Source organism: Enterococcus sp. XAF26B05_ASV22, from assembly GCF_056727285.1.
Genome location: NZ_CM161538.1, coordinates 461372 through 519042, shown reverse-complemented (window position 1 = coordinate 519042; position 57671 = coordinate 461372). Strand labels below are relative to the sequence as shown.

Annotated in this window: 49 protein-coding genes, 1 pseudogene and 1 CRISPR repeat array (2 of these 51 running past the window's edge); of the genes and pseudogenes, 9 read left to right on the top strand and 41 right to left on the bottom strand. The window is 36.9% G+C overall.

The annotated features are described in order from the left end of the window. Together kdpB and kdpA are read right to left on the bottom strand one after the other, a co-directional pair. Positions 1-1786, bottom strand: the 5' portion of a protein-coding gene (gene kdpB / locus AC1PU0_RS02660; RefSeq protein WP_479998667.1) for a potassium-transporting ATPase subunit KdpB. The gene continues 275 nt to the left of window position 1, outside the view; 1786 of the gene's 2061 nt are visible here — the first part of the coding sequence; the start codon lies at positions 1784-1786; its stop codon lies beyond the left edge, outside the window. 19 nt (positions 1787-1805) lie between these two features. Continuing rightward, positions 1806-3488 carry a potassium-transporting ATPase subunit KdpA gene (gene kdpA, locus AC1PU0_RS02655; protein ID WP_479998666.1) on the bottom strand — a complete coding sequence of 561 codons (1683 nt, stop codon included), beginning with the start codon at positions 3486-3488 and terminating at the stop codon, positions 1806-1808. A gap of 296 nt (positions 3489-3784) precedes the next feature. On the opposite strand from kdpA, the gene AC1PU0_RS02650 reads away from it, so the two are divergent. Beyond that, positions 3785-3871, top strand: a complete 87-nt coding sequence (locus AC1PU0_RS02650; protein ID WP_206848570.1) for a type I toxin-antitoxin system Fst family toxin — start codon at positions 3785-3787, stop codon at positions 3869-3871. Between the two features lie 142 nt (positions 3872-4013). Here AC1PU0_RS02650 and AC1PU0_RS02645 read toward each other — a convergent pair whose 3' ends face one another. Together AC1PU0_RS02645 and AC1PU0_RS02640 are read right to left on the bottom strand one after the other, a co-directional pair. After that, the gene (locus AC1PU0_RS02645; RefSeq protein WP_479998665.1) at positions 4014-4487 is read right to left on the bottom strand and encodes a glutathione peroxidase; all 474 of its coding nucleotides are present in this window, start codon (positions 4485-4487) and stop codon (positions 4014-4016) included. 84 nt (positions 4488-4571) lie between these two features. Next, on the bottom strand, positions 4572-6908 hold the full coding sequence (locus tag AC1PU0_RS02640; protein WP_206848526.1) for a helix-turn-helix domain-containing protein: 2337 nt from the start codon (positions 6906-6908) through the stop codon (positions 4572-4574). Between the two features lie 189 nt (positions 6909-7097). Between AC1PU0_RS02640 and AC1PU0_RS02635 the strand changes: the two genes are divergently transcribed. Genes AC1PU0_RS02635 through AC1PU0_RS02625 form a run of 3 tightly spaced genes read left to right on the top strand, consistent with a single transcriptional unit; the run spans position 7098 to position 10853 of the window. Continuing rightward, positions 7098-8300, top strand: a complete 1203-nt coding sequence (locus AC1PU0_RS02635) for a M20 family metallopeptidase (protein WP_206848525.1) — start codon at positions 7098-7100, stop codon at positions 8298-8300. Further along, positions 8297-9694, top strand: a complete 1398-nt coding sequence (locus AC1PU0_RS02630) for an MFS transporter (protein ID WP_206848524.1) — start codon at positions 8297-8299, stop codon at positions 9692-9694. The genes AC1PU0_RS02635 and AC1PU0_RS02630 overlap by 4 nt, the downstream gene beginning before the upstream one ends. Positions 9695-9707: 13 nt before the next feature. Continuing rightward, positions 9708-10853 carry an ArgE/DapE family deacylase gene (locus AC1PU0_RS02625; RefSeq protein WP_206848523.1) on the top strand — a complete coding sequence of 382 codons (1146 nt, stop codon included), beginning with the start codon at positions 9708-9710 and terminating at the stop codon, positions 10851-10853. A gap of 85 nt (positions 10854-10938) precedes the next feature. On the opposite strand, the gene AC1PU0_RS02620 is transcribed toward AC1PU0_RS02625, so the two are convergent. The 3 genes from AC1PU0_RS02620 to AC1PU0_RS02610 all read right to left on the bottom strand — a co-directional run bounded on the left by AC1PU0_RS02620 (position 10939) and on the right by AC1PU0_RS02610 (position 15444). Next, positions 10939-12183 carry an MFS transporter gene (locus AC1PU0_RS02620; RefSeq protein WP_206848522.1) on the bottom strand — a complete coding sequence of 415 codons (1245 nt, stop codon included), beginning with the start codon at positions 12181-12183 and terminating at the stop codon, positions 10939-10941. 275 nt (positions 12184-12458) lie between these two features. Next, a complete protein-coding gene (locus tag AC1PU0_RS02615) occupies positions 12459-13787 on the bottom strand; it encodes a dihydrolipoyl dehydrogenase family protein (RefSeq protein ID WP_479998664.1) in 1329 nt (442 codons plus the stop codon). A gap of 220 nt (positions 13788-14007) precedes the next feature. After that, positions 14008-15444, bottom strand: a complete 1437-nt coding sequence (locus AC1PU0_RS02610; RefSeq protein WP_111248494.1) for a glycoside hydrolase family 1 protein — start codon at positions 15442-15444, stop codon at positions 14008-14010. Positions 15445-16030: 586 nt separating this feature from the next. On the opposite strand from AC1PU0_RS02610, the gene AC1PU0_RS02605 reads away from it, so the two are divergent. Then, a complete protein-coding gene (locus tag AC1PU0_RS02605) occupies positions 16031-16573 on the top strand; it encodes a LysM peptidoglycan-binding domain-containing protein (RefSeq protein WP_069653915.1) in 543 nt (180 codons plus the stop codon). Positions 16574-16690: 117 nt separating this feature from the next. Here AC1PU0_RS02605 and AC1PU0_RS02600 read toward each other — a convergent pair whose 3' ends face one another. From AC1PU0_RS02600 to AC1PU0_RS02495, 22 genes are all read right to left on the bottom strand, one after another. Further along, complete coding sequence (locus AC1PU0_RS02600; protein ID WP_206848520.1) at positions 16691-18226, bottom strand: bifunctional metallophosphatase/5'-nucleotidase; 1536 nt, start codon at positions 18224-18226, stop codon at positions 16691-16693. Beyond that, positions 18210-19445 carry a metallophosphoesterase gene (locus AC1PU0_RS02595; protein WP_206848519.1) on the bottom strand — a complete coding sequence of 412 codons (1236 nt, stop codon included), beginning with the start codon at positions 19443-19445 and terminating at the stop codon, positions 18210-18212. Before AC1PU0_RS02595 ends, AC1PU0_RS02600 begins: the two co-directional genes overlap by 17 nt. Positions 19446-19462: 17 nt before the next feature. Further along, on the bottom strand, positions 19463-20245 hold the full coding sequence (gene phnE, locus AC1PU0_RS02590) for a phosphonate ABC transporter, permease protein PhnE (RefSeq protein WP_422851643.1): 783 nt from the start codon (positions 20243-20245) through the stop codon (positions 19463-19465). Continuing rightward, positions 20242-21021, bottom strand: coding sequence for a phosphonate ABC transporter, permease protein PhnE (gene phnE / locus AC1PU0_RS02585; protein WP_206834176.1), 780 nt, complete (start codon positions 21019-21021; stop codon positions 20242-20244). Before phnE (AC1PU0_RS02585) ends, phnE (AC1PU0_RS02590) begins: the two co-directional genes overlap by 4 nt. After that, positions 21021-21785: a phosphonate ABC transporter ATP-binding protein gene (phnC, locus tag AC1PU0_RS02580; RefSeq protein WP_479998663.1), complete on the bottom strand. Its 765-nt coding sequence runs from the start codon at positions 21783-21785 to the stop codon at positions 21021-21023. Before phnC ends, phnE (AC1PU0_RS02585) begins: the two co-directional genes overlap by 1 nt. A gap of 173 nt (positions 21786-21958) precedes the next feature. Continuing rightward, positions 21959-22897 (bottom strand): phosphate/phosphite/phosphonate ABC transporter substrate-binding protein, encoded by a 939-nt coding sequence (locus AC1PU0_RS02575; protein WP_069653921.1) that lies wholly within the window; start codon positions 22895-22897, stop codon positions 21959-21961. A 474-nt stretch (positions 22898-23371) separates the two neighbouring features. Next, positions 23372-24379: an ABC transporter substrate-binding protein gene (locus AC1PU0_RS02570; protein ID WP_479998662.1), complete on the bottom strand. Its 1008-nt coding sequence runs from the start codon at positions 24377-24379 to the stop codon at positions 23372-23374. 39 nt (positions 24380-24418) lie between these two features. Continuing rightward, positions 24419-25183: an ABC transporter ATP-binding protein gene (locus tag AC1PU0_RS02565; RefSeq protein WP_479998661.1), complete on the bottom strand. Its 765-nt coding sequence runs from the start codon at positions 25181-25183 to the stop codon at positions 24419-24421. A 2-nt stretch (positions 25184-25185) separates the two neighbouring features. After that, on the bottom strand, positions 25186-26277 hold the full coding sequence (locus AC1PU0_RS02560; protein WP_479998660.1) for a FecCD family ABC transporter permease: 1092 nt from the start codon (positions 26275-26277) through the stop codon (positions 25186-25188). 26 nt (positions 26278-26303) lie between these two features. Continuing rightward, on the bottom strand, positions 26304-26927 hold the full coding sequence (locus tag AC1PU0_RS02555) for a nitroreductase family protein (protein WP_430598028.1): 624 nt from the start codon (positions 26925-26927) through the stop codon (positions 26304-26306). Between the two features lie 323 nt (positions 26928-27250). After that, entirely contained in the window at positions 27251-27874 is a 624-nt protein-coding gene (locus AC1PU0_RS02550) for a PepSY domain-containing protein (protein WP_069653926.1), read from the bottom strand. A gap of 108 nt (positions 27875-27982) precedes the next feature. Then, the gene (locus tag AC1PU0_RS02545; RefSeq protein ID WP_206848510.1) at positions 27983-29350 is read right to left on the bottom strand and encodes a sensor histidine kinase; all 1368 of its coding nucleotides are present in this window, start codon (positions 29348-29350) and stop codon (positions 27983-27985) included. Continuing rightward, positions 29337-30047 carry a response regulator transcription factor gene (locus AC1PU0_RS02540; protein ID WP_206848508.1) on the bottom strand — a complete coding sequence of 237 codons (711 nt, stop codon included), beginning with the start codon at positions 30045-30047 and terminating at the stop codon, positions 29337-29339. The genes AC1PU0_RS02545 and AC1PU0_RS02540 overlap by 14 nt, the downstream gene beginning before the upstream one ends. 144 nt (positions 30048-30191) lie before the next feature. Continuing rightward, positions 30192-30728, bottom strand: a complete 537-nt coding sequence (locus tag AC1PU0_RS02535; protein WP_069653989.1) for an HdeD family acid-resistance protein — start codon at positions 30726-30728, stop codon at positions 30192-30194. A 168-nt stretch (positions 30729-30896) separates the two neighbouring features. Further along, positions 30897-31471: direct repeats of the CRISPR family, unit length 33 nt; unit sequence ATTTCAATCCACTAGCTCTATACAGAGCTAGAC. 166 nt (positions 31472-31637) lie between these two features. Continuing rightward, complete coding sequence (gene cas2 / locus AC1PU0_RS02530) at positions 31638-31928, bottom strand: CRISPR-associated endonuclease Cas2 (protein WP_111248483.1); 291 nt, start codon at positions 31926-31928, stop codon at positions 31638-31640. A gap of 9 nt (positions 31929-31937) precedes the next feature. After that, positions 31938-32966 carry a type I-C CRISPR-associated endonuclease Cas1c gene (gene cas1c, locus AC1PU0_RS02525; RefSeq protein ID WP_206848506.1) on the bottom strand — a complete coding sequence of 343 codons (1029 nt, stop codon included), beginning with the start codon at positions 32964-32966 and terminating at the stop codon, positions 31938-31940. Beyond that, complete coding sequence (cas4, locus tag AC1PU0_RS02520) at positions 32963-33616, bottom strand: CRISPR-associated protein Cas4 (RefSeq protein ID WP_206848504.1); 654 nt, start codon at positions 33614-33616, stop codon at positions 32963-32965. The genes cas1c and cas4 overlap by 4 nt, the downstream gene beginning before the upstream one ends. A gap of 1 nt (position 33617) precedes the next feature. Next, on the bottom strand, positions 33618-34481 hold the full coding sequence (gene cas7c / locus AC1PU0_RS02515; protein WP_206848502.1) for a type I-C CRISPR-associated protein Cas7/Csd2: 864 nt from the start codon (positions 34479-34481) through the stop codon (positions 33618-33620). Between the two features lie 3 nt (positions 34482-34484). Further along, positions 34485-36407 (bottom strand): type I-C CRISPR-associated protein Cas8c/Csd1, encoded by a 1923-nt coding sequence (gene cas8c / locus AC1PU0_RS02510; protein WP_206848500.1) that lies wholly within the window; start codon positions 36405-36407, stop codon positions 34485-34487. Beyond that, positions 36407-37138 carry a type I-C CRISPR-associated protein Cas5c gene (cas5c, locus tag AC1PU0_RS02505; protein WP_206848498.1) on the bottom strand — a complete coding sequence of 244 codons (732 nt, stop codon included), beginning with the start codon at positions 37136-37138 and terminating at the stop codon, positions 36407-36409. Before cas5c ends, cas8c begins: the two co-directional genes overlap by 1 nt. 17 nt (positions 37139-37155) lie before the next feature. Then, positions 37156-39486 carry a CRISPR-associated helicase Cas3' gene (cas3, locus tag AC1PU0_RS02500; protein WP_479998801.1) on the bottom strand — a complete coding sequence of 777 codons (2331 nt, stop codon included), beginning with the start codon at positions 39484-39486 and terminating at the stop codon, positions 37156-37158. A 956-nt stretch (positions 39487-40442) separates the two neighbouring features. Continuing rightward, complete coding sequence (locus tag AC1PU0_RS02495; RefSeq protein WP_206848569.1) at positions 40443-40541, bottom strand: type I toxin-antitoxin system Fst family toxin; 99 nt, start codon at positions 40539-40541, stop codon at positions 40443-40445. Between the two features lie 831 nt (positions 40542-41372). On the opposite strand from AC1PU0_RS02495, the gene AC1PU0_RS02490 reads away from it, so the two are divergent. Together AC1PU0_RS02490 and AC1PU0_RS02485 are read left to right on the top strand one after the other, a co-directional pair. After that, positions 41373-41645, top strand: coding sequence for a hypothetical protein (locus AC1PU0_RS02490; RefSeq protein WP_206848494.1), 273 nt, complete (start codon positions 41373-41375; stop codon positions 41643-41645). 102 nt (positions 41646-41747) lie between these two features. Next, on the top strand, positions 41748-41882 hold the full coding sequence (locus tag AC1PU0_RS02485; RefSeq protein ID WP_479998658.1) for a hypothetical protein: 135 nt from the start codon (positions 41748-41750) through the stop codon (positions 41880-41882). A 210-nt stretch (positions 41883-42092) separates the two neighbouring features. Here AC1PU0_RS02485 and relB read toward each other — a convergent pair whose 3' ends face one another. The 5 genes from relB to AC1PU0_RS02460 form a co-directional block, all read right to left on the bottom strand. Next, the gene (relB, locus tag AC1PU0_RS02480) at positions 42093-42311 is read right to left on the bottom strand and encodes a type II toxin-antitoxin system RelB family antitoxin (RefSeq protein WP_010761590.1); all 219 of its coding nucleotides are present in this window, start codon (positions 42309-42311) and stop codon (positions 42093-42095) included. Positions 42312-42423: 112 nt separating this feature from the next. Beyond that, the gene (locus AC1PU0_RS02475; RefSeq protein ID WP_206848491.1) at positions 42424-42834 is read right to left on the bottom strand and encodes a DUF3224 domain-containing protein; all 411 of its coding nucleotides are present in this window, start codon (positions 42832-42834) and stop codon (positions 42424-42426) included. Beyond that, positions 42827-43447 (bottom strand): type 1 glutamine amidotransferase family protein, encoded by a 621-nt coding sequence (locus AC1PU0_RS02470; protein ID WP_206848489.1) that lies wholly within the window; start codon positions 43445-43447, stop codon positions 42827-42829. The genes AC1PU0_RS02475 and AC1PU0_RS02470 overlap by 8 nt, the downstream gene beginning before the upstream one ends. A gap of 608 nt (positions 43448-44055) precedes the next feature. Next, positions 44056-44994 carry a helix-turn-helix transcriptional regulator gene (locus AC1PU0_RS02465; RefSeq protein WP_206848488.1) on the bottom strand — a complete coding sequence of 313 codons (939 nt, stop codon included), beginning with the start codon at positions 44992-44994 and terminating at the stop codon, positions 44056-44058. 170 nt (positions 44995-45164) lie between these two features. After that, positions 45165-45821, bottom strand: a complete 657-nt coding sequence (locus tag AC1PU0_RS02460) for a Crp/Fnr family transcriptional regulator (RefSeq protein ID WP_069639381.1) — start codon at positions 45819-45821, stop codon at positions 45165-45167. 252 nt (positions 45822-46073) lie between these two features. Between AC1PU0_RS02460 and AC1PU0_RS02455 the strand changes: the two genes are divergently transcribed. Both AC1PU0_RS02455 and AC1PU0_RS02450 read left to right on the top strand, forming a co-directional pair. Further along, entirely contained in the window at positions 46074-47270 is a 1197-nt protein-coding gene (locus tag AC1PU0_RS02455) for an MFS transporter (protein ID WP_069654001.1), read from the top strand. Between the two features lie 25 nt (positions 47271-47295). Continuing rightward, entirely contained in the window at positions 47296-47478 is a 183-nt protein-coding gene (locus AC1PU0_RS02450; protein ID WP_206848486.1) for a hypothetical protein, read from the top strand. Between the two features lie 113 nt (positions 47479-47591). Here AC1PU0_RS02450 and AC1PU0_RS02445 read toward each other — a convergent pair whose 3' ends face one another. The 7 genes and pseudogenes from AC1PU0_RS02445 to AC1PU0_RS02415 all read right to left on the bottom strand — a co-directional run. Next, positions 47592-48413 carry a MetQ/NlpA family ABC transporter substrate-binding protein gene (locus AC1PU0_RS02445; RefSeq protein ID WP_206848485.1) on the bottom strand — a complete coding sequence of 274 codons (822 nt, stop codon included), beginning with the start codon at positions 48411-48413 and terminating at the stop codon, positions 47592-47594. Between the two features lie 17 nt (positions 48414-48430). Beyond that, a complete protein-coding gene (locus tag AC1PU0_RS02440) occupies positions 48431-49105 on the bottom strand; it encodes a methionine ABC transporter permease (protein ID WP_083241759.1) in 675 nt (224 codons plus the stop codon). After that, positions 49102-49833: a methionine ABC transporter ATP-binding protein gene (locus tag AC1PU0_RS02435; protein WP_069654004.1), complete on the bottom strand. Its 732-nt coding sequence runs from the start codon at positions 49831-49833 to the stop codon at positions 49102-49104. Before AC1PU0_RS02435 ends, AC1PU0_RS02440 begins: the two co-directional genes overlap by 4 nt. 15 nt (positions 49834-49848) lie before the next feature. Then, positions 49849-50860 (bottom strand): annotated as a pseudogene (gene lplA, locus AC1PU0_RS02430) (lipoate--protein ligase). 340 nt (positions 50861-51200) lie between these two features. Continuing rightward, positions 51201-54512, bottom strand: a complete 3312-nt coding sequence (locus AC1PU0_RS02425; RefSeq protein WP_206848483.1) for a KxYKxGKxW signal peptide domain-containing protein — start codon at positions 54510-54512, stop codon at positions 51201-51203. A 313-nt stretch (positions 54513-54825) separates the two neighbouring features. Continuing rightward, positions 54826-55917 (bottom strand): tyrosine-type recombinase/integrase, encoded by a 1092-nt coding sequence (locus AC1PU0_RS02420; RefSeq protein ID WP_206848482.1) that lies wholly within the window; start codon positions 55915-55917, stop codon positions 54826-54828. Between the two features lie 830 nt (positions 55918-56747). Next, a protein-coding gene (locus tag AC1PU0_RS02415) for a family 1 glycosylhydrolase (RefSeq protein WP_206848481.1) crosses the window boundary here: on the bottom strand, positions 56748-57671 show its 3' portion. 504 nt of this gene lie beyond the right edge of the window; the window shows 924 of its 1428 coding nt (coding positions 505-1428); its start codon lies beyond the right edge, outside the window; its stop codon occupies positions 56748-56750.

The window sequence follows — 57671 nt, the reverse complement described above, 5'->3', positions numbered from 1 at the left end:
TGATCGCAAAATATTTTGCAATATCATTGGCAATACTGAACGTTGTTAAAGCACCTCGCGTCATCAATAATTGTTTCCCAATTTTGACGATACTGATCAATTTTGTTGGGCTGGAATCTAAATCAATCATATTTCCGGCTTCTTTGGCTGCTTGGGTACCTGTATTCATAGCAACTGCAACATCTGCTTGAGCTAACGCAGGTGCATCGTTTGTACCGTCACCTGTCATTGCAACAAGATGTCCTTTTTCTTGGTAGTCACGAATCAAACTCATTTTATTTTCTGGCGTTGCTTCTGCCAAGAAATCATCCACGCCTGCTTCAGCGGCAATTGCGGCTGCAGTCATTGGATTGTCGCCTGTAATCATGATTGTTTTGATTCCCATTTTGCGTAGATCTTCAAATTTTTCTTTCACACCATTTTTGACGATATCTTTTAAATAAATCACACCGAATACTTGATTATTTTTGACGACAACTAAGGGCGTCCCGCCTTCGTTTGCAACACGCTGAACGATAATATCACATTCTTCTGGATAGTGATTGCCTTTTTCTTCTACATATTGTTTCATCGTGTCTGCAGCACCTTTGCGAATTTCGTCCCCTTGGTAATTGATGCCGCTCATGCGCGTTTTTGCTGTAAACTCGATAAATTCAAGCTCTACTTGATTTAGTTCTCGACCACGGATATCAAATTGTTCTTTGGCTAAAATAACGATACTGCGCCCTTCTGCCGTTTCATCTGCTAAAGAGGATAGTTGAGCAGCATCTGCTAAGTCATATTCGCTGACACCTGTCACTGGAATAAATTCACTTGCTCGGCGATTGCCTAGCGTGATGGTACCTGTTTTGTCTAGTAATAAAATATCTACATCCCCAGCTGCTTCGATTGCCCGTCCACTCATCGCAATTACGTTTTCCTTGTTTAAGCGGCTCATTCCGGCAATTCCGATAGAAGAAACCAATGCACCAATAGTCGTTGGCGCTAAGCAAACAAGTAAAGCGATAATTGTAGTTAACGCTAAAGCAGAACCGGTTCCCACCAGTTCACTTGAAAATTTGGTAAAAGGAATTAATGTCGCTGAAACGACTAGAAAAATAATCGTCAACATAATCAAAATAATTTGGAGCCCAATTTCATTCGGTGTTTTTTTCCGTTCGGTTCCTTCCACCATAGAGATCATTTTATCTAAAAAAGATTCGCCATTTTCAGCAGTCACTTTGATCACTAAATAATCTGAAACAACGGTTGTTCCGCCAGTGACAGCACTACGGTCACCACCAGACTCACGAATAACAGGAGCCGATTCACCTGTTATTGCACTTTCATCCACCGAAGCCGCACCATCAATCACATCGCCATCCATTGGGATTTGTTCGTTTGATGCTACATAAACCAGATCTCCTTTTTTCAGTTCAGAGGACTTGATTTGAGTGAATTTTTTTGCTACAGCGTCTTCGATTGAAGCAACTTTATGTGCGGTGACTTCTTTCTTCGCTTGTTTTAAACTTTCCGCTTGGGCTTTCCCCCGACCTTCTGCGATTGCTTCAGCAAAGTTAGCAAATAAAATCGTTAGCCATAAAATAATGGCAATCGCTAAAATGAAGAATGGCTCTGTATCTGTATAGCCAGCAAACGTTAAAACGTACAAAACCGTCGTTAAAATAGCGCCCAGATAAACAACTAACATCACTGGATTTTTTAATTGAATCGTTGGTGCTAATTTTTTAAAAGACGAGTTGAAAGCTTCTATATAAACATTGTGTTTACTTTGTGTATTTTTCACTTGTTTCCCCTTCTTTGCTTTATTTTGTCATAAAGTGTTCTGCGATTGGTCCTAATGCCATTGAGGGCAAGAAACTTAGCGCGCCAATCACTAAAATCACAATGATCAACATCGTTACAAACGTTGCATTGGTCGTTGAAAGTGTGCCTGAACCTGTTGCTACTATTTTCTTTTTCCCTAAATTAGAGGCTAAATAAATCACGGCTAACATCGGGATAAAACGAGAAAGGATCATAATGATTCCACCAAGGATATTCATGAATGGCGTATCGGTGGTTAAACCTGCAAAGGCACTTCCATTATTATTCGCTAGTGAAGAAAAACCATAGAGAATTTCTGAAAAACCGTGGGGGCCTTGATTTGTTAACCAAGACATTGCTTGTGGATTCAATACAAACAACATCGTTCCCATCAAAGTCAATAACAACGGCGTTAAGATCACTAGACAAGCCATTTTCATATCGAAAGGTTCGATTTTCTTTCCAAGATATTCAGGTGTTCTTCCGACTAATAAGCCAGCAATAAAAATAGCAAGCAAGATAAAAACGATCATTCCATAGAGTCCACTACCCGCACCACCAAAGATAATCTCTCCTAGTTGCATCAAGAACATTGGAATCAATCCGCCAAGTGGTGTGAAGCTATCCAGCATAGCATTGATAGAACCATTGGAAGCAGCTGTCGTACTAACTGCCCAAAGACTTGACCAACCAATACCAAAACGTGTTTCTTTACCTTCCATGTTCATTTGACCGATCACGTGACTAAATTGCGGTCCGTAATATTCACTTAACGTCACACCCATCAAAGCTGCAATCAAAAAGCCAAGAGAAACGATCATGATTGTTCGACCTTGTTTCCAATCTTTCACAAACAGTCCAAAAGCAACGATCAGAGCTGCAGGAATCAATAGAATCGAACTATTTTCAATGAAATTACTAATCAAGTTAGGATTTTCAAATGGATGAGCTGAGTTGGCACCAAAGTAACCACCGCCATTTGTTCCTAATTGTTTGATGGCAACTTGACTAGCAACAGTTCCCAAAGGTAAAAAGATCTTTTGGCCGAGTTCTAGACTGGTCGTTTCAACAGAACCAGCAAATGTTTGAACAACACCTTGGGAAATCAATAGTAAGGAAATGATAAAAGATAATGGTAATAATATATATAAAATAATTTTTGTTAAATCTTGCCAGAAATTGCCAATTTGCTTTGTTGTCCGTTTTGTAAAACCACGAAGTAAAACAAATAATACCGCAATCCCTACAGCAGCGGATACAAAGTTTTGAACAGTTAATCCAAAGGCTTGTGTAAAGATCGATAATGTCTCTTCACCAGCGTAGGCTTGCCAGTTGGTATTGGTGATGAAACTTGCTGCAGTGTTAAACGCCAATGAAACACTTGTCCCTGGCAATTTTTCAGGATTCAACGGCAAAAAGCCTTGTCCCAAAAGCATAACCATCAAAAGAATAAACGAAAAGAAACTAAAAAAGAGAACACTCAAGCTATATTGCTTCGCTGTCATTTCTTTTTGCGCTGGTGTTCCTAAAAATTGGTAGATTTTCGTTTCGATTGGATGGATCATTTTTGTCAAAATTGTCTTTTGGTTTGTCATTACTTTGTGGATATAAATACCTAGTGGAATTGCTAAACCGATCAAGACAATAAAAAAGATTGTTTGTTGGATAAAAATTGTACTCACCGTTGATCCCCCCAAAATAGTTGGTAAAATAAGTAAATAAGCAGTAATCCTGCAATTATTCCAGATATAATCGTCATCAAAATCCCTCTCCTTCATTTGATAAAAATAGCATATCAACTTTCCTATAAAGATAGTGTTAAAGTTAAGTGGGCTTCTTTATACCATCTTTACATCGGTAAGGGCTTTCAATTCATTCAATACCAAAGTATTTCTAAAAAAGTATTCAGACTTAAATTTGCGTATTTTATTTTGTCGCCTATCTTACAGTCTTGCGACTGGATGGAGGTGTCCTCTTTATGTTCGTGGCATTAGTCTGTCCGCTTCTTGTTGGAATACTCGTCTCATTATTTGAGTATTGGCTGAATAAAAGACACAAGAAGTAACAGTAGATAGGGTGAGATTCGCCACAAAAAAGCCCCTGGAGAATCAGACTCTCCAGGGGCTTACTCTTTATGTTCTATATTACTTAGCAAAATTATTATAACATGAGATGATAATTAATATCAAGAATAAAAAAAGTATTTCTTACAATAAATTTTCTATATCTCCAGCAATTTTTTCTGGCTCAACAGTTGGTGCAAAGCGTTTTACCACATTACCATCACGATCTACTAAAAATTTCGTAAAGTTCCACTTGATTGCACCACCTAAAAGCCCACCTTTTTCACCTTTTAAAAAAGTGTACAACGGATCAGCATTTTCTCCATTTACATCGATTTTTCCAAACGTTTGAAATGTCGTTTGATACGTCAATTGACAAAACTCACTGATTTCCTGATTGGTGCCAGGAGCTTGATGCCCAAATTGATTACATGGGAAATCTAGTATTTCTAATCCTTGTTCACGATATTTTTTATATAACTCTTCTAATCCCTCGTACTGAGGTGTAAACCCGCAACCTGTCGCAGTATTTACGATCAGGAGAACTTTTCCACGATACTCTTCTAACGAAACCATTTCATCTGTTGTCGTTTTTACTTGATACTCATAAATACTCATTTTACTTCTTCCTCTCCACTAATCTATCTTAACTAAATACTAGCTAGTAGAGCACTTTTCGTCAAGGAAACACGCTTTGATTGCTCATACCGTTGGTGTCAATTCCAATAGCACAATACCGTTTGTATCAAGTGTTACATAATAATTAAATAGGTGTTCGATTTGAGTATCGAAGACTTTGATTTTCGGTCTCGTACTCTCAACAACATATTTTTGTGTCTCCAAATCCAGTGCTTCGGCATTACGAAACTCTTCATAGGTATAAAATAAGGCACCATTATGACGGTTAAAATCAATTTGCTTGATTTGATAGTGTGCTGGTTTAATCGCTGCTAGTTCAATTTCAAAGGTCACTGCCTGACTTTCAAGAAAGGCCTCTTCAGATGAAAGATGGGGATCAAAATAATTCGCATTAAACAACAACAACTGATATTTCCCATCAACTGAGGTCAAAAGATAGTCTTCTCCTTGAGCGAGAATCTTCCCTGTCATCCTTCTAGCCAACCATAAACAAAAATAAGTAGGTCTTTTTCCACTGTAAAAATGAAACAGTTCAAGCCCATCATTTTTTAGTGGTCGTTCTTGTGTTTGTTTTTCATACAATTCGATATTCAACCAAAAACCGAAACCTGCTACTAATGTATCCAACAGTAACAGATCTTTTAAAATAATGGCCCCCCTAAAGAAAGTTCCATTACTGTTTCTGGTCATCCCAGTCAGTGTATTCCATTCAGTAAGATAAAGTGGTAGCTTGATTTCGTACTCTTTTAGAATATGCTTGATACGATGAGTTTTATTCAACACATATTGATGATAGTTTTTTAAATCAGGAAAGGGATTATCTAAATTTTGAAACACATAATTAGGCTCCGCAGAAAAAGATAGAAAGTCACACTTTGTTGCAATCATCTCACAGAAAAATTGTGTTTGTTCTGGTTGTTGTTGCTCAAAAAAGGGGTCCGCTATGGGAAATTCTGCGCCTACAGCTATTTTCGGTGAGAGCGCTAAGAATCTTTTTTTCACTTCTAGAAACTCTGGGTAATACTCCGCAAGATTTTGTTCTTTAAATAGACAATTGATCTTCCATTGTTCCGTCATTTTGGTTCCAAACTTATTTTGAACATGTCGAAAAAATTTGCGGCAGATATCTTTGACACGTTCATCTAGTTGCTTAAATTCTACAAGTGACACCTGGAAAAAAAGAGCTAACTGAGCGGATTCTAAAAACGCTAAGATGTAGTCCCACTCTTCGAATGCGGGAAATGAATTCATCGCAGCTTCTTGATGGATCTGAACTGTTAAGGGAATTTGGGTAAATAGTGATTGAATACTGATGTATTTGATGCCCATTTGTTTTTTTATGTCTAGAATTTCATTTTGAATTTTTCTAGAGGCTAATGCTTCCCACGAACCAACATGAATGATGACGTCTTTTTTTAAATGATCTGCTTCAAATTGTTCTGCGGTAATATGAAGTTTTTTGGTCTTTAGTGATAATTCTGAAGGGCGTGATTCTTCCAATCCCGTTTGAATAAAGCTGTACAGAGGGACCAAAATTTCTTTGATTTGAAGCGCTGATGTTTCCGTTACTTGTTTGATTTTCTCCGGTGCCTTCGCCTGGACTAAATGAGCGGATCGATACTGTGTGGGCGAATCGCTAAAGATTTTTTTAAAGTGTTGCCGATAGGTTTTGCTATTGCTAAAACCGTTATCTAAGGCAATTTGCTCGATACTTTTTTTTGTATACAGCAATTCTGACAAACTATGTTTTACACAAATTGTCCGTACGTAATGAGAAAAATATTCGCCAGTTTCCTTCTTGAAAAACTTCGATAACGAGGATTCCGACATAAAAAAATAGTCGGCCGCATCAGATAATAAGATTCCTTCGTGGTAATGTGCTTCAATATATTCCAAAATCTCTCTTAATTTTTGATTATCTGAAGGATGGTAATCTATAACATCTTCTTTTTGGAAATGATGTACGAGAGACAAAATGATTTGAGTTAAAAACAACGTGATTTTTAATTTTCTTGATGGATCATCACTAAATTCAACTAAACATAATTCCGCAATTTGTCTTCTCAACGCAGCAATCTCAGGCATCTTGCCATGTTCGTTCTGAATTGGTCTACAGTCAAAACGAGTGTAGAAAAAAGCAGGAAATTGAGTCGCAAAAAAGACACTGTTGATCCTCAGCTCTAAATAAATACAACTTTGTTCTAAACCAACATTCAAAAGAACACGTTCTCCTGTATTCATGACAAACAGTTCTCCTGCACTTACTTGATCCGTTACTTCTTCTATAGTAATAAACAAACTTCCTTTTAAAATGACTAAAAGGGTCGTTTCTTTGCAAAGTATATCTTGTTTCGTCCGTAATTGTTGATAATTAATCTGATAATTTTCATTTACAATCATTTGCATCCCTCTTTTGTTTGTTTCTTTCTTAATTATAGCATGCAATTAAGAAAATATCGTTCGTTTGCTAGCCTTATAATTTCCGATCTTTAGAATTTAAAAGGAATTCCTGAAATTTAGAAATTCCTATCATTGTGAAGTTTTTAATTAAGCTTAGAATATATAGTGTATTTGAAAGGAGAATATCCAATGGACGATTTACGCGCACAATTATTTACATTGCTTCAACAAAAAGAGGCTGAATTAATCAGGATTCGCCGACATTTTCACGAACACCCTGAGTTATCTTTTCAAGAAACAGAAACAGCAAAATATATAGCTGATTTTTACGCTGACAAAGACTGTGATGTTCAAACAAAAGTGGGCGGCGGTAATGGTATTTTAGTCGATATCCACGGAGGTAAAAAAGGGCCTTTCTTAGCGATTCGAGCAGATTTCGATGCGTTGCCGATTCAAGAAGATACGGGTTTGCCCTTTGCTTCCCGCACACCAAATGTCATGCATGCTTGCGGACATGACGGACATACAGCCTATATGATGATTTTGGCAGCGTCGCTGATTGAGTTAAAAGATCAATTAGCAGGAACGATTCGTATCATCCACCAACCTGCCGAAGAAGTGCCACCCGGTGGTGCAAAAGGAATGATTGAAGCGGGTTGTTTAGATGGTGTAGATCATGTTTTAGGGATTCATGTGATGAGCATGATGCCGCTTGGTGATGTTCTTTATCATGCTGGATCTGTTCACACAGGTCGGGCAACGTTTAAAGTGGTCATGCATGGAAAAGGCGGTCATGGCTCAACACCGCAAGATGCCAATGATACGATCGTAGCTGCTTCTCAATTTGTAACAGCTGTTCAAACCATCGTCAGCCGCAGAATCGATCCTTTCGATACGGCAACCGTTACAATCGGTTCATTTGACGGCAAAGGGTCAGCCAATGTTATCAAAGATTCTGTTACATTGGAAGGCGATGTACGAATCATGAAAGAAGAAACACGCGCTATCGTGGGAAAAGAATTTAAACAAATCCTTAGTGGCATTTGCCAAAGTTTCGGTATCAGTTATGAACTTGATTACGCTAATGATTATCCAGTTTGTGTTAATGATGCCAAAACTACTGAAATGGTTGCTAAAGCTCTAAATGAAGCGGAAATTCCAGAAGTGAAACAATTAGTTAAATGCGGACCACAAACTCCTTCTGAAGACTTTGCTTATTATGCCAAAGAACGACCAAGTTGTTTCTTTTTTGTTGGGGCTCACAAAGAAGGAACGCCAATGTATCCTCATCATCATCCAAAATTTTATATTGACGAAGATTGTTTATTGATTGCTGCAAAATCAATGGGGGCAACTGTTTTATATTATTTATTTGAAGGAGTTTCACTATGAAAGCAACCACACACACAGCAGAGGCGACTCCCTATAAAGGGACAAATAAATTACTGATAGGGATCGTATTAAGCGTTTTGACCTATTGGTTATTTGCTCAATCTTTATTGAATATGGCACCCACGGTTCAAAGTGACTTAGGTATTTCCTCTGGTGTTTTAAGCATAGGAATTTCCATGACTGGTTTATTTTCCGGAATTTTTATCGTCGTAGCTGGCGGTTTAGCGGATAAATTAGGTAGAATGAAATTAACGTATATTGGTCTTATTTTAAGTGTTATCGGTTCGGTAGCTTTGGTAGCTGCACATGGACCTGTATTATTTGTAGGTGGTCGAATCTTCCAAGGCTTATCAGCTGCTTGTATCATGCCAGCGACAATGGCCTTAGTCAAAACGTATTATGAAGGAAAAGATCGACAACGAGCGCTAAGTTATTGGTCGATCGGCTCTTGGGGTGGTTCTGGTTTATGTTCATTCTTCGGTGGCGCTATTGCAAGTTCTTTGGGATGGCGTTATGTCTTTATTTTTTCGATCATTGTTTCAATTTGTAGTGCTCTGTTGATTTTCGGCACACCTGAAAGTAAAGTTACAAGCGATAGTAAAAGTAAATTTGATTCGATTGGCTTACTTTTATTTATTGTTTCAATGGTTGCCTTAAATGTAGTTGTTTCTAAAGGTTCTGAATTGGGTTGGACTAGCCAGATTGTACTCATTTTAGCAGCAGTCGTGATCATTGGCTTAGTTGCATTTTATAGGGTGGAGCAAACCATTGATAATAGTTTCGTTGAGTTTTCTTTATTTGAAAACCGCGGTTATCTTGGGGCAACGATTTCTAATTTCTTATTGAATGCCGTTGCAGGTACTTTGATCGTGATCAATACCTACGTTCAACAAGGTCGTGGACTTTCTTCCGCTAAAACAGGGATGTTATCGATTGGTTACCTCTGTTTGGTGTTAATCACTATTCGAATCGGAGAAAAATTATTACAAACCGTTGGGGCGAAAAAACCAATGTTATGGGGAACGATCCTTTCTGGAACAGGCGTTGGTTTGATGGCCTTAACGATGGTGACTGGTACTGCTTATTTTGTGTTAGTTTTTATTGGGTATAGTTTGTTTGGGATGGGTCTTGGGATGTATGCAACACCTTCTACGGATACCGCGATTTCCAGTGTTCCAAATGAAAAAGCAGGAGTCGCTTCAGGTATTTATAAAATGGCCAGTTCTCTTGGCGGAGCATTAGGTGTGGCAATTTCAGCGGCAGTGTACAATGGTTTTAGCGTTAGTGGCAATTATACACAAGGAGCAACGTTTGGTTTATTGACAAATATTCTGTTCTGCGTTTTAGCCTTAGGTTCAATCGTATTTATTATTCCAAAAGAAAAACAAGTGTAGGGAGAGAGACGCTATGAATAATCAAGAAGCGTTACAATTATTGAAAGAAGTCGTTCAAATCAAAAGTATTCTAGGCAATGAAAAGGTGGTTGCCGATACATTACAAGCTCTTTTTGAAACACATGATATTCCTTGTGAACAAGTGGAATATAGCGCCGATCGAAATCAATTAGTTGCGACTTTAAAAGGCACTAAAGAAGGTCCTGTCCTAGGTTTTTCTGGGCATATGGATGTCGTTCCTGTGGGTGAAATTCCTTGGGATGAAGATCCTTTTGCAGCAATTGAAAAAGACGGTTTACTTTATGGTCGTGGAACATGCGATATGAAATCTGGCTTGATTGCGGCAGTTGTTGCAATGATTCGTTTAAAAGAAGCAGGTTCAAACTTTAAAGGAACCATCAAACTTTTAGCTACGGTTGGAGAAGAAACGAGCGCTATCGGTTCTGGTCAATTAGTTGATAAAGGCTATGCAGATGATCTAGATGCATTAGTGATTGGTGAACCTACAAATGTTGAGATCGGCGTGGCGCACAAAGGTGCTTTATGGCCTCGTATCACAACGTACGGGAAAACAGCGCATGGCTCAATGCCAGATCAAGGAGTAAATGCAATTGAACATATGCTTTTAGTTTTAAATGCCTTTAAAGAAACCTTTGATTTTTCTCAATCTGTAGATGAATTAGTCGGTGCTTCAACTTCTAGTGTGGATATTATCAACGGCGGCAATGGAACCAATGTCGTACCCGATAAGTGTACAGTAGAAATCGATATCCGTACCATCAAAGCACAAAATCATACTGAATTAAAACAACAATTTAAAGAAATGCTGGATACCTTAGCCACAACCGTTCCAGATTTTAAGGCGGAAATCGAGTTCATCAATGACTTACCTTCGATGAAAACAGAACTTGACGATCCATTCACTGTATTAACTCAAAAAGTTGTTGCAGATGTTACTGGCCAAACGGCAAATACATTTGGTATGACAGGCTATACCGATGGTTCTCAATTTGGTCGTGTCAACAAAGCGTTCCCTATTTTAATTCTAGGTCCTGGCGAAACAAAATATGCACATCAGCCAAATGAATTCGTGACGATCAATGACTTTTACCAAATGATTACAATCAACGAAAACATTGCAAAAGCATTTTTAAACTAAACAAGATTGAAAGGGCGAAGCCATACTCAAAACACCTGAGTATCACTTCGCCCTCTTTTATACCTACTTATATATGTTTTTTTGATTATTGAGTGATTTCTTTTAATGCGATGGCATCTTGCGATTCATTCATTACTTTCTTATAACGGTATCGAATGATTATCGCAGCAACAACACCCACTGCAGTCAATGCAATGTTTAACCAAAAAATTAGCGAAACATTTATTTTTTCCAGTTGTCCTGTAATATATGGAATGACCATTACGGAAACAGATGTTGCAATCGAATAGTAACTAGTGATTCGTCCTTTACCTTTTGAAAATAACTCCAACAAAACTGCCAACCCTAACTGCCAAATTCCACCCGCAGCAAAAACACCAATACCGATTGAACCGATCAAAAACATCGGCGTACTTGGAAATAAGGTCATGCCTAGCAGTAAGAATAAGGAAATTGTAGTACACCAAACAAGTAATAAGGTTGGGGCAACGCCTCTTTTTACGATCAATGACGTTAAAAATACTGATGCAAACGAACCAATACTATAGGCACTGACTAAAACCAAGCTATTGGAATGGTTCATAAGATTCAATGATTCTGCAAAAGATGGTACCCACAAAATAAAAATATTGAAAGTAGACACGCAAGTAAAACTAAAAACTAATAACGCTAAGCCTTCAACTTTAAACAGTGGTTGTTTCCCTTTCGTATTCACTTCTTCTTTGATGATTTGTGGTATATTCGCCTCTATCTCTGCTCTTTCTGGAAATCCCAGTTTTGAAATATAGAGTAAATTAAGAAACAATCCCAACGCACATCCAATAAAAACAAGTCCGTAATAAATCTCATGGTTCAACATAAATCGTGTCAACAGCGGTAAAATAAACTGACCTAAAGAAATGAACGCTTTGTTCAACACACTAAGAGAACTATTGTCCTTTTCATTCGGATAAGCCTCCATCAACGTCGGGTATGTACTTGTATCTAAAAATGCATTACTAAACCCAGCAAACAAGGCAAAAAAGAGTCCTTGTACATAATTTTGACTGACCAAGATTCCTAAGAAAAAGATCAAATAACTAATAATTCCCAGTTGGACCGTTTTCTTACGTCCAAATTTATCTGAAAAATAACCGGCAAAATACAAAATCAACACGCGGCCTAAACCAATACCGCTAATGACCAATGTTACTTGCTGTACCGTTGCTTGCCAGCTATCCATCAATGCATTCAGGTTTTGAGATAGAATAATCGCTGCCATACCTTGAAAAATAAAATTCGTATATAAAGAACCAATCAAAGGGGTGTAATTTTTTTTCGTTGCTTCCATCGCCATTCTCCTAGCTGTTTAAAATTGACTTTGTTCACTTTTTCACTATCTTTATTTTAAAAAGAATCGTCTATAATATCTAATGTTTTATTTTCATGTAATCAATAAATTATATTTATGGATCATCCGTTTATAAACACTTTTCAATACCGTTGACGTAATTATCCTATTATTGCTTACAGCTTAAAGCAAGTCAACAGTTAATTCTTAGGCTATAAAAATAATTAAAAACAAACGACAAACGAAAGGTTTTAGATTTCGTTTGTCGTTTGTTTTTAATAAAGATAACTTAAATCGCTAGCGACCGTTGGATAAAGCAAGATCATTTCATTGATTTTTTCAGCTGGTAATTTTTGATTGATCATCAAAGTAAACAGATTGATCAATTGATCCGCTTCATTTCCTAGGACTGTTGCGCCAACCAATAAACCCGTACGCTTTTCCGTAACTATTTTTGCTTTGACAAGCGGTTCGTTGATTCGTTTATACGTAAACCATTGACTTAAATCTAAGTCACTCACTTCATACTCTGTACTTTTTAAAGCGGACAAATCAGTTAAACCTATTTGAGCTAATTTAGGAGAACTGAATATGATTGTTGGAATCAAAGGATAATGGATTTTCTCATTTTTACCAGTAAACAGATTAGCCAGATAACTTCCTTCAAAACTAGCGACTGGAGTTAATTTTGGCTGTTGTTTTTCCAAGCAATCACCTAGAGCATAAATAGTTTCAACTGTCGTTTGCAAATAATCATTTACCACAAGTCCTTTATGCGTATACTCAACCCCAATTTCAGTTAGTCCCATGCCTTCCACATTCGGGATGCGCCCAGTTGCACAGAAAATTCGATCCACCAATAGCGTCTCCTTACTTGTCAAAGACACTTCAAACTGAGCCCCAGATTTGCTGATTTCCTCAGCCGATTCATTAAAGTGAAACGTAATTCCACGGCTTTTTAAATGCTCGATCAGCTCTTCAGTCAACAGTTCATCAAAGCCTTTTAGCGGTCGTTCATTATGATGAAGTAAATGTACCTCACTGCCACAACTGCTTGCAATATTGGCCAATTCAAGTGAGATATAACCCCCTCCAACAAAAGCCAATTTTTTCGGTAAGTCCTGCATACTCAGAAAATCAGTACTCGTACTAAAATATTCTTTACCAGGAATATCCAAAATCGCCGAACGTTGTCCTGTCGCTAAAATAATTTTGTCCGCTTGATACAGTTCCCCACAAACTTCGATAGTTTGGGTATCTTTAAAAAAAGCTTTCCCTGTGATTTTGTGAATCCCTGCACTTGTTAAACCTTCTTTTTGCTCAGTCGGTACCGATTTCGTAAAAGTCTCTTTAAACGCCATCAAATCTGTCCAGTTGATTTCCGGTATCGTGTTGAATCCTCGTTTTTCTAACTGCAGTAAATTATCTCTAGCTTCAACTGCTCCATACAGCACTTTTTTAGGATCACAGCCTCGATTTGGACACGTACCACCCCATAAATCAGCTTCAACGACCGCCACGTTTTTCCCTTTATCTGCTAAATCATAGGCCGCTGCCATCCCGCCAGGTCCACTTCCAATAATGATGACGTCAAATCTTTCCATGAGAACTTCCTCCCTTATTTTAAACGTTCTTATCACTTGATTCGTACTTCGACCGATTGATACAATATGGATTCATTATAACAAGTGATTGGGGAAAGTTCATATGATAGACCTTCGCTCCTTTCATTTCCACTGAAAAATTCATTAATTCGAAACGGCAAATAAGCTGAATAAAAATCAGAGAGATTTGCTCCAGCTTATTCACTATTCAACTGACCTTTTAAATCGTGTTACCATTGTTTTGAATCACTTTTTGGTACCAATAGAAGCTATCTTTTTTGTATCGATTCAAAGAGCCTTCTTGGTTTTCATCTTGCGCAACATAAACAAAACCATATCGTTTTTGATAGCCATTCAACCAGCTTAGTAAATCTGTATAGGACCATGTGCAATAGCCTAAAACATCCACACCATCTGTGATTGCTTCTCTGATTGCATGTATATGTCCTTTTAGATAATCAATCCGATAATCATCATGGATTTCTTTAGCCTCCGTTAGTTTATCATATTCTCCAAGTCCGTTTTCAGTGATCAACACAGGAATTCGATAACGACTTGTGATTCTTCGAAGCCCAATACGCAACCCTTCTGGATCGATTTCCCAATCCCAATTAGTACGTTCTACGAATGGATTTTCCACACGTTTGAAGACACCTGGTAGACCTGATTCTTCTGAAGACCCCTTCTCACCTGTCGTATTCATTCTCCCTAAGCCAACACCATCAAGCGGATTGAAGACAACCGTATTGGTTTGATAATAGTTGATTCCTAAAAAGTCCGGTTTGCCAGCAGCTAAAAGTTCGTCATCCTCAGGTTCGATTATAGGCGCTACCCCTTGTTCTTTCAACAATTTTAAAGCTGCAATTGGATATTTCCCAAATAAATAAACATCCATCCAAAAATGTGCATTTAAATCTTCTGAGTCCTCAGCTGCTAACACATTTTGTGGATCACTATCTAACGGATAATTTGGACTATAAGCAAAACTTGGTCCAATTTTCCCTGGCATATCCATGTCATGGAATTTCTTGATTACTGCTGCGTTGGCTAAATTAGCATAATGATTCGCCTGATACATTCGTTTGGGGTCACTCACTGCCGGTGGATGAGAAGCCATTAAATAACCGTGACTGATAAAGATATTTTGCTCATTTAAACTGACCCAATACTTTACTTTTCCACGTAACGCTTCGAATAAAACCTGTGCATAATTTGTAAAGTCTGCAACGATTTTTCTTGATTCCCACCCTTGGTATTCATCTTGTAGCGCTTGTGGTAAATCCCAATGGTACAGCGTTAAAACGGGTTCAATTTGATTTGCGATCAATTCATCCACTAAATCAATATAAAACTGCAACCCAGCTTGATTGATTTCACCCCGACCGTTTGGAAAGATCCGTGTCCAAGCAACAGAAAAGCGGTAGGCTTTTAGGCCTTGCTCTTTCATTAACGCAACATCTTCCTTATACCGGTGATAATGATCGACTGCTACATCCCCATTGGTCCCTTTGAATGTTTTTCCAGGAATTCGAACAAATTCGTCCCACACAGAAACACCTTTGCCATCCTCTTGCCATGCACCTTCTACTTGATAAGCAGCAGATGCTGATCCCCATAGAAAATCCTTTGGAAATTGATCCAGTTGTTTATGCTCCATCGTAATGCCTCCAGTTTTATCGTGCCTCTAGTGAAATCGTCAGCACTGATTGCGCCAACGGACACTTAATTACACGCTCATTTTCGTGGATGTAAACGTAATTTTCTCCGACTAACCCTTCTGTACGGATCCCCACGTTTTTAGTATCCTTCTCTATTATAATCTTAGTAAGAGGATTTCCACTACTATTTATGTTTATTTGTTCAAGGGGATTTTCTGATAACTAGTAAAAACGAACTGCTGTATAACATTAGTTGGGAGTCTATCATTTTGACGATAAACTGATTATGATGAAAAAAAATATGGACTAGTAAAAAAATATATTTTTCTAAACAAAAAAACAAAGAAAGAAATTTCTCCTTGAAATAAAACAATTTAGCTCTAGAAATCAACAGATAATTACATAATAAACTTTTTTTTATTTTCATACGTTCTTTTATTTTGTTTTTTCATTTAAATAAATAATCATTGATATACACTCCAATTATTTTCCTATTGGAGTGTGCTATACTATTGTGATATACTATAGTTGCTTTATTTCACAGTGTTTCTCTTGTGAACTTGTTAGGAAAGGAGTGAAAGTATTTTGGAAGAAGAATATTCAAGACGGAAGCAACAGCGTCCAGTATCCAACTCGAAATCGACGATTATAACTGTTATTTTATTGTTATTTATAAATACACTTGCACTAGGCTTTTTACTATTCTTAAATGTTCAAGCAAGCGCGAAGCAAGAAGAACAATTAAACAGTATAGAAAAACAAGTCAATCAGCTTGAACAAGCGCATGGAACAACAACTCAGTCATCGGTAGCTGATAACACAGAGCGCAATGTTCCTGTAAGAGAAAGTTCAACAACCGTGAGCAGACTGGAAGAATCTAGTTCGACCACTGAAATGTCAAGTCAACCAGATCAAACAACAACCCCTTCATCAGAGGTTGCTGACGAGCAAACTGAAAGCTCAACTGAACAAAACGCCACACCTCCAGCAACTACTTACACTGTTCAGCCTGGAGATACACTCTCTGTAATTGCTGAAAAGAACAAATTATCACTTCAAGATTTAATGTTGAAAAATAATTTAAGTGATTCAACCGTTTATATCGGACAAGTTTTATCATTACAATAGGCAATGATTTTCCCCTACATACGGTTTATCCAATTGATAAGCTTCGTTATTCATAAAAAATGCGTTACAAAACTAAAAAAAGTTTTGTAACGCATTTTTTCTTGAAACAACCAACATTCATCCCTCTTGAGCGCACGAATGATTGATCTTGTAATTCATATTTTTAGGCACTACTATCTCTTCTTTTGCCTGAATGTACGCAACAATCAATCCAACAATTTCTTCTGCCCCTTCATTAAGAACAGGACATTCCAGATAGGTTTTAAACCCGCCACCACCACTTGCTCGATAATCACTTAAAGCAATCGTAAATTCATCTGTATCTTTGATCGGCTGGTTATTATAACGCAACTCGGTTACACGCTTTCCAGCCTTTTGGCAGAGATCGATCGTATAATCAATTCCAACGAAAAAGTCAAAATGATAGTGTTCAATTTTAGGATACAAGTAATGGGTTGAAATGTTCACTTTATTTTGTTTGTCCAAACTAAAATAATCCATATTTTTGTCCACAACTTCTTTTAATTGAGCCCCAGTGATGTTTAGCGTAATCAGCTGATTCGTGTATGGATACGTCGCAATCACATCTCGCATCGTTACCTCTTTATGAAATCCAGGTGATGTATTTGCTAAAGAAACTACTGTGATTTGAGCATTACTAGCTTGTAATTGAATCGCTCCAATTAATTCTATCACTGGACTTCCATGCAGTGCCATCTCTAACTTGTCGCTCGCTAATGCATCGCTGTCCAGTTTGCCAATTGCTTGGTCCAAAAAGCTTTGTACTTTTGCTTCCAAAGGCTTTAATTCATTTACCAAATCAGAATCTGGAACAGCACTAGGTTTGCCTACACTCGCTGTTATATCTATGATATTATTCGTTTTTTCAATATCGATTTCAAAATAATTTAGCGCATTCGATGACGGTTGTACAACATAAGTACCATGCAGCAATTGTCCCTCGATCAATAAATGCTGATGTCCTGTCAACAATAAATCAAAATCAAGTTCCTCACAGATTTTATAGCCAATATTTTCACGTGTTTTAGACAAGAGCTTCCCTGATTTCACGTCTCTTTCAAACCCGCCATGATAAATACAAATCGTAAGATCAACTTGTGGTTTCATTTCCTCTAGCGCCTGTTTTGCCGCTATAAATGGATCAGCTATCGTGATATCTTTGATATTGTCAGCTTTTTCCCAAACAGTGATATACTCTGTCACCACGCCGACAATGCCTACTCTTAAGCCATTCGCTACGGTTTTGACCGTCCACGGAAATTTTTTGGTATTAGTGCTTTTATCTAAGATATTCTCGCACACACAGGTTGCTTGAAGGGCATCTAAATACTGATACAAGTAACTTGTGCCATAATTAACATCATGGTTCCCTAATGTGACAAAATCATAGCCAGCTTGATTCAAGACCGTTGCTTGAGGAAACCCTTCCTCCGGATGAGCTTGACAGTAGGTTGCTAAAGCTGAGCCTTGCAGCATATCTCCACCATCAATAATCAATGTATTCTCATCTTTTTGAAAGTTTGGCATACATTTTAATAGCCCCATATCTTTTTCTTGTGTATCCGCATAATTGGTTGGAAATAAATAGCCGTGAACATCTGATGTATAGTAAATTTTAAGTTGTTGCTTCATCTTGTTTCACCTCATTCCTGTATTGATTCATATTAATCCAAGCTATATATTCGTCAAACAGATTATAAATATAATTTGTTTCCAAACGATAACTTGGAAAGATTGGTTCATTAGTCGTTACTCGATAACTCGATTGGTCAGGTATGAGTTGGCCATTTACTATGGTTAGACCTTCAATAGGTTGTCTTAACAGTAGCTCTTTCAGTTCGCTTTGAGAGACATGATAGGTTGATAGCGTATACGGTGGCCTAAAGCTGCTTAAAAAAGAGCCAATTGTTGTTCCTTTTACGTTAACAGCATAAAACGTTCCTGGAACTTTCTTCGCTAAATATTGTGGAAAACAGCTTAGATCAAGTTTTTTTTCCAACCATTTTTTATAATCTGACTGATCGTACAAAGAGTAACTAGCTGGCGTAACTTTTTCGGTACTGATCAATTGAGCTTTTTTATCTGTCACTTGATTTTCTTGAATCGAAAAAGTTAATTCTCCAATGTAATTGCCTCGATAGCCAGGTTGGACAAATGCTGTATTGTTTACTATTCCTGCATTGATTCGATGCTGATGCCCACATACCACACCGTCGATCCCGACTATTTCACTAATGATTCGATAAGTCTGATCTTCTCCTGTATCGTATTGCGTAGGCTGCCCTGTGTCCATATCCCGTTCAATCCCGCCATGGTAGCTGACAATCAACACATCGACCTGTTCACGCACAAGCGGTACCCAGCGGTTCAAACTCTCAAGCACATTGATGAATTTCAAATCCTTAATTTGATCATAATCAGTGATTTGGGGCATTGCACCAGTGATCACACCAATTACACCAACTTTCAACTCACCACGTTCAATAATCGTATACGGCTCAAAAATCAATTCATCTGCTAAATCTAAGACGTTGGCGCAAAGGTACTGACCGTTAAACGCAGCAACTTGACGCTTCAAAAAATCAATTCCATAATCGAAATCATGATTTCCTGGAACCATTACATCAAATCCAATAGTATTGGCTAATTCAATCAAAGGCGAAATAGCCATAGTGGTATTAAAAAAAGTAGTCTCAGGACTACCCACTAAAAAATCACCATTGTCGATCAGAATCGGTTCATGATACTTTTCAGCAATCGCAGGAAGAGAACAAAGACCGTTCTCTCCATTTGCTGCGGCTGTTAAAAAACCATGGACATCTGTTGTACTTAATATCGTTACTTTATCCATTTTTCTATCCTCACGAATTACTGTAGTTTTTTACGTAAATAACCAGTTACAGCATCGATTAAAAATACTGTAATAATGATTCCAAACAAGATAATCCCGACTTTATCCCAGGCTCTTGCCTGAATCGCAAAAATCATTGGCGCACCAATTCCACCGGCTCCAACTAACCCAAGTGTTGCAGCGCTGCGAACGGCTATTTCAAAGTGGTTCAACGCTAATGACAAAAAGGTTGGAATCAATTGAGGCAAGCGCGCATAAAACATTGTCTGCCAAAAATTAGCCCCCACAGCAGTCATTGATTCTACTGGCGCCTCATCCATCGCTTCGATTTCTTCGGTATATAATTTACCTAACATTCCGATCTGATGAACGCCGATTGCCAAGACCCCAGCAAACGGGCCAGGACCAACCATCTTCACAAAAATAATAGCATAAACAAGTTCTGGAAAAGCTCTTAAGACATTACAAATGAACTTACCGATTTTTGAAACGATCGTATTTGATTTCCATAGGTTGTGGGCGCTGATAAACGTTAGAGGTAATGCTAATACTGTCGCAATAACGGTTCCTAAAAAAGCGATCCCGATCGTTAACAATAACAAACTTAGTAAATCTTCACCGCTTCCATCATAAATGTATCCCCAATCAGGTTGGAATAATCCTGAAAATACGGATTTAACCATATCAAAAGACATATTTCCAGCTTCAGAATAATCAATCCCCGCTGCCGAATAAAGAATGATTGCTAAAACAATAATGATCGGCAAATAGTTTTTTAACTTTCGATTCATGCTCATCATACCAACCTCTTTCTGATCATTTCACTGATCCAATCGATTGTGATCACCACAACTAAAATAGATAAAATAATGATCGACACTCGGTCATAGCGCATCAAGCTCAATGACGAATTTAAAATCACACCGATTCCACCAGCACCAACATACCCTAGAATCGTTGATGCACGAATGTTGACTTCAAATGCATACAAAGAATAGCTGGCAATTTGGTGCGATATTTGCGGTGCAATTGACCAAAAAGCAATCTGAGTCTTTGTTGCACCAACTGATTCAGCTGCTTCGATTGGACCATGATCGATTGTTTCGATAGCCTCGTAAACTAACTGTGAAACCATCCCAAATGTGAAAACAGCAATCGTTAAGACCCCCGTGAATTCACCGATCCCAAACATTGCTACAAACAGTGCCGCCAGCAATAGGTTAGGAATTGTCCGAACGATACTCATAAAAAAACGAATGATTGTTGTTATAAAAAAGTTTCTGGTTACAACTGTTGTCGCTAGAAATGCAAACGGCACAGCACATATTACGCCAAGCGTGGTTCCAACTACAGACATTTTGATTGTTTTCAACATCGGCTCAATGATTTTAGGAATATACCCCCAATCAGGACTAAGAAAACGTTGTAAAAAAATGCCCATCTGATCTAAGTTATTAAAAACATCTGCCATTTCGGCGCCAGTCACACGTGCACTTGAATACACACATAAAAGGAGCAATACTACGATAAATAAATGCTTATATAAATCACGGTGAATCGTATCTTTTACCTTCATTACGCAACACCTTCAGTTTGTTTCAAAATATCCGCACCATAAATACTCGTCAAGACTTCATCAGTCGCTTCTGCTGCAGTCCCATCAAAAACAACTTCTCCATCACGTAAACCAATGATTCGACTAGAAAATTCACGGGCTAAATCGACAGAGTGAAGATTGATCACTACAGTGTGATTCAACTCCTGATTGATTTTCTTTAAGTCTTTCATGATTTTTTGTGTCGTGATTGGATCTAATGACGCTACCGGTTCATCTGCTAAAATAATCGATGCTTGTTGAACCAACGTTCTTGCGATCGACACACGCTGTTGTTGCCCACCACTTAACTCATCACTTCTTGAATGAAGCTTATCTGCTAGGCCAACACGACCTAACGCGTCATTGACTAATGCGTAGTCCTCTTTTGAGAAAATCCCAAAGATACTTTTCAGCGTGGAATAATAGCCTAGTCGACCTGAAATAACATTTTTTTGAACAGAACTTTTTTTTACTAAATTAAAATGTTGAAAAATCATGCCGATATTTCTACGAATTCTGCGTAAATCTCTTTTATTGGCTTTCGTGATCGAAGCACCATCGATGTTAATATTGCCTTCAGTGATTTCATTTAACCGATTGATCGAGCGTAACAATGTACTTTTACCCGCGCCACTTAATCCAATCACTGACACAAACTCACCGTCGTTGATGGTTAAATTAATATTTTTAAGCCCTTTGACCCCATTATTGTAGGTTTTTGTTACATTTTCAAACTGAATCATGATTTCTCCTTTTTAATAAAAAAATAGAAAAGGCTGAGACAAAACTAAATCCTAGTTTTGTTTCAGGCTCTAAATCCGAATAAACGGCGAGAAAAAGCAGCCTCCTTTTTATTTATCGAAGCTAAGGGCTTTTGTCTCGTCCTCGTTAGGTCACTCATTCATGTCGCAACGCTTTATTCTGCTGCTTTTTCTGTATATTCTTCGACTGTATCGTAATTTTTATCGTCCGCTTCTACATAGCCTTTGTGTCCCCACATTGCCATCGCTTCTGCGCCTTCTGAATCTTTGGGCATTGCCAAGAAAACCTCTTTGACTTTTGCTTGTAGGTCTTTATCCATCTTAGGTTGAACGGCGATTGCATCATTTGGAATATCACCATCTGTTAGATATAAGACTTTTAACTCTTTAAACAAGTCATCTTTTTCAAATTTTGAGGCAAACACATTACGTGCTCCTTCAAAAACAAAACAAGCGTCTTGCTGGCCATTCAAAACAGCGGTAATTTCACTTGGAATATCATTAACCGTTGTCAGTGTGACATCCTTCGTTGGATCGATCCCTACTTCTTTCATTTCAACAACTGGATAAATATAGCCGCTGGCTGAATTGGGACTTAAGCTCGCGATTTTTTTGCCTTTTAAGTCTTTCAAAGAATCGATTCCGCTATCTGCTCGTACAAGCACTTCACCTTTGAAGGTGCTAGATAATTTATCCGCTTCTGGTTTCCCAGTTTCACGGTTGAACGCGCCTAGTTCAGAAGATAGAATCGCTGTAGCAGCTTTTTGATTACGTGCTTGAACGTATGCTGATGGCGGCATGATCCCGATATCTACTTTGCCTGATGCCATAGCCTCAACGATTGTTGAATAATCTGTTGCTAACGTAACATTGACGTCACGTCCTAATTTTTCTGACAAATAGTTTGCGAAAGGTTTCGCTTTTGCTTCCATTGAGCCATCGTTGTTGGTTGGTACAAATTGTAATTCTAATGGCTTCGTATCATCCGCAGCTTTTTTATCGCCACCTGACCCACATCCTGTAAGTAACCCCACACTCAAACCAATAACAGATAGCAACCCTAACAATTTCGTTCTCTTTTTCACTCTTTCCATCCCTTCGCATGTCGATATTCCTAAAGTTGAAATTACTCTCCTACTTTAGCTATATCCATTGTATTTTAGTGGTGTAAATTTATCATAATAATGGCGTAAATGTTGTGTAAATTTTCTGAAATCCGCTTCATTATTATTTATGTAAATCAATCGTGCAATTGCCTGTTACTATTCAGTAAATTCTACTGTTTTAACCTTAAAAATGAACGTAACAAACTAAATTTAGTATAGCATAAATCTCCTTTTTTTCTAGACTAGTTTTCATTTCTCTCTTATTTTATGGTCTGATCTATTTTTATTTTAAAGTAAAAAAAACCTTTATTACAAAGGTTTTTGAGTGTTTCGTACTATTTGTTGTTCTTCAATAACACTAAACTCTTGTTATCCTTTCATTCTTTGAATGTAGTCAAAAAAAGGGGGCTATTACTCATAGAGTCTTGACCCAACCTCCTTTGATACAGAATAGACGATTGCTTATTTTTCCGGATACATTTGATCCGCTAATTTTTCAATTCCATCTAATGATTGGTAGCCATAACCAAACATATAATTATAATCCACCGCATAAACTTTTTTGTCTTTTATGGCTTTCATACTTGAAAGTTTTGGATTTTTCAAGACTTCATTGATCATTTTATCGCCAGAAATCCCTTCTTTCAACGTGCTCCAATCTGCTACAATCAAAACATCAGGATCTGTTTCAATCAATTTTTCTATACTGACTTCACCTTTTTCATCTCTGAAAACATTGTCTAGTTTCACCATATTGAAAATGTCATTGAAAAACGTTTCATTATTTGCAGGATAAACATATAATTCAGCTGGATCTGTTGTATGAAGATAAGCAAACGTTTGGTCTTCTTTGATTTTCGTAAGTTTTTTCTCGACATTGGCTTGACGCTCTTTCAACTCTGCCTTGAATGTGCCTGCTTTATCCGTTACATTGAATACTTTGCCTAAATTATCGATATCATCATAAACAGAATTAAACGTGCCACCCGTTACAGAAGAATTCAATACGAAGGTTTTGATTCCCATTTCATTTAGCGTATCAACAGTACCGACACCCCAGTCTTGGTTATCAAACAGCCCCCCGCGTCCATAGATCAAATCTGGATCAACACTTAGCGCCATTTCTTTGCCAATATAATCGGTAGATAAATGATTCAATTCATTAAACTCTTTTTCGACTGCTTTATCAGGTTCGCCAAATACTGCACCGACACCAACAATTTTATCTTTTAAGCCTAAATGCAGTAATAACTCTGCTGCAGGTTGTGTATTCGCTAGAACTTTTTCTGGTGCTTTATCAAAAGTTTGTTCTTTCTTTTTCCAACTTTCCGCACCTTCTGCTTTCGTAAAATTTTGAACCGTTACAGGATACCCTTCACTTTGTTTTGTTTCAGCAGACTTTTGCTCTTTTTGACCGCAACCTGTTAAAATCGTTACCCCTATTAAACTAACAATAAGTGCTTTTTTCATTTTTTTCGCTTCCTCTACATATAAATTTAAACCTTGGGACTAGTCTAATGAATAACAAAATCCTAAACCCCGGGTCACTGGATTTTGATAAATCGTGCATTTAACACCGTAAATCTCTTCAATCAAATTCGCGGTAAATAAGTCCGCAGGTTTGCCTTCCGCAATGATTTCCCCTGCCTTCATTGCATAAATATAATCACAATAATGAGCTGCGAGTTCTAAATCATGGAGTGCGGCTAAAACTCCGATTCCAAGATTTTTTACACAACTCAATATTTCAAGCTGATAGCGAATGTCCAAATGATTCGTCGGTTCATCTAAAATCATATAACTAGGCTGTTGTGCAATCGTCCGAGCTAAAATCACCCTTTGTTTTTCACCACCAGATAGTGACAAGAAGCTTCGCTCAGAATAGCTAGTTAAATTGGTCTTAGCTAACGCATCCATTACAATCTCATTATCTTCTTGTGTATCTGATTCTAATAACTTCTTGTGCGGTGTTCGCCCCAATAAAACCATTTGAAAAACACTTAAATCAAAATTCAATTCATTAAACTGATTCACTACACCTAATTTTTGAGCCACTTTTTTTTCAGAAACCGCTAAAAGATCCAACTCATCTAAAAATACACGGCCAGCTTGCGGTTTGATTCCTTGATATATCCCTTTTAACATCGTTGATTTGCCACAACCATTCGCTCCGATAATCCCCACAAATTGTTTTTTTTGTGTTTGAAAAGAGATACTTTTAACGATCGATTCTTGTCCGATCAAGATTTCTAAGTCGTTTACAGTTAATTCCATTGTTAGCCTCCGAAATTGTAGCCTTTTTTGACAATAATGTAGATAAATAACGGTGCACCGATCACGGATGTAATAATACCGATTGGCAGTTCTACACTTGGAATAATGACTCTTGAAAGCAAATCAGCCCAAATCATAAAGAGAGAACCTGACAAAGCGACAATCGGTAGCAACCGTTTATGATCTGACCCGATAAACCCACGGACGATATGCGGAATGATCAATCCTACAAAACCAATCATGCCAGAATACGCCACAATCACTCCTGTCAAAAGAGCAGACAATAGTAAATACAATTGACGATATTTGCTCAAAGGAACCCCCAAAGTAACCGCCGCTTCATCACCTAATAACATCACATTCAAGATACGATGTTGAAATAAAAAGAAACCCGTGATCACAACAACCGTGATCGACAAAACGCTCAACTTATTCCAGCTTGCAGAAGCTAAACTCCCCATTGCCCAAAATGTTACAGTCTTCATGCCTTCCGCATTATTCGCAAGATAAACAATGAAGCTTGATATAGAACTACAAAGAGCACCAATCACCGAACCGGATAGAACCAATTTAACCGAAGTCATGCGACCACCGATTCCCGACAAAATAAGCACACCAAATGCTGCAGCCATCGCACCAACAAATGCTCCAAAAGCTAACCCAAATTGAGAAAAAATACTTCCAGTACCAAATCCGACCAAAATCGCAAAAGTTGCACCCAGTGAAGCGCCCGAGGAAATGCCTAAGATATAAGGATCCGCTAACGGATTTTGAACAACAGCCTGCATCACAGCTCCAGTAATAGCCAACCCCATGCCCACAAAAACGGCTAAAATCACTCTTGGTGTCCGAACAAACCAAATAATATTGACCGCTGAATTACTCGCGATTCCATCAAGCGATCCAAATCTACCACCTGATATTTTGGTTAACAGAATTTGAAATACATCTTCCATAGAAATATTCGCTTGCCCATTGATCAACGAGTAAACAATTGAAAAGAAAATAAGTGCGATCAATACTAACAACATCAACGAAAAAAATTGCTGATTTTTCGTCTTGTTTCTTCCATCACTTGCCTTGATTACTTGCAAAAAAATACGCCTCCTGTGTATCAGAACTACTCATTGCCTTCACTCATTTCCGCTATTTTATCAGACAGTTGAGCTGTCCATTGATCTACCGATTTTCTCCGGCTTGTCGGGATTTTCATCGTTTCATCTATTGCACTGATATCAAGCAACCCGATAATTTGTCGCTCTGCTGTCACGCCAACAGCCTGTTTGAACTTCTCATCAAAAATAACTGGAATCGTCCGCCAAGTCACGCCGATTTGTTTTGACCAAGCAGCCAATTGAAAATTTTGAATAAACGCTGAAACAGCCCCTACTGCTTCCAAGTTCATTTTTTCACTTTCATGTGTAGGCGCTGTGACAATCAAGGTCAACGGAACCGCTAGAAAATAATCACGTGTTCTTTTTTTGGCTGTTGCTAGATTTTGCTGATCATAGTGTGCCCATGTATTCAATCGATCATAGCTTTCCATGATTTTTTCAACAAATAGCTGACGATCTTGCGCAACATTGACGATAATGACTTCCCACGGTTCTTCTTTCGAATGATAAGGGGCATAACTTGAACTTGTTAATAGTTCATCTATAACTTCCATAGAGATTGCTTGATTGGATAATGTCCGAATCGTCCGGCGCTCTCTAATGGCTTGCTCAATTGAATCAATGTCCATCATTTTTCTCCTATTCTTTTATCCTTTATCTGTAGTATCATTTTAGAATAAACCACCGTAATAACTGACAATGAAAATCATTCTCAATTAGAAATTAAGAGTACCATTTCACTATTTTATTTGCAAGTCTCTTTTCTATTTTTAGATTAAAAAATGAGGCTTAAACATAACTCTACGAGTCATATCTAAGCCTCAAGGAATCCGAATAAACGCTTGGAGCAGAAGTAATTACTTCACTTTGCTTCGGAAATAATCCCTTCTGTCCCAACCTTAACTTTTGTTGCATCCTTTTACAGTCCATAAAAATAGAATCTGTTTCCTTTTTAGTCGTCTAATTTTTTCTCCAAAACATCTCCTGTTTGAGCGTTGATTTTTACAGTCATCTCTTTATTTCCAGTTTGTACTTTTACTTCCCAATAAGTAACGGATAGGTCTCGTTCTAACGACCACTCGATTGCTGTTCCTTCTCCGACACTGTCTTGCGCAATTTTTGAGACATCTTCTAAAGATTTGATGTTCTTCAAATCTAAGGATTCATTCGTCTTTTCGACACCATTTTGTTCATCTTCATCTAATGTTTCTTCACGATCTTTTTTAAGATCGCCCGTTTCTGCATTGATTTTGACTTCATATTCCTTAAAATCATCTACACCTTTGATTTCATAATAATAGACACCAAATGAAGGATCTAACTCCAAAGAGGTGATTGATGTATTTGGGTATGCCTCATTATAAGCTTTGATTGCATCCTCTACACTTACATTTATCTGTATTTGTTTTTTCGTAGCGCTGTTTGACGTGCTACTAGAATTTTGCGTTGTTGATTGGCTCACTTCTGTACTCACTTTACTTTGTTGGTTTGTCTCTAACGACTTATCTGTCTTTGTACAGCCCGCTAGAGCAAAACTTAAACATAGTGTACCTACTACTATCATCTTTTTATTCATTTTATCCATCCCTTTCAATTTTCCATTTCTGATTTGCTTTACATTATTATTTTAGCAGGTAAATCCTATTAAAAAATAAATCAACATGAAAGTTAAATGAAGAAATCTTCATTTTACAAGCGTCACGACAAAACGAGTTCCTTTAGGCAATACATCTGTCACAGCGATGGCCCCTTGATATTTTTCAACAAGCTCCTTCACAATCGATAAGCCAATTCCTGTACCAAAAATCTCACTGGAGCGGGATTGATCCACTCGGTAAAAACGTTCAAATATTTTTGCTTTCTCCTCATCAGGAATTCCCATACCGGAATCTTCAACAATGAAGCGAATCGTAGCCTCATCAGAAAATAGTTCAACAGTGATTGTCCCAGCAGCATCTGTATATTTCATAGCGTTTTCCAGTAAGTTCCGTGCAATCTGATAAAAATGTTCTGCTTGCCCTTCAACAAAAATTCCTGATTCAATGTTAAGGATGACCTCTTGTGACATCATGACTTTCAGTTCTTCGACTGTTTGTTGAATCATCAAAGATAAATCCACCGATTCTGTATCAACTTGTGTATCTAAACGGCCTAACAAAAGTAATTTCTCTACAAGTAATTCTAGTCGTTTTGATTCTTTATCCACATAATCAAGCGAGGTTGGGATCACTTCTGGATGTGACACGCCACGGCGTTTGATCAAATTAACATGCCCGCGAATTGCAGCGATCGGTGTTCTTAGTTCGTGAGAGGCATCTGTGACGAATTGTTGCTCTCTTTTCAAATATATTCTTTGCTTCACTAGTAACTGATTGAACGACTTTGAGATATTTTGAACTTCCTGCGGTGTTTTTGGTATCGTTAGCTGTTGTTTAGAATCCGAGATATTCAGTTGATTGATTTCCTCATCCATGATCACCAATGAACCACTTAATTTTTTAGAAAAACGATGTGTTACCAGCGATCCAAAGACAATTACAGCCAACGTGATAAAAATCGTTAACGAAAAAATCCGCCCAATCAATTCAAATTGGTCTTCCATATCTATTAAAATCGTTACTTTTGCCCCTTCCTTTTTAAAGCTTTCATAGTAGTAAGGCTCGATTTCACTTGTCCATAAAATACGGTCAACTAAAATGAACTGTTTCAACTGGGGAAATTCCTGAAATACCTCTTCGGCATCGTCGGAAGAATAAATGACTTCCCCAGAGTTCAACTGAACGTAAATGAGATAAAGAGAACTGTCCTTTGAAGTATTTTTCACTAGAACTTCTTGCCATTCTTTAGCCTCTTTTGCATCACTATTTTTTAAAGAATCTTCCAACAATTCTGCCTGTTTTTCTGTTGATTCGTATAGTTCTGCTACAGTAATGCCCATAATCGCTAGACTTAAAATTAGTACAGCAGAAATAAGTAACCCAATAAAACGAATGGTCAATTGAAATTGTGTTGTATTTTTTCGTTGTTTGAGTGTCGTTTTAATTTTTTTCATTATTCATCCTCAATACATAACCTACTCCTCGAACCGTTTGTATCAATCGGCAAGATGAATCATGGTCCATCTTATTTCTAAGTGAACGTATATAGACATCTACAGTGTTCGTTTGCCCAAAATAATCATATCCCCACACTGCATTCAATAGTTCATCCCGTGAACGTACTTCTTCTGGATGTTTGATTAATTCTGCCAGTAACTCAAACTCTTTTTGAGTCAATTGAATGTCTTCATTATATCGTTTGACTACTCGTTTCGTTATATCTAAGGTTAAATCACCATACTGAAATAGTACAGGTTGTTGCTGAAATTTCTGGAATTGTTCTTGGCGACGAATAATCACTCTGATTCTAGCCAATAATTCTTCGATATCGAATGGTTTTGTAATATAATCATCTGTCCCAGCATCCAATCCAGTAATTTTATCTGTTACTTGGTCTCTGGCGGTCATCATAATAATCGGGACTTGGCTCGCTCGACGAATCCTTCTAGCAACTGTGATTCCATCATATTTTGGCAACATCCAATCTAATAACAGCATCGTGATTTTTTCTTGATTTTGTTCATATAGCTCTAATGCTTGTTCACCATCCGCTGCGTGTAGTACTTCATATCCTTCAAATCGAAGTTCTTCCGAAATAAAATTAGCTAGACTCGCTTCATCTTCCACTAATAAAATGACTATGTCCTTCATTTTTCCACCCGCCTTTTTGTATAGAGTACCCAGTATTTAAAGCGAGGTCAATCAAATCATGATGAAAATTTTTTCATTTATTAGATTCCGCTAAAAGTTCTACTATGTAAAAAAAAGAAGCCAAAAATTCAGCCTCTTTTTTTGCTAATTAATTTTACGTAATTGGAAATATGCAACAATTTCGCCAATTCCCATAAAAATCAAAATACCACCAAATAATTGGAAAAGTACCAGTAAACTACTAAATGGATTAAACGTTAATACTAATCCAGCAATAATCAAAACTACACTATAAATCAACATCGGCATCCAACTAACATTGACATATGTTCGTAAGTTTACGGATTGAATCGCACGAGTCACGCCAATAATCACGATCATAAGACCTAGGAAAATCGGTAAAATACTTACGATTCCCTTCGCAAAAACAAGCACGATTCCTGCAATCACTAATAAGACGATTCCACCTAGAAAACTCATTCCATAGGTACCGGTTGCTTTTTTGACTTTAACACCATCGTAAAGATTTAATACACCGCTGATTGCAATATAAGCTGATATAAAGTAAACAGCGACTTGGAACACACTCCTAGGATTGATCACAATCAACAATCCAAAAATCATATAAACAATTCCTCGTAATAATGCATATTTCCTTAATTGTTCCATCACGTTATTCATTCATTTCCCTCCACTACCGTTTTACTTGTCTCCATTTATATTGTATAGAATTTTTTTAAATAAGACGAGCAATATGAATCAGCAATTGTTATTTTGGAATCTTAGATAGTGTCTAGCTCTATACAGAGCTAGACTGCAGGTTCTCCATTAATAGTAATAAACGGTGTTATTTCAATCCACTAGCTCTATACAGAGCTAGACGGTAACCAACCAAGCGAACTCGAAACAAATATAATATTTCAATCCACTAGCTCTATACAGAGCTAGACTTTTACATAAAAATAGAAGAGGGTGTATTTCGTGATTTCAATCCACTAGCTCTATACAGAGCTAGACTTTTTCGCAACGGTAACTTTATCTATAGGGTCAAATTTCAATCCACTAGCTCTATACAGAGCTAGACACTCAGTAACTCTTGTAATTTCTTTACCTTGCTTCATTTCAATCCACTAGCTCTATACAGAGCTAGACTTGGTCGCATTAAAGTGTTGCAAATAAAATAAGCAATTTCAATCCACTAGCTCTATACAGAGCTAGACGTTCATAAACCATATGATATGCTTCTCTTTAGCTTATTTCAATCCACTAGCTCTATACAGAGCTAGACCTAAAACAATTATTGTTGCGACTGATAGTGACAGAATTTCAATCCACTAGCTCTATACAGAGCTAGACGAACGATTGAAGAACGCCTGAAAGAATTAGAAGAAATTTCAATCCACTAGCTCTATACAGAGCTAGACCGTGAAAACAGCAAAAATACATGACATGTTTTTACTTTCTCACAAAAAAATACTTTGAAAATTAAATTCAGATGAGAAAAACGGCTTTTTTAAACAAAATATACCTAAAATTTGGTGCGGATCCCCCAGTGATTTCATGTGCACTTGGGGTTCGCACCAATTTTACTTAAAATATCAAAGGAGCTTCTACATCAAAGCTTTCTTTTGCACCAATATGCTCTACTTTATTTTGATAATTATTCCCTAATCTATAAATACGTAAACTATCTAATTCTTCATCAATTAAATCAATCAACTCTTTTTTCAAGCGAGTTAACTCCGTTGCATCAACAACACACTCAAAAACAGAATTCTGAACACGCTGTCCATAATCTTGGCATTTTTTTGCTACCTTTCTCAAACGGCAAGTTCCATTCTTCGAGCTTGTCGCGACATCATAAGTGATCAACACTAACATACTTTTCACCTACTTCCATAAAAACGGTGGATAACCATCTAAATCATCTCTTAAAAAGCGACTTAATAACAATGCCTGAGCGTAAGGAACTAATCCCCAATTGATTTTCTCACCTAAAAACGGATGCTGAATTTGTTCTTGTTTCTTCTCTTGCCATTTTTGAAAAAAGGTACGCCTACCATCATCCGTCAAAATGACTGCACCACTTTCTTTTTTGACAAAATCCTTTTCGGTCACCATTTTCTTATTAATCAACGTTAAAACAAAACGATCCGCATAAATGCCTCGCAACTCTTCCATCAAATCTAACGCTAAAGAAGCTCTACCTGGTCGATCTTGATGCATAAAGCCAACATAAGGATCAAGTCCAACGGTTTCCAATGCAGCAGCACATTCTTGCGCTAACAAAGTATATGCTAAAGAAAGCATAGCATTTACATTATCCAAAGGTGGTCGGCGGTTTCTACCATAAAAACCAAAATCACTTTTTTGCTGTAAAATCATTTGATCAAACAATAGAAAATAACGATTCGCAGCTTGTCCTTCAATTCCTCTTAACGATTCTAAATCGCCAACTTGACGGATATCTTCAATGTATTTTTTTAATTCTCCAGAAATTTGTTTAAACCGTTCAACATCAATTCTCATCGGATTTTCTCTCGTCATCCGTTCCAACATCCAACGTTGATTGTACAATTTACCAATAATAAAATGACGAGCAATTTCTAAGCTTTCTGCTTCTGTATCCGATAGACGGTATTGCTTTTTCCGCAATGTGACATTACCAGTTATGCCGCCAGTCACTCGACTGCCAAACTTACCAGAATTTGTTAAAAAGGTTATGCCTATATTTTTTTCAGCGCATTTACGCATCAACGCTGGACTAGCACCTAAATAACCAGAAGTGACAATCGCTTCTATATTATGAAGTGGAACTCTATTTTTCTGTTCATCAATTTTGACGACAATATTCTCACCGTCTAAAGCTAAATAGGCATCTCGGGTTGTTACAAATAAGGTATTCAACAGTTTTTTCACTCGCATAACCTCCGATCTAAGTAACCTTTAACGGTTTGAACATTCATTAATTTAGGTAAACAGATATTTTGTAGGGAACATTTTTTGCAAAAGTTTCCAGTTTTTACCTTTGGTGTATAGCGTCTGGTCCAGTACTGATGCATTTCTGCTACATTTTTTTGTAATTCTTCTCGTAAAGCAGGTGTAATTTCGATTTCTTCTCGGCGTTTCGTTTCATGATAATATAAATAGCCTTTAGGTACTTCACAGACTAACATTTCTTCTAAGCAAACGGCTTGAGCTGTTAATTGTAATATATCACTATGCTCTTGTTTGGGTTTACCATGCTTGTATTCAACTGGTACAGGTAAATAAGTTCCCATTTCTCCGTTTAATGTTACACCGTTTGGACCTTGCACAAATTCCACCACATCACAGATTCCAGTAATTCCTAAAGTCGGTGAATGGATCGGCAATGCACGAACAATCAAGCGATCTTTACGTTTTTCTCTAATTGTTGGCTGATCGGCCTTTTCGTGTAAATATTGTCCTTCCAGCGTTAAAACATTTTCTTGCCATTGCTGTTCAATATGAATCAAGGCCCATTGACGGCGGCAAAACAGAAAATGTTGGATGCCTGAAATCATTAAATAATCTTGTTCATCGTACATGTTATAGCCCTTCGATGACTGTTAGCTCGATTCCTTCTAGTGGTTCCACGGTTACTTTGTAATCATCAAATGATTTTGCGCGGTCGACTTCAGGAATTTTTTCGATTTTTACAGAGCGATGGACTTTCGCGGATGATGCTTTGCCCATTTTGCTCGGATGTTCCCACCAATAAACCTTTTCGACTGCCATACTGCCATCTGGACGAGCGGATGATGCATCGTTTTCGAAAAGAGTGGTTAGGGCTTCTTTGATTTTTTCTGCATCTGCCTCGGTAAAACCTGTTTTTTCTGCTAGTTGGACGTTGATACTGCCGTTGAAAACATAGACGCCAAAATCTACAAAGTGTTTGGTCCCCATGGTGTCAGAGCTTTTTCCGCCGCCTTCACTGACTGAATTGACACTTTTCGTGATTTGCATTGTATTAATGTCGATTGGTTCAAGGCTGACTGCAGTTTGTATCGAAACTGGACCACGAACACCTACAGAAAGTTCCAATCCTTTAAATGCAAATACCTGTCCAAAACTACGGGTATCGATCCACGTTTCACAAGCTACTTCACTAAATCGGTTCACATCGGCTTTCTTTTTATCAGCAGCGATTTTGTTTAATTCTTCAATTGAATCGACACGATCTTTCAAGCTTTTTAGTCCATCATCTGCTCGATCATCAGACTGGACAAAAATTCTTTCACCCATATCTTGTAGACGGTTGCGTATTTTACGTTTGATCGCTACATCCGAAATCTCGCCATAGCCTTCAAAATTTTGGCGTGGTCGGTTTCCGTTTAGTGGATCACCATTTGGATTAGCATTTGTCACTGATGTGATTACTTTAAAGTCGATTTTGTGTGTTAAAACTGTCATGATTTATTCCTCCGTTTTCTCTTCTGTTTTTTTCTTCAAATCTGCTCGTTGGCTATAATAACCTAATAAATATTTCCCGTCTAAAGCTTTATCTGTATAGTCTTCAAACTCAAAAGAATCACCAATTTCATCTAATAATTTTTGATAATAACTTCCTTTTCCTCTTAACCTTGCTTGATACGGAATCAAATTTTCTTGAATGATCCTCCACGTTTTTAACGGATGATTACTAAAAGCATTCATATAGCGAATCGCATTTGTACTTCTATTAATACCTGCTTTATATAAGGCACGTTCTTCCAACACATCAGCAACTGCCAACATTCTTCCAAATAAGTAACTTCTATCTTTCTGATTTTTATCTAGAGCCACATTTTTTTCCTCCTTTTTAAAATTAAAGTGTTTTTTCATTACTGCACAGGCAATACTTAATGTTTTTTCCCATTCCCATTTTTCCATGCTTACAGGATTTGACGCTCTTTGTAGGAGATTTCGAACTAGATTTATTGGAATCCTTTTTCCATCTACAACACAAGGAAATAGTTCATGAATTGTATTTTTTATCAGCGTATCACTCGCTCGTGAACCGTAGGCTGCTTCGGCGATATCCCTCAAAGATGGCGCTCCCCAAAAAGTATAACGCTGCTTATTTTTACTGCCGTAAGTATGTCGCCAGAAACAAGTTTGATGCCAGTCTTCAATTCGAGCAAAGTATTGTTCCTTTTCAATCGAACGATAGTACAGAATCCCCATTCTGCCTGGAGTAGCTGCATCTAGAATCATGATGTAAATTGGTTCATGATACGCAAGCTTCACGCTATAACCATTCAAGGCTTTTTTAAATAACTCAGAAAATTGTTGATGGGTTGTATCTGGGTTTAGTAAAACTTCTGCTTCTTCATCCTTTGCAAAAATAGCATCAAAATTAAGAAAATCAGCACTGGATTCTTCTGGATTAGGAACATTCGTTTCTTTTTTCCCCCAGGTTAAAAAGACTCGTCCGTCTAAACTAAACGCTTGTTTGCCAATCAGCCATTTTAAGGCGTTATGGCCTTTTTGAGAGACTTCATAACTGATCGAAGCCACTTGATTTTTATCTGTAAAACGACCTTTATAGGTGAAATTCACCGAATCATTGCCAGAAATTATTTTCGCCATATCACCACCATAACGTACCTTTGAAGGGTGATTTTCTGTCAGAGGTAACATTTCGCCCGTCACATAATCTAGCCCCTCGTTCGTCAGTTCGTTTGTATAATAAGCGACAAAGGAGTCAATGATTTCTGAATCGCCCCAAAGTGGTCGTTTTCCTGTTCCTTGTTCTTGAACAGCAAATCGAACAAAAGAGGTCGCTTGTTCTCCAACTACTACACTAAATAATGCTGGTTTCTCACCAAATTCTGCTTCTAGTTCCTTTGACCACTTGGGAATAAGTTGATGATTTTTCTCCACCATTACCTTTGCTTGTACTAAATCTTCAATTAGTTTGCCTTTTTTTAAATAACTTAAAACACTTTTAACGACTGGCTGAGAATAAGCTGATTCACACCATGCCTGCAAGTTTTCTAAATACATCTGATAAGAATTTTTTCCAGCTTTATTCTTTTTGTAAACACCACCATAGTGTTCAAAATCACCAGCAACATAAACTAAATTGTCATGGATCAAGTGTGGTGCAGATGTTGAACCAGCCCTTCCAGCAGATTCGATCGTTACAGGTATCATTGTTTGAGCGTCTTCTTTTGGAACGACGCTTGCTGAATAAAATTCACCTTCTGGCGTTATCGTTACTTCGATTTGAGCATTTTGATACGCATGTGCAATGGGTAAAAGTACAATTTCTTTTCCAGACGAAGTTCGTTGGACTTTTCCTACTTGGTCGGCATTTTCTCTGTACGTTTCATATAAATCATTCAACCAACTCATCATTCAACCTCCTGTTCCAAGGATTCAAATAACTGATCAACGGGTTCTATTTCTGAAAGTTCAAATGGTTTAGCTTGCATCGTTCTAAGCGGTCGAACTAAGGTACAGGCTTCTGGGCGAGGAAACTGAATAATCCCTTTTTCCATAATCGGGTGCCACAAACGAACAGCTAGTTCGTCTCTCCCTGTTTCATCTGGATAGGATAACCCATGCACCATTGTGCCAAAATGTAGCTCACCATCATACGCATCATAGTCCCCTTTTTCCACACCAAACTCAACAGGTTCCACATATCCCTGACATTCTCGCGTACCTAGAAAAATATCCCTTCTCCCGCCAGCTTTGATTGAACGTTTTAATATTTGATAATGTTTGTCTTCATTCCAATCGCCTTTTAAATCAGGACGATGTTGATTAAACTCAAAATGGACTTTCACTTCATAAACAGGTTTTTTCAAATACGTATAATACGCTAAATCACTGGCACTGCTGTCATTGTATTTCATTGGGCGCATGCCTTTAGATTCCATTTGAATGGATTTCATTATGCGAACTTCATCAATGTAATAAACAATTGATGGTTTCCAGTAGATACTTTCGGTAATTCCTTTTAAGGCTTGATAGGTAGGAACTTGATAGGTCATCTTTTCTCCACCCATTTTTGTCAAAGGATCCGTAAAAAGAGCATACTCACCTTCTACTCTAAAAGAAATTTGATTTTTATATTTCATTTATGCTTCCTCCTTTTTTAAAATTCTAAATAACCACTCGCAGCTTCTGCTTCTAAATCGATTCCAAATTTCAAATCGTATGCATTGCTCGTCAGAGCTAAAACATCTCCATTTAGAAGTGGATAAATACTACCCGTTTTTTGAAGTTCCATCAGTTCGTGCTGAAACACATTGACCATATATTGTTGCGCTTTTTTTAAAGTAGGGGCATACTCTTCTGGGCTCAACTCTCCGTTTAAATCAGCGATTAGATCGTTGCCTTTTTTATACGGAACAAGTACTGATGTTGTTGGGCTATCAATGACCTGAAAATATTTCCCTACTGTTTTAGGACTACTTCTAAAAGCCAATAGAGGAGCAGAGCCATGTGTTCGTTTGTAGTGCTCTAGAGCATTAGCCCCTTCACCTAATAGACTAAATAGATTGAGGGATGTCTTTTTTACTGGATAATTTAGTTCATTTTTAAAACGAGCGTAATATTGATCAAAGTATCGTTTCTGAACATCATGAGAAAGTAATTCCTTTTGTTCTAGTTCACTGCTTTCTTTAAGAATATCTAGCGTAATTTCTTGGCCTTGTTTAATTTCTGGTAAATGAGTCAGATTTTCAAGGTCTGCTGAAAGATTGATTAAGTAAACTGGTTGCGGCTTGGTTTCACCATGTCGATTACAACGTCCTGCTGCTTGAGCAATTGAATCTAAACCTGCTACTGAACGAATAACGGATTGGAAACTGATATCCACACCGGCTTCAATTAATTGGGTTGTGATACAGATGAGTTTTGTATCGCCATCTTTTAGCTTTTCACGTAATTCATTCAATAAATTTTTTCGATGCTTGGCACACATTGAGGTGCTCAAATGATACAATTCAATATTCTCTAATTGCGTATTCCCCAAATATTGATAGAGACTTCGAACAGCTTTTTTTGTATTTAAAATAATCAACACGTTTTCTTTTTCAGCTAAAATTTCTTGGCTAAACTCTGCTAGCTCTTCAAGCGTCCATGGTTCATCCATTGTCCGATCAACAACCTCTACTCGTTTAAACTTTGATTCTACTTCTGATAAGTTAGAGACCATTTCGTCATCGGATTCTTTGGCTAATGCTCTACCGACATTTTCCAAAGATGGCTGAGTTGCTGTACATAAAACACTTGTCGTTGTGCCATAATTTTTTAAGAAGTTCAAGCTTTCATTGAATAAATGAGTGCAGTTTGTTGGAACACCTTGTGCTTCATCAAAAATAATCACTGCATTTGTTAAATTATGAAAACGACGTGGATTTCGGGTTCCTCGACTGTATATCGTATTTAGAAACTGCACCATTGTGGTAAAGATTACTGGACTTTCCCAGTTATCTTTCATTAATGCTTGTTTCTGCTCTAACGCTTCTTTTTCTGCTTCTGACTCCTCTGTTTGTCTTTCTTTCGTTTCTTCCTGATCCGTAAAAACGTTAGAATGATGTTCTAATATATTTATCTCGTCTTTTAAAATTTCTCGAACGGTTGCAGCATTTTGCTCTATAATGGTTGTGAAGGGCACGACATAAATAATGCGTTCTTTTCCATATTTGATAGCGTGATTCAACGCAAAACGTAAACTAGCTAACGTCTTTCCGCCTCCCGTTGGAATCGAAAGGGTGTAAATCCCTGTTTTTCTTTCAGAGAACGCTTTGCACTGTTCCGACATTTGACTACGAAGTTGATTGATTGGCGTGTCAGCAGTAAATGTTGAAATATATTCTTCTAAACTTTGGCTATAGGATTGAAGTAATACGTCATTTTCATGCTGTTTAAATGTTTTATTTTCTTCAAATAACATCGTATTCGTTCGGTCCGCATCCAAAAGGCAACTATAAATGAATTTCAAAAGGAAAAAGGTATCGTTTTGTTTGACTCGGTTCTTTCCGTCAGTTTGATAAAACCCTCTCAATTCTTTTGTTGCTTCCAACAGTAATTTCTGAAACTGTTCTTCTGACATCACTTCTTGGAAAAAACGACCTTTGATTAGTTCATACTCAACAACCTCTATTTCATCTACTCGTCTGAGATAATCAGAAGTCGCTTCTCCTTCTGGGGGAAAAAAGTCTTGCAGACCTCGGCTACTATGATGAGAAATAATTGCATTACCTACTAATTCAGCAAGAATATATGAAAATGAATCACGACTATTTTTGTGGCAATAATCAAACAAAAGCTTACCGCCAGCTGTTGAATGATCAACACTGCCTCGTGTCACACTTTTCGGATCAGCCACTGATTTTTTTAAATACACTTGGAATTCATTTGAATACTTCCCTAGATCGTGAAGCAAACCAGCCAAATAGCTAGTTTTTCTTAGTCCTATTTTTCCGCCCCAATCAGCGCTTAGTTCGGCGCATTCTGCTAGATGATCCTTTAAGAGCTCTCTTCTCCATCTGACTTTCTCACATGGGCTATATACATACTTATTCTCCTTAATTAGTTCCTAAATGTCTTAAATACATTATATCATTTATAAAAAAAAGAACTATCTAAAAATTTAAATAGTTGCATTATTTTTTTGATTGATAGAGAAAAAAGTAGACGACTAATAAAATTACTAATGCTAGTATAAACAAATTAGAGAATTCAATTTTACGTTTCCAAAGTTTATTTACCATAACTGTAAGAAGTGCTGCAATAATAACAAACAACAACTTTTCAAATGATTCTTTATTATTCATTCATTTTCCCTTTCAATTCAATATCTATTTTAAAATAATATATATTATTTCAAAACTAAACTTTTTGTCAAATTAGCTTTTCTTTTAAATTGTTTTTTCAAACGCCAAAAAATATGGTACAATAATTTTAACATGTCACATTTTTATGTGTGGATTGAAAAAATTCTATATCTATTTTCTCCAACTATCGGCGACCCAGAACATAAAATCTGGGCTGATATCATTATAAAATCTAGCAACGCTAATATAAATCTAGTAAATTATACAGAATAGGAGTGACAAATATATTATTCGTAGACAAAAAATTACAAAACAACTCTATTCCCACAGATTTTTCTACTCATACTGAAAATAAAAACGAATTAACTAAAGAATCACTAACTAACGATCCTTTTTCTGAAGGTTACGAAGGTGAATTTTATGAGCCCGATGAGTGGTCAGAACTAATGTCTTCATACTAAATACGTTCATAGAAAAATAAACTTGACTACACTCTTTTTCTCATGTATCTTATACGTATAAAAGAAGAATGGTCATACACCAAAGACCCCATCACTTTCGGAGAGTGATGGGGTTTATTTTGGCTTTTCGTCGCTTTCTAGCCTTGTCGATTATCAAGCCAATGTTTGAATAGCCCTAAGACCACTCCGACAATAATCGGACCAATGATCGTTGTAAATAACAGAAGAATGGTCATGCACCTCCTTTCTGCGATACGTATCGCCATCGCAAAAGAGAAAGCGACCATTTTCAGCTTATCAAACTTTTTATCCCTCGCTACTTTTTCCTTATAAATAATTCTGATTTTGTCAAACTTGTCCTATTTTTTGGACTCATTTGATTATATACTCTATTTTACGCTCTGCAGAAATAGTCAGCCAACTCAAAAAAAGTTTTGTTATTTTTTCTTATATATAAGGGACATGTTTTTCGTGTTATTTAATCCCTCCCCTCAAAAAAATTCATTGTGAACAAGCCACTCTTTCTGTATAATAACAAACATAGGATAGAAATAACTAACATTAAAAATAAATAAATTGGCTCTTCGTGGTCTGGCGCCAACCAAACCAGAAGCCTTGTTTAAACAGCAGTATCTGTAAAACAACTTTGCCAATAGCGTAAGGATGGATCTATTTTTGTTGTACACTTCTATAGTGACGACACATTTTATAGTTTCTTTATCTTGCCTATTTGTAGACGATTACAGGTCACCTGTGGATCGTCTTTTTTTATTTCTATCCTACACATTTTGAGAAAAAGAAAAAAGGCACTCCATTGTTCGGCGCCAACCGTTCAATGAAGCCCTGAATAGAAAGCAGTACCTCTCTATCCAAGTTGCCCATTTGCCAGTACCGTAGCACTAGCTTCTTTATTGTACCTAATTCTTGTAAGAATTTCTAGACACTTTTTGAATTTTTCTCTGGTTACACAAAGAAGTTCCCTACATACTGGCATAATTCAACCATAGAGACGGACAGCTTTCACTTTTTCTTTTGCTCTACATACTAATAAGAAAAGGAGAATTACCATGAAAAATTCCGTCATCTGCATTAAAACTGTCCCGTATCAAGAGATTCTAAATCTTCGAGATTCACTCGAACGTTTAGAATCTTGGAAAGAACCATTGGAAGTTCTTGAAAAATATTTTACCAATCCAACAACACCAATCAATAAAAGACAGGTCGTTAAACAGTATTACGCTAGTGCCAAATTGTTTGAAACATTTAATAAAGAATTTGAGTTATTGATAGCAGAGTCGCAAAAACAATTGGCTATTATTACACAAAATCAAAATAGTTGATTAAAAAAATGAAAGGAATGATCTTTTGCGTATTTAGATAGTGTAAGGAACAAAAATATGATTGGACTATTTTAAGTCACATTAAAAATGGGAGGGATTATGTTGGATTTACTAAAAGCAACAAAACAAAGAGAGCGAATTGTTATTATCTTTCCAAAAAAATTAGGTATAAAAGAAAATCAAGAATTCTACTACTATAAAAATAAAGAAGGGATTATTTCATTTATTCCAAAATAGAACGTCTTTCTCGCGAAACAATTCATTAAAAATTTTAATAGGCGCTTGCTTTCAAGTAGTTTTCGTATAAAAGCGGAAGACCTAGAAATGAATACTATTTTCTAAGCCTTTCGCTACTATTACTGATAAACAGTTTTCCTATGCAAAATCACTGTGATAAAAATTGTTATTATCTTGTCCTATCACGATAAACAACCTGTCCACTTATCATTAAATAAGCTCCTGCATCATTTCAGCATGAGAAATACTTTCGTCATTTATTTGATGCTTTTTCATCAGATTATTGTATGTTTCTAAATCAATCTGATTTTCTAGGCTTTCCAAAATTGTTGTCTTAGCAAGTTCAGATAAGGATATCTCTTTAGAGTTAGCCAGCCTTTGCATAAAATCTTTTTCATCGTTAGATAATCTAAATGACACTGTATTCATTCAGTTACCTCCTCTTCAAACATTCGTCTTACTGATTATCGTAATACATTTACATACATTTTTCAATTGTACTAAAACTACATTTTGGATTGTTCCGCTACTAACAAACACCTTACTTCTCAATCCCATAATCAATCTCAATAACCAAGTTGTCTCCATCTAAAAAATACTTGCCCGTACCTTGAATTCCTGAAAGTTCTTCCGTTCCAGTGTTCTCTTTTATCACTAATTCATTGTGCGGAAGTCCCTTTTCAAAAGTCCCTCGTTCTTCTAAGACAAACGTGCCTTTGCGGCCTTTTAGCACCTCTTCAAAGAACAGATACCCTAAATAGGTCGCTTCTGATAGATGAGGGTTTTCTTGATTGTACTGCGAGTAATGCAACAAATAATCTGCTTTGAAACTGCCTGTAATTTCTTGTAAGGCTTTATACCAAGCAGAAGCTTTCGCCACTGGTTGTTCAGTCGGGATATCTGCCAATAATTCTTCCTCCCATGAAACAAGCTCAAAGGTACTTTTAGCCAACATGATCCTCACCAGCAGTTCTTAGTTCTTGTTTGATCGCTTCATAGTAACCTAACTTGTAAAAGTTATACCATTGTTCCACTTCTTTTTCAGGCATTACTTGAAGTGCCAACAAAATTTCTCTTGCAAACTCTAAATGCCCAGTCCCATTGGCTGTAATCAGGTTGTTTGCTCTTATTGCTTGAACTTCTAAATAGTGATTCCCACCAGTATAACGCGCGCCAGCGTAATCTTGTATGTCTTGTAATTGGTTACTTGTATGCTTGTGATCATTTAGTAACCCTAGACTTCCCAGATAGACAGTCGCATCACAAATCGCTGCAATCACAGCACCTTGTTGTTCCGCTTTGGCTACTAAAGCATCGACTTCTTTTGCTTTATCCGTTCGCCAAGACTTTCCACCAATTAAAATCAACGCAGCAAACTCTTTTTGACACGCTTCGGCAAGCGTATAATCTGGTAATGTCGAAAAACCGCCCATTGAATGAATCGCTTGTTTTTCATTTGAAACAGTTTTAACCGTGAACCCCTCTTGCTGATTCAGGGCTGCTGCAATCGATGCTGCTTCCCAATCTGCATAATCTTCTAATAATACAAAAAACACTTCTGTCATGATTTATTCCTCCTTAATTTAAAAGCGAAGCGGGCTCGTTTAACTCTGACAGGAAAATAGGAAAATCTAACTGAGGTGCTTTTTGCCTCATTTAGATTTTATCTTTTTCCCGAAGAGTTAGCCCGCGTAGCTAGATAACTTACGGTAACAACGTTCCGCTATGCTACACCTTGTACTTTTCAACATCTTAATAAGAGGAGGAAGCAACGTTCCTTTCAGTCACCTTGTACCAATCAATATCAACTCATAACTTCGTTGTATTTCTTGGCATGTTTCAAAGCAAAAGCGAAGCGAGCTCGTTCAGCTCCGACTGGAAAATAGGAAAAATCAATTGTGGTGCTTTTTACCACAAACTATTTTTATCTTTTCCCCGAGGAGCTAGACCGCATAGCTAGATAACATTAAAAGCGAAGCGGGCTCGTTCAGCTCCGACTGGAAAATAGGAAAAATCGATTGTGGTGCTCTTTACCACAAACTATTTTTATCTTTTTCCTGAGGAGCTAGACCGCATAGCTAGATAACGGTAACAACTTCCAGATTTGATGGAAAAAGGATAAGCTAGATACCTGTTGGAGTTCATCATACAACAGAAGTGTGACAACTGGTTGTCAGCTTTTGTAAAGAAAATACATTTCTTCGATTTTCGCTTTGACTGCCTCTACTATGCTCGGCGGTTCAATAACTCGTACCTTATCCTGTAAACGTAAAATGAAATCGACCGATTTTTTATGATTTATCAGTGGAAATACAATCGTTCCAGTAGTTAAATCTTTTTCATGTTCCTGAAAAAATTCTGCCCCTAGTTTATCGATCAAATATAATTTATCTTTTTGCTCATAGGTTAAGACAATTTGCTGCACTTCTGGTGATACCATCGCTTCTAAATAATCATTTTCAGACTCTATGGTTAGCTCTACAGGGTCTAGTGCTCTAGATTCAAATATCTCGCCTAACAGCGCGTATGTTTGAATCCTTGTCAGTTTAAATAAACGAAACGCCTTTCTTTTTAAACAAAAACCATACAGATACCAATGTGAAGCTTTAAAAATAAGTTTATAAGGCTCTATTTCCCTTTCAGAATAGCCTTTCTTAGAATGGTATTGAATCACAATGATTTGCTGCGTTGCTATCGCTTGTCGTAAATCATCCAATTTATTGTTTCCTTCATTTGGTTTATACCAGGAAGATAAATCGATCAGCAAATCACTTTGCGGCTGTTGTACCTTCGTATTCGGGGCAATTTTTGCCAGTAAAGGACTAATTTCAGAGGATGTTGAAATACTTTGAATCGCTGAAAGTCCTGTCATAATCGTCGAAATATCCTCAGTTGAGAAAACATTTTTGCTGATTTTATATCCTTCAACAATGCCGTAACCGCCATGAATGCCTGAGTAAGAAATAACTGGAATTCCAGCTAAATTCAATGTTTCGATATCACGATAAATGGTGCGTTTAGATACTTCCAGCCGTTCTGACAACCCTTTGGCGGTCATTCGGTCATTTTCCGTCAATAAATTTACCAAGCTGAGCAAGCGATCTATTTTCATAATTTCTCCTTTTCACTGTATCTATACAGATAAAAAAGGAATCCATTTGCTAAATGCTCATCGATTCCTTCTTTCTTGATTTTTCTATTATCATTATACTTCGTAACGGATTATCACACAATTTAATCCAGTAAGCAAACAGTCCAAAATCAGAATTTCTCTACGTGACTCTACAAAATAATATTATCCTTCAAAATCTCCAGATCTGTAATCACAATCTTCCGTTCCTGAATCTTAATTGCTCCTAAATCCTTCAACTGCTGCATCATTCGATTGACGCTACTAGCAGAAGTGATGCCACAAAAATGAGCAATCTCTTCATTTGTCACCACAAAATCAATCAATAATCCGTCATCTATTTGCACACCAAACGTATCGTACAACTCATAAATCTGAGTGCAAACCGCACCAAATTTCCCATTCATCAACATCTGCTGCATCTTCTTCATTGAATACATCAAACGCACACGATAATAATCTTTCACATACATCTGCAGTTCTTTGCTTTGATTGATATCCTTCCAAAACTGAACACGATCGATCTGATACAACTCTGCCTGCTCTGACTCGATTCGGATGTTAAACGGCGCATCGATAAACTGAGAATATTCATCCCTTAAAAGCGAGACGATTTCCAAGCTATTGATATATCTAAGATTGAATTCTCGTCCATCTGGCGAAATAACGCTAGTTTTGATAATGCCGCTTTTTAAAATATAAGCATAACGGTCTTGTAACCCTTCATAAGTAAGGTACGTTCTCTTTTTCTTCACTACGACTGGAAACGAATGATCGTCTAAGTATTCTTGCAACACGTGGCTGTCCATTTAGTAACTCCTCACCATTTATATGAATATTTCCTGTAAAAGCTATTCTTATTTAAGATGATAACACATCGAAAAGCAACAACAAATGTATATGACTTTTGTTGTGCTTTTTTGTTAATAACTTTTTTTTAAAACAAATCCGCATTTTTTTTAATGGCTTTTTTCGTATAGTATCTATACAACTAGCTTTCAGAAAAGAATTGTAATTTGCAATTTAAGCTTATCCTAACAAGAAAGAAGGAACGTGCAACAATGACGGAACATTCAGAAGAAAAATTATTCAATAAAGGGTTTATCAGCATCACGTTGATCAATTTTGTGGTCTATCTCGTTTATTACTTATTGATGGTGATCATCGCAGTGATTGCGCAAGATACGCTTCATGCTTCACTAGGTCAAGCAGGTCTTGCCTCAGGGATCTATATTATCGGTACCTTATTTGCACGGCTATTTATGGGAAAAATGTTGGAACTGCTTGGTAGAAAAGCGGTCTTGCGATATGGTGCTTTGTTTTATCTCATCACAACGATTGCTTATCTCTATATTCCAAGTATCGGGATTCTTTATTTTGTTCGTTTACTTAATGGCTTTGGCTATGGAACGGTGTCGACAGCGACAAATGCGATCGTGACGGCCTATATTCCTAAATCAAAACATGGTGAAGGAATCAATTATTATGGATTAAGCACTAGTTTAGCTGCAGCGATTGGTCCATTTATTGGGATGATTTTATTAAATACAACGAGTTTTTATTTTATTATTCTGTTTTCGATCGTGCTGATTTTCTTGACAACGATTGCCTGTTTTATCTTCCCTGTAAAAAATATTCAATTAAGTGCTGCTCACAAAGCTAGTTTATCTCGTTGGACAGTTGATAGTTTTATTGAAAAAAAAGTGCTATTTATTTCGTTTATTGCCTTTTTGATGGGACTTTCTTATTCCAGCGTCCTTTCATTTCTTTCCTCTTATGCCAAAGTGATCGATTTAGTCAGTGCTAGTTCTTTTTTCTTTGTGGTCTATGCGTTGGTGATCACAGCGACTCGTCCAATGTCTGGCAGAATCTTTGATGCGCGTGGTGAAAATGCGGTCATGTACCCTAGTTTTATTTTTCTAACGGCAGGATTACTCTTATTGAGCGTGACCACAAGTGGTTGGATGTTGCTTGTTTCAGGTGGATTGATTGGTTTGGGATATGGTACGTTTATGTCAAATGGCCAAGCGATTTGTTTAAAAGCCAGTCCTAATAGTCATCGAATAGGCATTGCATTGTCTACTTACTTCATTGGTTTAGACCTTGGTTTAGGTGTTGGACCGTACGTTTTAGGCGAATTACGAAGTCTACTTTCCTTCCAAGGGTTGTACTTCGTTGCAGGGTTGATCCCTGTGGTTTGTACAGTTCTCTATGCTTTATTTTACCAGTCAAAAGCACCCACTTACGAAAGTAAATGAAACGAACAATAAAAGGAGCGATAGTATGAATACAGATGAACGTATGCTAGAAGTGTTACAGCAAACTTTAGTAAAAATTGATGAATTGAATACTCGGATAGGTCATATCGAAAAAGATCTTACATCGATCACTATGCACCAACTAGCTATGGATCATTACGCACAAGCGATTCAAATGGCTACAGAAAATAATAACATCATGGGTTAAAATCAGAGAAGATCAAACGCTCATTGACTCTACTACTTAGCTTTGTTGCATTATCATAAAAAATAAAAATCAGCGTCGCTTATCAGGGTTAACCTGTTGGCGACGCTGATTTTTTAAAATGCAGGTGTTAATGTTTCACTGTATTTTGTTTCCAGTAATTCTCGAACTTTATCGCTCGTCATCGCTTTTTTCAGCGCTTTGATTTTATCTGAATCTTTGTTGTCTTCTCTGGCAACCAAGCTGATTGCAAAACGATCATCTACTTTCTTCTCTAATAAAATAGCATCTTTTGGTGTCAACCCAATTTTCGCAATATAGGTTGGATAATTGTAGACCATTGCAATATTATTTTCGTTATACGCTTCAGCTAGATTTAATAAATCAACAGAAACCCATTCCAATTTTTTCGGATTTTCAACAATATCTTTGATTGTTCCATTAAAGCCAACGCCATCTTTTAATGTGATCAGACCAGCATCATCTAGGATTGCCAAAGCCCGACCTTCATTTGAAACATCACTTGGCAAGGCGATTTTTGCTCCTTCTGGAAGCTCTTTGATGTCTTTATACTCCTTAGAATAAAACCCAACTTTAGCATTGTATATTTTTTGTACGACAACTAAATTACCGTCTTTTTCCTCATTGAATTTTTGCATAAACGGTTCATGTTGCGCAAAGTTCGCGTCGATTTCTTTGGCATTCAATAATTCGTTGTATTGAATATTATCATTTACTTGCACTAATTCTACTTTGTAGCCAGGTTCAACTTCTTTTGCAGCTAACTCAACTACTTCAATGGTTGAGGGAATATGTGAAGCAACTTTGATCACTTTATCTTCTTTTTTCTCTGTATTTGCTTCTTTTTTCTGACCTCCGCACCCGACAATTACCACTCCAGCCAACACTAACATACTGATCCATACTTTCTTTTTCATGATTTTGCTCCAATCTATTATTTTTTGTTTATTTTTTTAGCTAACCAGCTACCGCTGATTTGAATCACACTGACAAAAACGATCATCAAGACAATTGCCGTATACATGACGGCATATTCATAACGTTGATAGCCATAACGCAAGGCAAAATCGCCAATTCCGCCACCACCGATCACACCCATTACAGTCGAATAAGAAACCATACTAATAATTACTGATGTCAACGCCAGAACTAATCCAGAGCGTGCCTCCACATATAAAAATCGAAAAATCAATTGAACCTTGGTACTGCCTAAAGAACGTGCTAGTTCTAAACTATCGTTTGGCATTTCTAAAAGCACTTGTTCCACAAGTCTGGCATATATTGCAACTGCTACAAAACTTAATGGTAACGCTGCTGCATACGTCCCAAATGCCGTTCCTAGTACAAAGCGAGTAAAGGGAATCAGTGCCACTACAAACAATAAAAAAGGGAATGAGCGAACAATATTAATATAGCCATTCAATAAAATCCCTATCCACTGACTGGACTTACTCGGTAATATTTTCGTTAAATACACAAAGGTTCCAAGTGGTAATCCCAGAGCTACCGCAGCGACGATTGAAATTAAAATCATGATGCCACTTTCAGAAAGAGCTTTTGTAAGTTCTGGAAGGTAGTAACTAATTTTATCTATATATGCTGTCATCATCCCAAACTCTCCCGAACTCTTTCATAATATGTGCCAAATTGCAGCTGTTGTTGCTCTTTTTGAATCGCTAGAGTTTCTAGCACTTTGCCTTTTTCCAAAATCGCCGTTCGATTACATAATTGCTTGATCAATGTTAACTCATGGCTAACAATGACCATCGTTGTCCCAAACGTTTGATTGATTTTTCGTAATAATTCCATGATGTCATAGGCATTTTGGCCGTCTAACGCGGAAGTTGGTTCATCACAGAGTAAGATTTTAGGTTGTGTAATCAACGCTCGCGCAATCCCCACACGTTGCTTCTCACCACCGCTAAGCTGTCTGGGATACTGTTCTCCCTTCTCTGACAGACGTACAAAATCCAGCACTTCCTGCACCCGCTTTTGATCATAGGTTTTATTTAAACGTAAAGGAAGTCCTATATTTTCATTCACCGTTTGATTGTAAAGTAAATTGAATTGCTGGAAAATCATGCCGATTTGTTTTCGATTTTGACGCTGTTCTGCTTCGCTCAACTGCATCAAATCTACTCCCGCAACTTTGACTGTGCCTTGACTTGGCCGTTCTAGGGTATTGATCATACGCAATAGCGTTGATTTCCCAGAACCACTTTCACCGATCACACCAAATAATTCATGGTCGTTTATTTGCAAATCAACATTATCTAATGCTTTGACAGTCACTTTCTTGTGGCTATAGCTCTTTGATACTTGTTCAAAACGAATCATGTTATTCCCTCCAACTTAATCGACCAATAACTGAATAAATTCTGCTTTCGAAATATTACTAAAATAATCGTCTACAGTGATTTCAGCTAAGACATGTTCCAGTGCTTCTCGATCATACCTACAGCCAATCAATAAATCGGCTATTTCTTTCGTATCTTTTTGGCTAAAATAATCACCATAAATCGCAATTGCTGAGATACGTCCTTTTTCCACAGAAATATTGGCTTCCATTAGTCCACCTGTGAACTTTTCTTCTCTTTTTATTGTATACTTCGGTTCCTCACCAAATACCCAATCATCATTTCCATAAATGTCTAACACCAATTGGTCGATAGCTTGCTCATCTTCTTGTGTTAGTTGATACTCTTGTGACTTGATTGATTCCATCGTTTTCGCGTTAAATAAATGCAGCAATAATCGATCTCGAAACGCTTCTGTAGAAATCCCTTGATATTCTTTCGCCAGATATGGTTTGAGATTAGTTACTCGGCTTCTGACAGATTTTGTCCCTTTTGATGCTAGCTTTTTTTCGGAAACAGTCAATACCCGGCTAACTTCGTCTAAGTCAACATCCAACATCAATGTACCGTGAGAATATATTTTTTTTTTTCGTATACATAGCATTTCCAGAGAATTTTTTCCCATCAATCAACAAATCATTTCTACCACTGACTTCGGCCCCCGTTGCGCCCATTTCATGTAAGGCATCAATGATTGGTTGTGTGACTACTTTAAAGTTCCCAAAAGATTCATGATCTGCATTCACAACAAAGCTAAAACTCAGATTCCCCAAATCATCATACACCGCACCTCCGCCAGATAACCTTCTGGTAATTGTGATTTGATGTTCTTTTGCATAAGCCAAATCAACTTCCGCTCGCACATTCTGATTGCGTCCAACAATGACACAAGGTTTTTGAATATAAAACAAAACAAGTGGCTCGTCAAACGTTGATTGGTTCAGTAGATATTGTTCTGTCGCTAAGTTTCGGCGAATATCGTGAGAGGGCATCATTACATAATACATTCTATTCCTCTTTTCTTATTTTTTCGCTTTTTTATAAAAGTGCTTTCAATAGAAGAAATAAAAACTTTCTGATTATTCCAACAACAGATTCAGTCTATCATTCCTAATTATAATATTACACATATTTGCTCAAAAAAGCTCTATATTATGAGGAAAATAGATATTTTATATAACAGAAATTTCCGTTTACGACAGATTTTAGTACACAAGAACTCTGAGAACTTTAGAATTCATAGAGCTAAGTAAAATAAAAAACCGCTCCAATGATCTGAAGATTCTGATCATTAGAGTGGTTTCTTCTTATAAGAGATTTAATTTTCAGGTGAGGATCTCAACCTAATTAGCGAATCTCTTCCCAATTATTTTTTTCTACTAATCGAACTTGAAGAGCTTCCATACGCAATGATTTGCCAACAGTACCAGCAGTTGCGCCGTTTGAAACATATTTTTGCCAGCCATAGTTACGTCCATGAACACGATACTGAACATCGTATCGTTTAGCTAATTCACCCGTCAATTTGATTTGGATAGCTTCCATTTGACGAACTTGCCCAACAGTTCCTGCTACGGCGCCATTTGAAACGAATTTTTGCCAGCCAATGTTTCGAACGTGTGCACGGTATTTGATACCACCTGCAACTGACTTAGCCGATTTAGGCATTTCAACGTCTGATAATGTTAATTTTACAGCTTCCATTTGTAAAGATTTTCCAGTTGTCCCAATCACTTTATTGGCTCCAACAGGTTTCATCCAGCCTTTATTACTAACATGAGCTGATCCTCTGAATGTTGGTACTACTTTTTGAGCGTTTTCTAATTGTTTTTGCAATGCAGCTTTAGTATCCGCGTCACGGATTTGTTCAATGGTTTTCGCTGCTTTGGCAAAGTCTTTTCCTTTGATTTGTGCTTCTGCCAACTCAATCAGTAGCTTATCGTGAACAAGGTTATCTGCTTTTACGAGTGCCTTAACTTCCTTCTCAACTGCAGCTTTTGTTGTTAATTTAGAGATTTTTTCTTTCGCTGCTGCTTTTTCTTCAACAGATAAGTTTTCTAAAGCATCGATTTGTTTATTCGCATCAGCTTTCGCATCCGTCAATGCAATACTATCATTAAGTTTCTTTTGGTATTGTTTACGAGTAGCATCTGATTTTAATTGGTTGATTACTTTTTGAGCCTCTACATAAGAGCCAGAAGCAATCAATGAGTCAACGTCATTTGTCTTTTCTTTATCAAAGATACGGATATCTTCTGCTTTTGCGGATTCATAAATTTTTACTGCCGCAGCTTTATCTTTAGTAGCTTCAACTTCTTTTTGATAGGCCTCTTTTTGTCTTTGAGATAAACTTAAAAGACCATCAATCGCCTTTTTAATTACAGTTTTATAATTATCTGCTGCATTTGATATCTCACGGTCTAGGCATAGCTGAGCAATTTTTTTACTTAATGTAGTAACCTCATCTACAGATTTGCAATCAAACGTTTGTGAGATAAATTGTTTTTTCTCTGCGTCCGTTAATTCTTTGTAATTTTTAATCTTGCTAATGAGCGTATTTTTTTCTTTATCTACTTCAAATTTCTCTTGTTCAATTTGCTTATTCGCCGCACTGGCTTTGTTAAATACGTCATCCACTTCGTCTCTATCTGTAGCTAAATTGATTTCTGCTTTATAGCCATTTTTTTCTTCTTTGGATAAAAATTCTAGTGTATCGATTTCGGCTTTTTTATCCTCTTTATATTTTTCTAACTCTTTGGCTAATTCATTTGCTGATGCATTGCCTTTATCTAATTCTTTGGCTTGATCTAATGCATCAGTAATTTGTTGTACTGTAGTTGCCTTATCAATATCTTTAAATGCCACTGTTTTTTCAGCTGCAGTTAGATTTTCCAATTTATTTATAACTTCCTTAGCTAAACCTTTGGCATCTGCTAGATCAGCATCATCGATCGCGCCAACTCCAGCTTTGTAATCAGCATAGATTGCATCATTCAAAATTGCTGTGATTGCAGCTGAACTTTCTGCTTTATCAATACTATCAATAAAAGGTTTTTGCTCTTCCTCTGACAAATAGTTAAACTTTTTGATTTTTGATTTTGCCGTTTCTTTTTCGTTGTTTAATTGAACGGTCGCATCTTCTGTTTTAGCACTAGCTAATTGCTCTGCTACCTCAACTATATTGATTGCTTTGTCCACATTCTCTATCAGTGTTATTTTGGCGTCTTTTGATAGATGTTTCAATGCGTTAATCTCTTTGATTGCTTGCTCTTTAGCAGCTTTTAGCTCTGCTTCATTTTTTTCTTTCCATTCACGTGCAGCGTTTTGTGCTTCGACCACTATTTTTGCTATTTCTGTTGTATCATTCTCTAATCGAATGGATTCTAAATAATGATTTTTTTGAACCTCATCTAATTCTAGCTTGTTGACTAAATCATTCGCTACTTGTTGTGCTTTTCCAATATCTTGCTCTTTTTCAATGTCTTTAACGGCAACAAGCGCCTTCCACTCTGATTGTACTACACTCAGTTCTTCTAGCGTCTTACTAGCTTCTACACGAGTAGTGAATTTTCTCACTTCTGCATCTGTAATCAACTCATTTGCTTTTTTATCATTCAAAATAGTTGTTTTTAAAGCTGTTTTTTCCGTTTTTAGTTGTGTTGCAAGAGCACCTTCTAGAACGTCCTTCACTTCTTTGGCAATAACCGATTCTAGCGAGATTAATTTACTTAGTGTTTCAGCGTTGGTTTCCTTTCCTACGCCGTTGATCATCGCTATTAATTCATCATGTTTTGTTGAATCAACTTCTTTAATTTCTGCTACTTTCGCTTTTAACTCAGCAATTTTCCCTGTTATTTCCTCACTTAAAAGAGTAGTGTTTTCAGCTGTTGCCTTTGCTACAATAGCGTCAATCTCCACTTTTGTTTCTACCGCATCAATTCCTTTATTATAGTTATACTTTTGTAGTTCTGAAAGGTACGTTAGATTATTTATAACTGCTTTTTGTTCTATTTTGTATTGTGGAATGTTCGCAAGTGCAGTGTCTTCTGCAATTGCTTGTTCCATAATTTCATTTGCAGCTACTTTGATTTCTTCTAATTGTGTGTCAAAACTTGCTTTCGCTGTCGCATAATTTTTATCCACTACTACTTTTTCATATGTTTTTATTAACGCATCGAACCCAAGTGCTGTAATCTTGTTGATATATGTTGTTTTCGTCCCATCAGATAAGAAACTCAATGCATTGATTTTACTCGCATATTCCTCTTTTTCATTCGCAACCGACTGAACTACATCAGCTTGGCGTGCCTCTTTGAGCGCGATTTTAATTCCGCTATCGTTCGTAGCATCCTTAACCGCTTTGATAAATTGGTCTTTCGCCTCTTTTGTTAGTGAAACTAATACTAAAATATTGGTTTCAGCCTCTGCTTTTAGTGCCTCTAAATCATTAGTAGATACCGCTCTTGCTTGCTCTGCTTTAAGAATTATATCAGTATCTGTTACCGCTAATGCAGCTACAGGACTAAGTGCATTAATCAATAATCCAAATACGACAGGAGCTACTACCCATTGTTTCTTTCTCTTATACATCTTGTAAATTTTTTTTGTGTTACTTTCAAGACTTAAATCATCTTTTCTGACATTTTTGTTACTCTTCATGAATCCTTACCCCCATAATAATTTTTTTAAATACCACTTTGAATTAATTCTCACTCAAAGTAAAATAATGGACACAGCCAAAAAAATCCATATAATAAAGTATATAGGCTATTAGATTAAGCCGTATCCAAGTTGTTTTCCATTTCTTCTTTTTTGAAGGAACAAGAATTGGCTTTTTATTATGGGTTCCATGCGCTTTATAATTTGTTTGACGGCTCAGTTGACGGTTATAGATCGATATTCTAGGGCAATATAAAAACCACTTGAGGGCATCAAGTGGCTTCTAATCAATTTTTGAGCATGAGCAACTAAGTTAAAGGGTAGATATTTTTTCTATTGCTTGTCGCTCATCTTTCATAAATGAATTGGTGTATACATCTAACGTCATTTTTGTTGATGTATGTCCTAGCATTGAACTGATTGTCGCAATGTTCACACTTAACTCTAAACAACGAGTTGCAAATGTATGTCGCAAAGCATGGAAAGGCAATTGTGCTATTTGAAGTTGGTCCAACAGTTTTTTAAACCGATACGTGATCGTTCGTGGTTCTGTACAAGATTCTGCTAACCCTACAACATACAAACTTTCTGATGTTTGTTTGATTTTACTTAAATAAGCTTCTAGTTGCTTTGACAAGGGTAAGATTCTCTCTGATTGGAATGTCTTCGGCGTTCCTTCGATAATAGCCGTTTTGCCTTTATCCACCTGCAAACGTTGCAGCGTTCGCTTAATGTGGATTGTTTTTTCTGAAAAGTCTATATCTGTCCAGCGTAGTGCACTGATTTCTCCTATTCGCATACCGGTTTCCAAGGCCAGTATAATAGGTAAATATCTTTCGTCTTTTCTAGCGGCTTCTTTGATCTTTTTTTGTTGTTCAATAGAAAAAGCACGGACTCTTTGCTTTTCTAATTTAGGTAAATCAATATTTAAAGTGGGATTCTTTTTTAGCAAATCCTGTCGCTCCGCTTGAGTTAACGCAGTTTTTAACACGCGATGAACGGCATGTACAGAGCTTGGTGATAGCGTTAAGCTCAATTGTAAAATCCATTGGTTGATGTCTGCGGGCACTAATTCATGCAGGCGAATATTCCCGATGGTTGGGGTAATATGCAGTTGAACTTTACTTTTATAACTATTGTACGTACTTAGTTTAACTTTGGGTTTAGCAATTGTATCAAGCCATACTTCTAGCCACTCAGTCAGCGTTCCAGTATAGTAGGATTGGAACGCTGTATCTCTTAAAGAGTCCGCTTTTAACAACATTAGCTTATGCTTCACTTCTAAATATTTTCTGGAGTAAATGTAACCATAACGAATTTTCCCATCTGTTTTTCGTTCTTTTATATACCGGCCTTCCCATCGGCCATCTTTTCTCTTATAGATATTTTCCCCTCTTTTTGCCATGGCAGTCCCTCTCTCATTTTTTATTTGTGACGGCGCATTTGACGGCGTTGAAACTGAAGCACTGAAACGTTGATTTTCCAGTATTTTTCCAACTAAATAGACGCTTTCACACTTTGTAAGGGAGAATTTTTTGTTCATAAATGATCAAAGGAACTGAGCCTGTTCTTTGATAAACTATTTTTTTACCTTTGATAAAATAACATTATGAACGTTTTTTTAATAACAATAAGAGATAAAGACTTTTTTTATAAAACCAATTACACCAATACCTATTGACATTGAACATACTTAAATAGTACAATACTAGGTGTTGAATGAGTAAAGCTGTTTCTACAACCAACATATTTATTCATCAAAATATCATTTTCTCATTTCTTGTTCCTTCAAAGAACAAGAAAATCTCCAATGAGTGTTATCTCTAAACTAGACGTGATCAAACCAAATACATCTATTGTTCATTTGTCACTTTTCATAGCTGAATAGCTACTCCCCCTGTACCACACAAAATAATTCTTATTCAAAACTTTTTAACCAACACAAATTTCACCTAATTATTTATTTATCACTAACCTTTTTTACGATTTCTTTTGAGGATCCCTTCAGACCCTTAAATTAAACTATCTAACATGATATACAAAATTATGATTATGAATGTTATTAATTACAATGTTATCGTATTCACACCAAATATACCAACTATTTTTTACTTTTTTACTAAAAAAGTAAAAAAACAGTCTATTCTTTTACATATTCAATTTAGTTTTCAACACAAAAAATGGACCAAAACGTCTCTCGTTTTGGTCCATTCTCTTGCTTTTCACTACAATTTTCTATACTTTAAATGTTGGATTATTTTGTATGACTTCTTGATACCAGGTAAATGATTTTTTCTTTTTCCGTTCTAAGGTTCCTGTCTGATCGTCATTTTTATCTACATAGATAAAGCCATAACGTTTTTTCATTTCACCAGTTGTTGCACTGACTAAATCAATGGGTCCCCACATTAAATACCCAAAGCACTCAACATAATCTTCGACGATTGCTTTTTCCATTTGCTCTAAATGTTTTTGTACATATTCGATGCGATAATCGTCTTGAATAGTGCCATCTGCCTCCAGCTGATCAACTGCTCCTAATCCATTTTCAGTGATAATGATCGGCAAGCCATATCGTCTATAAATATAGTTCAATAGATATCTCAATCCAGTCGGATCAATTGCCCAGCCCCATTTGCTTTGCTCTAAATAAGGATTTTGGACACCACCGAATAAGGTTTCTTCATTGTCATCATCCCCCTCATAATGAGCCACACTAGAGGAGTAATAATTCAACCCAATGAAATCTAATTTTCCTTCTTTAAAAGCTAATTGGTCTTCTTTTGAAACAGTTAAATCGATTCCTTGCGCTTGATATTCTTTCAGTTTATACTCAGGGAATTTCCCCATACACATAGCATCGATCTGATAGAATTCGCGGTCTGTCTCTTTCAATGAATTCATGACATTTTGCGGATCACAATTTAAAGGATAAGCAGGTGTCAAACCAAATACACAACCAACCTGATTAGTAGGATCGATCGTGCGCGCTAATTTAACAGCCTTAACACTGGCTAATGTCATATTATAGCTGATTGTTGCAAGTGTTTGTTTTTTATTGTCCATTTCCGTATACTTTAGTCCTGCAATAATGTAAGTAAAAATGTCTGAAGCTTCTGTCTGTGGATCAATATGATTCATTTCATTGAAAGTAACCCA

Excerpts from the sequence above, each read along its gene's own strand:
- AC1PU0_RS02650 (WP_206848570.1), top strand. The coding sequence starts at position 3,785 with ATGTTCGTGGCATTAGTCTGTCCGCTTCTTGTTGGAATACTCGTCTCA.
- AC1PU0_RS02645 (WP_479998665.1), bottom strand. The coding sequence starts at position 4,487 with ATGAGTATTTATGAGTATCAAGTAAAAACGACAACAGATGAAATGGTT.
- AC1PU0_RS02640 (WP_206848526.1), bottom strand. The coding sequence starts at position 6,908 with ATGATTGTAAATGAAAATTATCAGATTAATTATCAACAATTACGGACG.
- AC1PU0_RS02635 (WP_206848525.1), top strand. The coding sequence starts at position 7,098 with ATGGACGATTTACGCGCACAATTATTTACATTGCTTCAACAAAAAGAG.
- AC1PU0_RS02630 (WP_206848524.1), top strand. The coding sequence starts at position 8,297 with ATGAAAGCAACCACACACACAGCAGAGGCGACTCCCTATAAAGGGACA.
- AC1PU0_RS02625 (WP_206848523.1), top strand. The coding sequence starts at position 9,708 with ATGAATAATCAAGAAGCGTTACAATTATTGAAAGAAGTCGTTCAAATC.
- AC1PU0_RS02620 (WP_206848522.1), bottom strand. The coding sequence starts at position 12,183 with ATGGAAGCAACGAAAAAAAATTACACCCCTTTGATTGGTTCTTTATAT.
- AC1PU0_RS02615 (WP_479998664.1), bottom strand. The coding sequence starts at position 13,787 with ATGGAAAGATTTGACGTCATCATTATTGGAAGTGGACCTGGCGGGATG.
- AC1PU0_RS02610 (WP_111248494.1), bottom strand. The coding sequence starts at position 15,444 with ATGGAGCATAAACAACTGGATCAATTTCCAAAGGATTTTCTATGGGGA.
- AC1PU0_RS02600 (WP_206848520.1), bottom strand. The coding sequence starts at position 18,226 with ATGAAGCAACAACTTAAAATTTACTATACATCAGATGTTCACGGCTAT.
- AC1PU0_RS02595 (WP_206848519.1), bottom strand. The coding sequence starts at position 19,445 with ATGGATAAAGTAACGATATTAAGTACAACAGATGTCCATGGTTTTTTA.
- phnE (WP_422851643.1), bottom strand. The coding sequence starts at position 20,245 with ATGATGAGCATGAATCGAAAGTTAAAAAACTATTTGCCGATCATTATT.
- phnE (WP_206834176.1), bottom strand. The coding sequence starts at position 21,021 with ATGAAGGTAAAAGATACGATTCACCGTGATTTATATAAGCATTTATTT.
- phnC (WP_479998663.1), bottom strand. The coding sequence starts at position 21,785 with ATGATTCAGTTTGAAAATGTAACAAAAACCTACAATAATGGGGTCAAA.
- AC1PU0_RS02575 (WP_069653921.1), bottom strand. The coding sequence starts at position 22,897 with ATGGAAAGAGTGAAAAAGAGAACGAAATTGTTAGGGTTGCTATCTGTT.
- AC1PU0_RS02570 (WP_479998662.1), bottom strand. The coding sequence starts at position 24,379 with ATGAAAAAAGCACTTATTGTTAGTTTAATAGGGGTAACGATTTTAACA.
- AC1PU0_RS02565 (WP_479998661.1), bottom strand. The coding sequence starts at position 25,183 with ATGGAATTAACTGTAAACGACTTAGAAATCTTGATCGGACAAGAATCG.
- AC1PU0_RS02555 (WP_430598028.1), bottom strand. The coding sequence starts at position 26,927 with ATGGACATTGATTCAATTGAGCAAGCCATTAGAGAGCGCCGGACGATT.
- AC1PU0_RS02550 (WP_069653926.1), bottom strand. The coding sequence starts at position 27,874 with ATGAATAAAAAGATGATAGTAGTAGGTACACTATGTTTAAGTTTTGCT.
- AC1PU0_RS02545 (WP_206848510.1), bottom strand. The coding sequence starts at position 29,350 with ATGAAAAAAATTAAAACGACACTCAAACAACGAAAAAATACAACACAA.
- AC1PU0_RS02540 (WP_206848508.1), bottom strand. The coding sequence starts at position 30,047 with ATGAAGGACATAGTCATTTTATTAGTGGAAGATGAAGCGAGTCTAGCT.
- AC1PU0_RS02535 (WP_069653989.1), bottom strand. The coding sequence starts at position 30,728 with ATGAATAACGTGATGGAACAATTAAGGAAATATGCATTATTACGAGGA.
- cas2 (WP_111248483.1), bottom strand. The coding sequence starts at position 31,928 with ATGTTAGTGTTGATCACTTATGATGTCGCGACAAGCTCGAAGAATGGA.
- cas4 (WP_206848504.1), bottom strand. The coding sequence starts at position 33,616 with ATGTACGATGAACAAGATTATTTAATGATTTCAGGCATCCAACATTTT.
- cas7c (WP_206848502.1), bottom strand. The coding sequence starts at position 34,481 with ATGACAGTTTTAACACACAAAATCGACTTTAAAGTAATCACATCAGTG.
- cas8c (WP_206848500.1), bottom strand. The coding sequence starts at position 36,407 with ATGAGTTGGTTGAATGATTTATATGAAACGTACAGAGAAAATGCCGAC.
- cas5c (WP_206848498.1), bottom strand. The coding sequence starts at position 37,138 with ATGAAATATAAAAATCAAATTTCTTTTAGAGTAGAAGGTGAGTATGCT.
- AC1PU0_RS02495 (WP_206848569.1), bottom strand. The coding sequence starts at position 40,541 with ATGACCATTCTTCTGTTATTTACAACGATCATTGGTCCGATTATTGTC.
- AC1PU0_RS02490 (WP_206848494.1), top strand. The coding sequence starts at position 41,373 with ATGAAAAATTCCGTCATCTGCATTAAAACTGTCCCGTATCAAGAGATT.
- relB (WP_010761590.1), bottom strand. The coding sequence starts at position 42,311 with ATGAATACAGTGTCATTTAGATTATCTAACGATGAAAAAGATTTTATG.
- AC1PU0_RS02470 (WP_206848489.1), bottom strand. The coding sequence starts at position 43,447 with ATGACAGAAGTGTTTTTTGTATTATTAGAAGATTATGCAGATTGGGAA.
- AC1PU0_RS02465 (WP_206848488.1), bottom strand. The coding sequence starts at position 44,994 with ATGAAAATAGATCGCTTGCTCAGCTTGGTAAATTTATTGACGGAAAAT.
- AC1PU0_RS02460 (WP_069639381.1), bottom strand. The coding sequence starts at position 45,821 with ATGGACAGCCACGTGTTGCAAGAATACTTAGACGATCATTCGTTTCCA.
- AC1PU0_RS02455 (WP_069654001.1), top strand. The coding sequence starts at position 46,074 with ATGACGGAACATTCAGAAGAAAAATTATTCAATAAAGGGTTTATCAGC.
- AC1PU0_RS02450 (WP_206848486.1), top strand. The coding sequence starts at position 47,296 with ATGAATACAGATGAACGTATGCTAGAAGTGTTACAGCAAACTTTAGTA.
- AC1PU0_RS02445 (WP_206848485.1), bottom strand. The coding sequence starts at position 48,413 with ATGAAAAAGAAAGTATGGATCAGTATGTTAGTGTTGGCTGGAGTGGTA.
- AC1PU0_RS02440 (WP_083241759.1), bottom strand. The coding sequence starts at position 49,105 with ATGATGACAGCATATATAGATAAAATTAGTTACTACCTTCCAGAACTT.
- AC1PU0_RS02435 (WP_069654004.1), bottom strand. The coding sequence starts at position 49,833 with ATGATTCGTTTTGAACAAGTATCAAAGAGCTATAGCCACAAGAAAGTG.
- AC1PU0_RS02425 (WP_206848483.1), bottom strand. The coding sequence starts at position 54,512 with ATGAAGAGTAACAAAAATGTCAGAAAAGATGATTTAAGTCTTGAAAGT.
- AC1PU0_RS02420 (WP_206848482.1), bottom strand. The coding sequence starts at position 55,917 with ATGGCAAAAAGAGGGGAAAATATCTATAAGAGAAAAGATGGCCGATGG.